At 67.6% G+C, this 55,807-nt stretch carries 52 protein-coding genes (2 of these 52 running past the window's edge); 30 read left to right on the forward strand and 22 right to left on the reverse strand.

The annotated features are described in order from the left end of the window. Both AC5P98_RS02515 and AC5P98_RS02520 read right to left on the reverse strand, forming a co-directional pair. Positions 1–460, reverse strand: partial view of a GNAT family N-acetyltransferase gene (locus tag AC5P98_RS02515; RefSeq protein WP_014646444.1) — the 5' portion only. It extends 86 nt beyond the left edge of the window; 460 of the gene's 546 nt are visible here — the first part of the coding sequence; it begins with the start codon at positions 458–460; the stop codon falls past the left edge of the window. Between the two features lie 95 nt (positions 461–555). Next, positions 556–1,413, reverse strand: coding sequence for a 23S rRNA (adenine(2030)-N(6))-methyltransferase RlmJ (locus tag AC5P98_RS02520; protein WP_014646445.1), 858 nt, complete (start codon positions 1,411–1,413; stop codon positions 556–558). Between the two features lie 35 nt (positions 1,414–1,448). On the opposite strand from AC5P98_RS02520, the gene creB reads away from it, so the two are divergent. The 7 genes from creB to AC5P98_RS02555 all read left to right on the forward strand — a co-directional run bounded on the left by creB (position 1,449) and on the right by AC5P98_RS02555 (position 9,292). Beyond that, positions 1,449–2,174: a two-component system response regulator CreB gene (creB, locus tag AC5P98_RS02525; protein WP_080354574.1), complete on the forward strand. Its 726-nt coding sequence runs from the start codon at positions 1,449–1,451 to the stop codon at positions 2,172–2,174. 3 nt (positions 2,175–2,177) lie between these two features. Next, positions 2,178–3,638 (forward strand): two-component system sensor histidine kinase CreC, encoded by a 1,461-nt coding sequence (gene creC / locus AC5P98_RS02530; RefSeq protein ID WP_046429643.1) that lies wholly within the window; start codon positions 2,178–2,180, stop codon positions 3,636–3,638. A gap of 81 nt (positions 3,639–3,719) precedes the next feature. Then, the gene (creD, locus tag AC5P98_RS02535; protein ID WP_032961974.1) at positions 3,720–5,039 is read left to right on the forward strand and encodes a cell envelope integrity protein CreD; all 1,320 of its coding nucleotides are present in this window, start codon (positions 3,720–3,722) and stop codon (positions 5,037–5,039) included. A 10-nt stretch (positions 5,040–5,049) separates the two neighbouring features. Continuing rightward, complete coding sequence (locus tag AC5P98_RS02540; protein ID WP_014646449.1) at positions 5,050–5,460, forward strand: hypothetical protein; 411 nt, start codon at positions 5,050–5,052, stop codon at positions 5,458–5,460. A 155-nt stretch (positions 5,461–5,615) separates the two neighbouring features. Further along, positions 5,616–7,208, forward strand: coding sequence for a M20/M25/M40 family metallo-hydrolase (locus tag AC5P98_RS02545; RefSeq protein ID WP_049408852.1), 1,593 nt, complete (start codon positions 5,616–5,618; stop codon positions 7,206–7,208). A gap of 154 nt (positions 7,209–7,362) precedes the next feature. Further along, the gene (gene gltX, locus AC5P98_RS02550) at positions 7,363–8,766 is read left to right on the forward strand and encodes a glutamate--tRNA ligase (RefSeq protein WP_032961970.1); all 1,404 of its coding nucleotides are present in this window, start codon (positions 7,363–7,365) and stop codon (positions 8,764–8,766) included. 34 nt (positions 8,767–8,800) lie between these two features. Then, positions 8,801–9,292, forward strand: coding sequence for a Fur family transcriptional regulator (locus AC5P98_RS02555; RefSeq protein ID WP_004150412.1), 492 nt, complete (start codon positions 8,801–8,803; stop codon positions 9,290–9,292). A gap of 111 nt (positions 9,293–9,403) precedes the next feature. Here the strand turns inward: AC5P98_RS02555 and AC5P98_RS02560 are convergent, their stop codons facing one another. The 4 genes from AC5P98_RS02560 to AC5P98_RS02575 form a co-directional block, all read right to left on the reverse strand. After that, complete coding sequence (locus tag AC5P98_RS02560) at positions 9,404–10,558, reverse strand: HlyD family secretion protein (RefSeq protein WP_014646452.1); 1,155 nt, start codon at positions 10,556–10,558, stop codon at positions 9,404–9,406. 8 nt (positions 10,559–10,566) lie between these two features. Beyond that, the gene (locus tag AC5P98_RS02565) at positions 10,567–12,240 is read right to left on the reverse strand and encodes an MFS transporter (protein ID WP_032956775.1); all 1,674 of its coding nucleotides are present in this window, start codon (positions 12,238–12,240) and stop codon (positions 10,567–10,569) included. Beyond that, positions 12,240–12,806 (reverse strand): TetR/AcrR family transcriptional regulator, encoded by a 567-nt coding sequence (locus tag AC5P98_RS02570; RefSeq protein WP_014646454.1) that lies wholly within the window; start codon positions 12,804–12,806, stop codon positions 12,240–12,242. Before AC5P98_RS02570 ends, AC5P98_RS02565 begins: the two co-directional genes overlap by 1 nt. A gap of 199 nt (positions 12,807–13,005) precedes the next feature. Next, positions 13,006–15,216 carry a TonB-dependent receptor gene (locus tag AC5P98_RS02575; RefSeq protein ID WP_032956779.1) on the reverse strand — a complete coding sequence of 737 codons (2,211 nt, stop codon included), beginning with the start codon at positions 15,214–15,216 and terminating at the stop codon, positions 13,006–13,008. Positions 15,217–15,352: 136 nt separating this feature from the next. Here AC5P98_RS02575 and AC5P98_RS02580 point away from each other — a divergent pair, with 136 nt between their 5' ends. Both AC5P98_RS02580 and AC5P98_RS02585 read left to right on the forward strand, forming a co-directional pair. Further along, a complete protein-coding gene (locus AC5P98_RS02580) occupies positions 15,353–15,766 on the forward strand; it encodes a MerC domain-containing protein (protein ID WP_008264835.1) in 414 nt (137 codons plus the stop codon). A gap of 110 nt (positions 15,767–15,876) precedes the next feature. Beyond that, the gene (locus AC5P98_RS02585; RefSeq protein WP_004150462.1) at positions 15,877–16,056 is read left to right on the forward strand and encodes a 30S ribosomal protein THX; all 180 of its coding nucleotides are present in this window, start codon (positions 15,877–15,879) and stop codon (positions 16,054–16,056) included. 130 nt (positions 16,057–16,186) lie between these two features. Here AC5P98_RS02585 and AC5P98_RS02590 read toward each other — a convergent pair whose 3' ends face one another. From AC5P98_RS02590 to AC5P98_RS02600, 3 genes are all read right to left on the reverse strand, one after another. After that, on the reverse strand, positions 16,187–17,437 hold the full coding sequence (locus tag AC5P98_RS02590) for an alkaline phosphatase family protein (protein WP_046429675.1): 1,251 nt from the start codon (positions 17,435–17,437) through the stop codon (positions 16,187–16,189). A 104-nt stretch (positions 17,438–17,541) separates the two neighbouring features. Beyond that, positions 17,542–18,033, reverse strand: a complete 492-nt coding sequence (locus tag AC5P98_RS02595) for a methylated-DNA--[protein]-cysteine S-methyltransferase (protein WP_049408853.1) — start codon at positions 18,031–18,033, stop codon at positions 17,542–17,544. After that, entirely contained in the window at positions 18,030–19,508 is a 1,479-nt protein-coding gene (locus AC5P98_RS02600) for a DNA-3-methyladenine glycosylase 2 family protein (protein WP_014646458.1), read from the reverse strand. Before AC5P98_RS02600 ends, AC5P98_RS02595 begins: the two co-directional genes overlap by 4 nt. A 476-nt stretch (positions 19,509–19,984) precedes the next feature. On the opposite strand from AC5P98_RS02600, the gene AC5P98_RS02605 reads away from it, so the two are divergent. The 4 genes from AC5P98_RS02605 (at position 19,985) to ubiM (ending at position 23,411) form a co-directional block, all read left to right on the forward strand. Continuing rightward, positions 19,985–21,148 carry a COG3904 family protein gene (locus AC5P98_RS02605; protein ID WP_032956786.1) on the forward strand — a complete coding sequence of 388 codons (1,164 nt, stop codon included), beginning with the start codon at positions 19,985–19,987 and terminating at the stop codon, positions 21,146–21,148. 58 nt (positions 21,149–21,206) lie between these two features. After that, positions 21,207–21,752 (forward strand): DUF4019 domain-containing protein, encoded by a 546-nt coding sequence (locus AC5P98_RS02610; RefSeq protein ID WP_046429681.1) that lies wholly within the window; start codon positions 21,207–21,209, stop codon positions 21,750–21,752. 11 nt (positions 21,753–21,763) lie between these two features. After that, positions 21,764–22,153: an MAPEG family protein gene (locus AC5P98_RS02615; protein WP_046429692.1), complete on the forward strand. Its 390-nt coding sequence runs from the start codon at positions 21,764–21,766 to the stop codon at positions 22,151–22,153. 79 nt (positions 22,154–22,232) lie between these two features. Continuing rightward, entirely contained in the window at positions 22,233–23,411 is a 1,179-nt protein-coding gene (gene ubiM / locus AC5P98_RS02620; protein ID WP_049407006.1) for a 5-demethoxyubiquinol-8 5-hydroxylase UbiM, read from the forward strand. Between the two features lie 11 nt (positions 23,412–23,422). On the opposite strand, the gene AC5P98_RS02625 is transcribed toward ubiM, so the two are convergent. Then, positions 23,423–23,644 (reverse strand): RNA-binding S4 domain-containing protein, encoded by a 222-nt coding sequence (locus tag AC5P98_RS02625; protein WP_014036469.1) that lies wholly within the window; start codon positions 23,642–23,644, stop codon positions 23,423–23,425. A 266-nt stretch (positions 23,645–23,910) separates the two neighbouring features. On the opposite strand from AC5P98_RS02625, the gene AC5P98_RS02630 reads away from it, so the two are divergent. The 6 genes from AC5P98_RS02630 to AC5P98_RS02655 all read left to right on the forward strand — a co-directional run bounded on the left by AC5P98_RS02630 (position 23,911) and on the right by AC5P98_RS02655 (position 33,539). Continuing rightward, on the forward strand, positions 23,911–25,848 hold the full coding sequence (locus AC5P98_RS02630) for a DEAD/DEAH box helicase (protein ID WP_049407004.1): 1,938 nt from the start codon (positions 23,911–23,913) through the stop codon (positions 25,846–25,848). Between the two features lie 218 nt (positions 25,849–26,066). After that, positions 26,067–28,490 (forward strand): putative bifunctional diguanylate cyclase/phosphodiesterase, encoded by a 2,424-nt coding sequence (locus tag AC5P98_RS02635; RefSeq protein WP_049418832.1) that lies wholly within the window; start codon positions 26,067–26,069, stop codon positions 28,488–28,490. 109 nt (positions 28,491–28,599) lie between these two features. After that, on the forward strand, positions 28,600–30,264 hold the full coding sequence (locus AC5P98_RS02640; RefSeq protein ID WP_032956800.1) for a sensor domain-containing diguanylate cyclase: 1,665 nt from the start codon (positions 28,600–28,602) through the stop codon (positions 30,262–30,264). Positions 30,265–30,298: 34 nt separating this feature from the next. After that, complete coding sequence (locus AC5P98_RS02645; protein ID WP_049441533.1) at positions 30,299–31,021, forward strand: pseudouridine synthase; 723 nt, start codon at positions 30,299–30,301, stop codon at positions 31,019–31,021. A 144-nt stretch (positions 31,022–31,165) separates the two neighbouring features. Further along, positions 31,166–32,236, forward strand: a complete 1,071-nt coding sequence (locus tag AC5P98_RS02650; protein WP_014646468.1) for a sensor domain-containing diguanylate cyclase — start codon at positions 31,166–31,168, stop codon at positions 32,234–32,236. A 142-nt stretch (positions 32,237–32,378) separates the two neighbouring features. After that, positions 32,379–33,539 (forward strand): AAA family ATPase, encoded by a 1,161-nt coding sequence (locus AC5P98_RS02655; protein WP_049406996.1) that lies wholly within the window; start codon positions 32,379–32,381, stop codon positions 33,537–33,539. A 30-nt stretch (positions 33,540–33,569) separates the two neighbouring features. Here the strand turns inward: AC5P98_RS02655 and AC5P98_RS02660 are convergent, their stop codons facing one another. Continuing rightward, the gene (locus AC5P98_RS02660) at positions 33,570–34,517 is read right to left on the reverse strand and encodes a DMT family transporter (protein ID WP_014646470.1); all 948 of its coding nucleotides are present in this window, start codon (positions 34,515–34,517) and stop codon (positions 33,570–33,572) included. Between the two features lie 79 nt (positions 34,518–34,596). Between AC5P98_RS02660 and AC5P98_RS02665 the strand changes: the two genes are divergently transcribed. Then, positions 34,597–35,211 carry a Pr6Pr family membrane protein gene (locus AC5P98_RS02665; protein WP_032956806.1) on the forward strand — a complete coding sequence of 205 codons (615 nt, stop codon included), beginning with the start codon at positions 34,597–34,599 and terminating at the stop codon, positions 35,209–35,211. On the opposite strand, the gene AC5P98_RS02670 is transcribed toward AC5P98_RS02665, so the two are convergent. Both AC5P98_RS02670 and AC5P98_RS02675 read right to left on the reverse strand, forming a co-directional pair. Further along, positions 35,132–36,007 carry a DUF72 domain-containing protein gene (locus AC5P98_RS02670; protein ID WP_049406993.1) on the reverse strand — a complete coding sequence of 292 codons (876 nt, stop codon included), beginning with the start codon at positions 36,005–36,007 and terminating at the stop codon, positions 35,132–35,134. The genes AC5P98_RS02665 and AC5P98_RS02670 overlap by 80 nt on opposite strands. Beyond that, positions 36,004–36,447, reverse strand: a complete 444-nt coding sequence (locus AC5P98_RS02675) for a VOC family protein (RefSeq protein WP_014646472.1) — start codon at positions 36,445–36,447, stop codon at positions 36,004–36,006. Before AC5P98_RS02675 ends, AC5P98_RS02670 begins: the two co-directional genes overlap by 4 nt. Before the next feature lie 110 nt (positions 36,448–36,557). Here AC5P98_RS02675 and AC5P98_RS02680 point away from each other — a divergent pair, with 110 nt between their 5' ends. The 3 genes from AC5P98_RS02680 (at position 36,558) to agp (ending at position 41,453) form a co-directional block, all read left to right on the forward strand. Then, a complete protein-coding gene (locus tag AC5P98_RS02680; RefSeq protein WP_049406989.1) occupies positions 36,558–38,120 on the forward strand; it encodes a serine hydrolase in 1,563 nt (520 codons plus the stop codon). 156 nt (positions 38,121–38,276) lie between these two features. Continuing rightward, positions 38,277–40,109, forward strand: coding sequence for a multidrug efflux ABC transporter SmrA (smrA, locus tag AC5P98_RS02685; RefSeq protein WP_032956816.1), 1,833 nt, complete (start codon positions 38,277–38,279; stop codon positions 40,107–40,109). A 120-nt stretch (positions 40,110–40,229) separates the two neighbouring features. Continuing rightward, positions 40,230–41,453 carry a bifunctional glucose-1-phosphatase/inositol phosphatase gene (agp, locus tag AC5P98_RS02690; protein ID WP_049406985.1) on the forward strand — a complete coding sequence of 408 codons (1,224 nt, stop codon included), beginning with the start codon at positions 40,230–40,232 and terminating at the stop codon, positions 41,451–41,453. Positions 41,454–41,462: 9 nt separating this feature from the next. Here agp and AC5P98_RS02695 read toward each other — a convergent pair whose 3' ends face one another. Next, positions 41,463–42,461, reverse strand: a complete 999-nt coding sequence (locus AC5P98_RS02695; protein ID WP_495229843.1) for a polysaccharide lyase — start codon at positions 42,459–42,461, stop codon at positions 41,463–41,465. 211 nt (positions 42,462–42,672) lie between these two features. Between AC5P98_RS02695 and AC5P98_RS02700 the strand changes: the two genes are divergently transcribed. Continuing rightward, positions 42,673–42,909, forward strand: a complete 237-nt coding sequence (locus AC5P98_RS02700; RefSeq protein WP_046429698.1) for a hypothetical protein — start codon at positions 42,673–42,675, stop codon at positions 42,907–42,909. Positions 42,910–42,998: 89 nt separating this feature from the next. Here AC5P98_RS02700 and AC5P98_RS02705 read toward each other — a convergent pair whose 3' ends face one another. Further along, positions 42,999–44,807 carry a DUF885 domain-containing protein gene (locus AC5P98_RS02705; protein WP_032956825.1) on the reverse strand — a complete coding sequence of 603 codons (1,809 nt, stop codon included), beginning with the start codon at positions 44,805–44,807 and terminating at the stop codon, positions 42,999–43,001. 112 nt (positions 44,808–44,919) lie between these two features. Here AC5P98_RS02705 and AC5P98_RS02710 point away from each other — a divergent pair, with 112 nt between their 5' ends. Continuing rightward, a complete protein-coding gene (locus AC5P98_RS02710; protein WP_049406982.1) occupies positions 44,920–45,276 on the forward strand; it encodes a GFA family protein in 357 nt (118 codons plus the stop codon). Beyond that, a complete protein-coding gene (locus AC5P98_RS02715; RefSeq protein ID WP_049406979.1) occupies positions 45,273–46,088 on the forward strand; it encodes a DUF4349 domain-containing protein in 816 nt (271 codons plus the stop codon). Before AC5P98_RS02710 ends, AC5P98_RS02715 begins: the two co-directional genes overlap by 4 nt. 31 nt (positions 46,089–46,119) lie before the next feature. Here the strand turns inward: AC5P98_RS02715 and AC5P98_RS02720 are convergent, their stop codons facing one another. Continuing rightward, positions 46,120–46,413: a hypothetical protein gene (locus AC5P98_RS02720; protein ID WP_005408721.1), complete on the reverse strand. Its 294-nt coding sequence runs from the start codon at positions 46,411–46,413 to the stop codon at positions 46,120–46,122. Positions 46,414–46,481: 68 nt separating this feature from the next. After that, on the reverse strand, positions 46,482–47,426 hold the full coding sequence (locus tag AC5P98_RS02725; RefSeq protein WP_049406975.1) for a LysR substrate-binding domain-containing protein: 945 nt from the start codon (positions 47,424–47,426) through the stop codon (positions 46,482–46,484). A 115-nt stretch (positions 47,427–47,541) separates the two neighbouring features. Between AC5P98_RS02725 and AC5P98_RS02730 the strand changes: the two genes are divergently transcribed. Next, a complete protein-coding gene (locus AC5P98_RS02730; protein WP_049406973.1) occupies positions 47,542–48,414 on the forward strand; it encodes a DMT family transporter in 873 nt (290 codons plus the stop codon). Between the two features lie 588 nt (positions 48,415–49,002). Here AC5P98_RS02730 and AC5P98_RS02735 read toward each other — a convergent pair. Beyond that, complete coding sequence (locus tag AC5P98_RS02735; RefSeq protein ID WP_049405362.1) at positions 49,003–49,905, reverse strand: peptidylprolyl isomerase; 903 nt, start codon at positions 49,903–49,905, stop codon at positions 49,003–49,005. 136 nt (positions 49,906–50,041) lie between these two features. Here AC5P98_RS02735 and AC5P98_RS02740 point away from each other — a divergent pair, with 136 nt between their 5' ends. Both AC5P98_RS02740 and AC5P98_RS02745 read left to right on the forward strand, forming a co-directional pair. Continuing rightward, positions 50,042–50,407 carry a PadR family transcriptional regulator gene (locus AC5P98_RS02740; RefSeq protein WP_004150914.1) on the forward strand — a complete coding sequence of 122 codons (366 nt, stop codon included), beginning with the start codon at positions 50,042–50,044 and terminating at the stop codon, positions 50,405–50,407. After that, complete coding sequence (locus AC5P98_RS02745; protein ID WP_014646483.1) at positions 50,404–51,393, forward strand: sensor domain-containing protein; 990 nt, start codon at positions 50,404–50,406, stop codon at positions 51,391–51,393. Before AC5P98_RS02740 ends, AC5P98_RS02745 begins: the two co-directional genes overlap by 4 nt. 110 nt (positions 51,394–51,503) lie before the next feature. On the opposite strand, the gene AC5P98_RS02750 is transcribed toward AC5P98_RS02745, so the two are convergent. Together AC5P98_RS02750 and AC5P98_RS02755 are read right to left on the reverse strand one after the other, a co-directional pair. Further along, positions 51,504–52,811: a polyhydroxyalkanoate depolymerase gene (locus AC5P98_RS02750; protein WP_014646484.1), complete on the reverse strand. Its 1,308-nt coding sequence runs from the start codon at positions 52,809–52,811 to the stop codon at positions 51,504–51,506. Positions 52,812–52,904: 93 nt separating this feature from the next. Next, a complete protein-coding gene (locus AC5P98_RS02755; RefSeq protein ID WP_049405359.1) occupies positions 52,905–53,495 on the reverse strand; it encodes a class I SAM-dependent DNA methyltransferase in 591 nt (196 codons plus the stop codon). Between the two features lie 149 nt (positions 53,496–53,644). On the opposite strand from AC5P98_RS02755, the gene AC5P98_RS02760 reads away from it, so the two are divergent. Next, positions 53,645–54,100, forward strand: coding sequence for a CopD family protein (locus AC5P98_RS02760; RefSeq protein WP_014646486.1), 456 nt, complete (start codon positions 53,645–53,647; stop codon positions 54,098–54,100). 139 nt (positions 54,101–54,239) lie between these two features. On the opposite strand, the gene AC5P98_RS02765 is transcribed toward AC5P98_RS02760, so the two are convergent. Further along, positions 54,240–55,199, reverse strand: a complete 960-nt coding sequence (locus tag AC5P98_RS02765; RefSeq protein ID WP_014646487.1) for an acetyl-CoA carboxylase carboxyltransferase subunit alpha — start codon at positions 55,197–55,199, stop codon at positions 54,240–54,242. Between the two features lie 113 nt (positions 55,200–55,312). Continuing rightward, positions 55,313–55,807, reverse strand: the 3' portion of a protein-coding gene (locus tag AC5P98_RS02770) for a hypothetical protein (protein WP_014646488.1). 375 nt of this gene lie beyond the right edge of the window; only the last 495 of its 870 coding nucleotides appear in the window; its start codon lies beyond the right edge, outside the window — the gene reads right to left on this strand; its stop codon occupies positions 55,313–55,315.

Consider the following 55,807-nt stretch of genomic DNA (forward strand, 5'->3'; position numbering starts at 1 on the left):
GCTGTTTCATCGGCTCGTTCTCGGCGGCGACGTCGCCGTACAGGCGGTCCAGGTACTTGCCGCGGCCCCACTTCACCAGCTTGCGCATCAGCTGCCGGCCCAGGCCCTGGCCAATGAGGAAGCGGCTGATCAGGATCGCGTACTCGGCTTCACGGGTGCCGGGGATGATCGAGGCCCGGGCGACCGCGCCGACCACCGCTTCGCCAGCGGGCAGGGATTCGGCTGCGACCAGGGTGATCTCGGTCTTGGGATTCGGGTGGGTCAGGCGCTGGGTGGTTTCCGGCGAAAGCTCGGTCACCGCCTGCAGGAAACGATCACGGATTTCTTCCGGCCCGAACAGGCTGAACGCCGCTTGCAGCGGTGCGCCATCTTCCGGGCGGATGGGGCGGATCAGCAGCTCGTGGCCGCTGGGAGCCTTGAAGATCTCATGCCAGGGCGGCATGCGGTTGCGAGTGGCCATACCGGGTGATTCCTTGGTGGTCCATCGATTGTGGCATCACCGGGGCTGCATTCCGTGAACGAAAGGCTCACGGCGGTACAGACTCGTGAAGGCCGTCATTCGGGGGCTTTGAGCCAATCCAGGCGGGTGCTGGCCCCCGGTTCGCCCAAGTGCTGGCGCAGCGCCGGCAGGGCCGGGCCGACCACCCGGTCGAACTGCCACGGCGGGTTGAGCAGCAGCATGCCGCTGCCGTTGAGGCGCAGCGGCGAGTCGTCCGGGCGCACCAGGAACTCGATCGTCATCGCCGATTTCACCGGCAGGGCGGTGGCCTTGCGCAGGAAGTGCAGGATGGTGCGGCGCTGCTTGATCGGGAACCACACCGCGCAGGTCGCCTGTGGCCAGCGCGCCAAGGTCTCGGCCAGGGCGGCCAGAACGGCCTGGTACTCGGCGTCCTGGGCCTCGTACGGCGGGTCGATCAGCACCAGGCCACGGCCGATCTTGCTGCCGTTGAACTTCGGCGGCAGCAGCGAGCGCAGCAGGGCATAGCCATCGCCAGCGCGCACATCGACGCGGCTGTCATGGGCGAACAGGGCCTTCAGCGTGGCCGTTTCGGCTTCCTGCAGCTCGCAGACCGCCATGCGGTCCTGCGCGCGCATCGCCTGTGCGCTCAGCAGCGGCGAGCCCGGGTAGTTGGTCAGCGCGCCCACCGGGTTGTCGGCCTGCACCGCCTTCAGGTAGCGCTCGACCACCTCCGGCAGCCTGGGCTGGGCCATCAGCCGCATGATCCCGGATTCGGCCTCCAGGGTCTTGCGGCTCTCTTCGCTGGCCAGCAGGTAGCGGCCGGCACCGCCGTGGGTGTCGAGCACGAAGAACGGGCTGTCCTTGCGCTTGAAGCTGTCGATCAGGGCCAGCTGCACGATGTGCTTGAGCACATCGGCGTGGTTGCCGGCGTGGAAGGCGTGGCGATAGTTCATGGGCGGCAGTGTACGGGGCGGCGGCCGCAGCGGCTATGCTGCGCGCCATGACAGCTCCCGTTGCCCATGTCCTGGTGGTCGAGGACGAAGCCGCCATCGCCGAAACCGTGCTCTATGCGCTGCGCAGCGAAGGCTATGCCGCCAGCCACTGCCTGCTGGGCGGCGAGGCCCTGCAACGGCTGCAGGCCGGCGATATCGACGTGGTGGTGCTGGACGTGGGCCTGCCGGACCTGGGCGGTTTCGAGGTCTGCCGGCGGCTGCGTGCGCAGCCCGGGCCGGCGGCGCAGCTGCCGGTGATCTTCCTGACCGCCCGCAACGATGAAGTGGACCGCGTGCTCGGCCTGGAACTGGGCGCCGACGATTACATGACCAAGCCGTTCTCGCCGCGTGAGCTGGTGGCGCGGGTGCGTGCGCGCCTGCGTCGTGCGGCAGCGGTCGTGGCAGCCCCCGGCGCAGATGCGGGCTGGCAGGAACATGGCGCCTTCGCCATCGACCGCGAAGGCCGGCGTATCCGCTTCCGCGGCCACGCGCTGGACCTGACCCGCTACGAGTACGCGTTGCTGGAAGCGCTGCTGCAGCGGCCCGGTGCCATCCTCAGCCGCGCGCAGCTGATGGACCGGGGCTGGGACAGCAGCGCCGACAGTGCCGACCGCACCGTCGACACCCATGTAAAGACGTTGCGCGCCAAGCTGCGTGCGGCTGGTGCCAGCGACGACCCGATCCGCACCCACCGTGGCCTTGGCTACGCGCTGGAGGTCTAGCCGATGCGCCTGGTACTGAAGCTGTTCCTCGGCTTCTTCCTGATCACCGGCATCGCCGCGTTCTTCGTGATGCGCGTATTCGTCAACGAGGTGAAGCCCGGTGTGCGCCAGGCGATGGAATCGACCCTGGTCGATGCGGCCAACGTGCTGGCCGAGATGGCCGCCGCCGACGTCAAGGACGGCACCATCCGCAGCGGCAGCTTCACCCGCAACTTGGCCAAGGCGCGGCAGCGCGACCTGAAGGCGATGGTCTGGCGTTTTCCCAAGCGATCGCTGGATTACCGGGTGACCATCACCGATGCCAGGGGCATCGTCATCTACGACTCGCTGGGCCGCGACCTCGGGCGTGACAATTCGCGCTGGAACGATGTCTACCGCACCCTGCGTGGCGAGTACGGCGCCCGCTCCAGCCCGGAAATACCAGGCGAAGAAGGCGATACGGTGATGCACGTGGCGGCGCCGGTATACGACCCGGCCGATGGGCGCACCCTGATCGGCGTGCTCAGCCTGGCCCAGCCCAACCGCAGCATCGATCCGTTCATCGCCGCCAGCCAGCGCGCCATCATCGAGCGCGGCGCCTGGTTGATCGGGCTGTCGGCGCTGGTCGGCGTGCTGGTGACGATGTGGCTCACCACCGGCCTCGGCCAGCTCAGCCGCTATGCACGCGCGGTCAGCGCCGGCGAACCGGTGCCACCGCCACGGCGCCGCCGCGACGAGATCGGCGACCTGGGCCAGGCGCTGGAAACCATGCGCCGCAAGCTGGAGGGCAAGGCCTATGTCGAACAGTACGTGCAGTCACTGACGCATGAAATGAAGAGCCCGCTGGCGGCGATCCGCGGTGCCGCCGAGCTGCTGCAGGAGCCGCTGCCCGAGGCCGACCGCGTGCATTTCGCGCGCAGCATCGTCGACCAGCAGGAGCGGCTGACCGAGACCATCGACAAGCTGCTGGCGCTGGCCGAAGTGGAACAGCATGGCTGGCTGCAGACCCGCGATCCGATCGCGCTGCCAACGTTGCTGGCCGATGCGGCAGCGGCGGCGCAGGTGCGTGCGCAGGCGGCCGGCGTGCAGGTCAGCATCGGCAGCGCGCCCGACCTGCGCGTGCAGGGCGATGCCTATCTGCTGCGGCAGGCGTTGCACAACCTGATCGACAACGCCATTGCCTTCTCACCGCCCGGCGCGGACATCGCACTGCAGGCCGAGGTGGACGGGCAGGGCGTGCGCCTGCAGGTGGCGGATCGCGGTGCCGGCATTCCCGACTACGCGCGCGAACGGGTGTTCGAACGCTTCTATTCGCTTGCCCGCCCGGGCAGCGGCCGGCGCAGTTCCGGCCTGGGCCTGCCGTTCGTGCAGGAGGTCGCGCGCCTGCACGATGGTCGCGCCAGCCTCGACGCGCGCGACGGCGGTGGCACCGTGGCCAGCCTTTGGCTGCCGTTGTCAGTGCCGGGCCAGCGTCCGCGCCGCTGACTTCACACTCGCTTCAACTTCGCCACAAACCCTGCTCACCGCAGCGGTCCATCCTGCAGCCCTCTCCAACGAGGATGGACCATGAAATCCCTGAAGATGCTGCTGAGGTTCGCCATTGTCGGCGGGCTGATCCTGTTGCTGCTGGTGCCGCTGATGATGATCCGCGGGGTCATCACCGAGCGCAGCCAGTACCGCGACGAGGCCTTTGCCCGGGTGGCCGACAGCCGTGCCGGCACGCAGCAGCTGGTGGGCCCGGTACGGGTGGTGCCGTGGGTGGAACGCAAGCAGGTTGAACTGGTTGACCCGCTGGGCGTCAAGAAGACCGAGATCCAGGTGACCGAGGGGCACTGGCTGCAGATGCCGGCGTCGCTGGAGGTGGGCGGCGAGATGCTGCCGAGCCAGCGCGAGGTCGGCCTGTTCAAGGTGCCGGTGTACAGCTGGAATGGCCAGTTGAAGGCGACTTTCGCCGAAGACGACTATCCGGTGAAGAACGGCCGCACCTATGGCCAGCCCTATGTGGCGCTGGGGGTTTCCGATGTGCGCGGCCTGGTGGGCACGCCGAACCTGCGGGTGGACGGCAAGCAGCTGCGGTTGCTGCCCGGCGTAGGCGTGGCCAGCGAAATCGGACGTGGCCTGCATGCGCCGGTGAGCGGTTTCGCCGCGGATCAGGGCGGCGCGCTGGCCGCCAGCACCGTTGAACTGGAGCTGCGCCTGGATGGCAGCCGCATGCTGTCGGTGGTGCCGGTGGGCGATGACACCCGGATCGCGCTGCGGTCGAGCTGGCCGCATCCGTCGTTCAGCGGCGCCTTCCTGCCCAACGAACGCCGTGTCGATGCACAGGGCTTCGATGCACGCTGGGCGGTGTCCTCGCTGGCCTCCGATGCACAGCGCCAGCTGCGCAGCGAGGGCTCGATCGATTCGCAGGCCGTGACGGTGTCGCTGGTCGATCCGGTCGATACCTACACCCAGGCCGACCGTGCCTCGAAGTACGGCGTGCTGTTCGTGGTGCTGACCTTCGTCGGCTTCATCCTGTTCGAACTGATCAAGTCGCTGCGCATCCATCCGCTGCAGTACCTGATGGTCGGCCTGGCGCTGGCGATCTTCTTCCTGCTGCTGATCAGCCTGTCCGAGCACATCGCGTTCTGGAAGGCCTACCTGGTCTCGGCCGTGGCCTGCATCGGCCTGCAGGCGGTGTACCTGGCCAACGTGCTGGGCCACTGGAAGCGCGGCCTTGGCTTCGCTGCGCTGCTGACCGTGCTGTACGGCGCGCTGTATGGCCTGCTGGTGTCGGAGAACAACGCACTGCTGATGGGATCGCTGCTGCTGTTCGTGATCCTGGCGCTGGCGATGTGGGTGACCCGCCGGGTCGACTGGTACGCGCTTGGCGCGGACCTGAAGTAAGGAGCACGCCATGAGCTGGCGCCAGGGATTGCGGCAACGGGCGCGGCAGGGCATTCCGGCCCTGCTGGAAGTGGATGCACTGCTGCAGGCACATGGCGTGCTGGCGGCCCTGCCGGGGGCACGGATCGCCCCCGGCCTGGTCCGCTTCCAGCTGGCCGCGGTGACCTGCGAGGGATTGCAGGGCAAGGGCCTGGCCTGGTTGCAGGGCGCGCGGCAGGGACGCGGTGCGCTGGCGGGGAAGGTGCCGCGCTACCGGCCATGGAAGGCCGGGGCGGAAGCACTTGCGGAAATCGGCATCGGTGGCCTGCCCGATGACTGGCCCGCGCATGCGGCGGTGTATGGCTGCAGCAGCATCGACCGGCGGCACTGGTTGCTGCTGCTGCCGGAGCGGGCGCAGCTGTGGCTGGGGTGGAGTGGGTGAGGTGGTTTGGCAGATGCGACCCAACCACTCTTCTGTGGGGGCGAACCCTGGTTCGCACGCTTCCGCGCCGCCCATGACCGATGGGACGGTATCGCGGCGCCGCTGCTGGCTAGACTCGATGGGTTGATGAGCAGGCCGGAAGGCAGGGGTGCGATGTGTTGAAGTGGGGCGTGCTGGCCGTAGCGCTGGCAATGGGTGGCAATGCAGCGGCGCAGCAGCGCGAATCAGTGGACCTGGACATGGTCAGCCGCATCCGCCAGGAGGCCTTCCACCGTTCGCAGGTGATGGACACCTTCAGCTATCTCACCGAACGCATCGGCCCGCGGCTGACCAACTCGCCGGCGATGGGCCGCGCCAACGCGTGGACCCGCGGCAAGTTCAACGAATGGAAGCTGGACAACGTCCACGACGAAGCGTTCGATGACTTTGGCCGTGGCTGGGAGTTCACCTCGGCCAGCGTGGAAATGCTGGGCGACCGTGTGCAGCCGCTGCATGCACTGCCCAAGGCCTGGACGCCGGGCACCAAGGGGCCGGTTGAAGGCGAGCTGGTGCAGGTCGAGATCAAGAAGCCCGAAGACATCGAGAAGTATCGCGGCAAGCTGCGCGGCAAGATCCTGCTGCTGGGCGAGGCCCGCGAGTACAAGCGCGGCACCGAGCCGGATTCGCATCGCCACGACGCGACCTCGCTGGAAGGCCTGCAGGCGTTCACCCTGCCGAAGGACCAGGACGCCACCGCCGAACGTGCCAAGCGGGTCAAGGAGTACCAGGAACGCCAGCAGCTGGCGACCAGGGTCAATGCGTTCTTCGTCGAAGAAGGGGCGCTGGCCTCGATCAGCATCAGCAGCTGGGACAACGGCATCATCCGCGTTGCCGGTGGTGGTTCGCGCAAGGCCGGCGAGCCGGTCGGCATCCCCGAGCTGGCGATGATCAGCGAGCACTTCAACCCGCTGGTGCGCGCGCTGAAGGCCGGGCAGACCGTGCGCCTGCGCGTGGATGTGGCCGCGCGCTTCACCGATGACGCCGACCAGCCCGGCTACAACACGCTGGCCGAGATCCGCGGCAGCAGCAGGCCTGATGAAGTGGTGATGATCGGCGCGCACCTGGATTCCTGGCACAGCGGCACCGGCGCGGCCGACAACGCCGCCGGCGTGGCAGTGATGATGGAGGCCATGCGCATCCTCAAGGCCACCGGCGCCAGACCCAAGCGCACCATCCGCGTGGCGCTGTGGAGCGGCGAGGAGCAGGGCCTGATCGGCTCGCAGGCCTATGTGGCCAAGCATTTCGGCCGGTTCCCGGAGCCCACCGACCCGGCGCAGAAGGCGCTGCCGGCGTCGCTGCGCGAGCCGACCGGTACACTGCAGAAGACCCGCGATTACAGCAAGTTCCAGGTCTACTTCAACATGGACAACGGCTCCGGCCGCTTCCGGGGCATCTACGCCCAGGAAAACCTGGCGGCGATGCCGATCTTCGAAGCCTGGCTGGCGCCGTTCCATGACGTCGGCGCCACCACCGTGGCGACCCGCAACACCGGCAGCACCGACCACATCAGCTTCGACCGCATCGGCCTGCCGGGCTTCCAGTTCATCCAGGACCGGCTGGACTACTTCACCAATGTCCACCACAGCCACCTGGACACCTGGGACCACGCCGAACCGGAAGACCTGAAGCAGGCCGCAGCCATCGTCGCCTCGTTCGCCTACAACGCCGCGATGCGCGAGCAGCCGTTCCCGCGCAAGGCGGAACCGTAAAAGGGGACGGAGGGGATTAAGTCGCATCTCCCCTCCGTTTCCCGGTTGCAGTACCCACGGGCTGGGCAATCGCGACTTAATCCCCTCCGTCCCCTTTTTCCGTCGGGGGCGGCGGGCTGGTAAAATCGGGGGATTCCCGTTCCTCGAGCCGTCCATGACCTGCCGCACCCGCTTCGCCCCCAGTCCCACCGGCTACCTGCACATCGGTGGTGCCCGCACCGCGCTGTACTGCTGGCTGGAGGCCCGCCACCGTGGCGGCGAGTTCGTGCTGCGCATCGAGGACACCGACCGTGAACGCAGCACCCAGGGCGCGATCGACGCCATCCTGGAGGCGATGGAGTGGCTGGGCCTGGACTACGACGAAGGCCCGATCTATCAGACCGACCGCGTCGCCCGCTACCGGGAAGTGGCAGAGCAGCTGATCGCCGACGGCAAGGCCTACTACGCCTACGAAACCCGCGAAGAGTTGGACGCGATGCGCGAGGCCGCCATGGCCAGGCAGGAAAAGCCGCGTTACAACGGCGCTGCACGCGAACTGGGCCTGCCGTACAAGGACGACCCGAACCGCGTCATCCGCTTCAAGAACCCGCTGGAAGGTACGGTGGTGTTCGACGACCTGATCAAGGGCCGCATCGAGATCGCCAACAGCGAACTGGATGACATGGTCATCTTCCGCCCGGACGGCTACCCCACCTACAACTTCGCGGTGGTGGTGGACGACTGGGACATGGGCATCACCGAGGTCATCCGCGGCGACGACCACATCAACAACACCCCGCGCCAGATCAACCTGTACGAGGGCATTGGTGCGCCGGTGCCGAAGTTCGGCCACATGCCGATGATCCTGGACGAGCAGGGCGCCAAGCTGTCCAAGCGCACCGGTGCGGCCGACGTGATGCAGTACAAGGACGCCGGCTACCTGCCCGACGCGCTGCTGAGCTACCTGGCCCGCCTGGGCTGGTCGCACGGTGACCAGGAGCTGTTCAGCCGCCAGGAGCTGATCGACCTGTTCGACGTGAAGGACTGCAATTCCAAGGCCTCGCGCCTGGACATGGCCAAGCTGGGTTGGGTCAACCAGCACTTCCTGAAGACCGAGGACGTGGCCGCCATCGTGCCGCACCTGGTCTACCAGCTGCAGAAGCTGGGCCTGGACGTGGCCGCCGGCCCGGCCCCGGAGGATGTGGTGATCGCCCTGCGTGAACGCGTGCAGACCCTGAAGGAAATGGCCGAGAAGGCCGTGGTCTGGTACCAGCCGCTGACCGGGTACGACGAAGCGGCGGTGGCCAAGCACCTCAAGGCCGGTGCCGAGGTGGCGCTGGGCAAGGCCCGCGAGCTGCTGGCAGCGTTGCCGGAGTGGACCGCCGAGTCGGTGGGCGTCGCCCTGCACGACACGGCCGCAGCGCTGGAAATCGGCATGGGCAAGGTCGCCCAGCCGCTGCGCGTGGCGATCACCGGCACCCAGGTCAGTCCTGACATCTCCCATACCGTGTACCTGGCCGGCCGCGAGCAGGCCTTGAAACGCATTGATGTGGCCATCACCAAGGTAGCAACGGCCTGAGGCATCCTTGCCAGGCCCGAACCGGAGAACACGCATGCCCGCCAAGACCGCCACTGCCTGTACCGCCCCGCACCACCACGTCCACGACGCATCGGATTTCGTGGCGGTGGTCGAGCGTGTCTCGCGCGAACGCGGGCTGCGCCTGACCCCGATCCGCGCCAACGTGCTGAAGCTGATCGCCGAGGCCGGCAAGCCGGTCAAGGCCTACGAGCTGCTGGAATGGGTGCGCAACGGCAAGGGCGTGGGCGCCGATGCCCCGCCCACCGTGTACCGCGCGCTGGACTTCCTGATGGCCAATGGCTTCGTGCACAAGCTGGAATCGGTGAATGCCTTCGTGGCCTGCCACCATCCCAGCAGTGCCGCGCATTCGGTGCCGTTCCTGATCTGCAACAGTTGCCACAGCGCGGTGGAACTGGAAGACCGCGAGATCGTCACCCAGCTGGAGAAGCGCGCCAAGGAGCTGGGCTTCCAGCCGCAGGCACAGACGCTGGAAGTGCATGGCCTCTGCGCGCGCTGCGCCGGCTAACGCAACGGTAGGGCCGGCCGCTGGCCGGCATTTTGGAAACGGGGTCAGATCCCTTTGCCACTGGCAAAGGGATCTGACCCCGTTTCATACCGGTGCGGCAGGGCCTGCGTCCTAGTCCATCGGCTTGGACCGGGTATCCACCCGCACGATCACCGACATGCCGGGCCGCAGCTGCTTTGCCAGCTTCTGATCCCTGTTGATCGATATCCGCACCGGCAGCCGCTGCACCACCTTGGTGAAGTTGCCGCTGGCATTGTCCGGGCGCAGCACGCTGAATTCCGACCCGGTGGCTGGGGCGATCTCCTGCACGCGGCCCCGCAGCACCTGGCCCTGGAACGCGTCCACCGAGAACGTCGCCGGTTGGCCGACCGCCATGCCCCAGGTCTGGCCTTCCTTGTAGTTGGCCACCACCCACAGCGTGTCAGGTACCAGGAACAGCAGCTGCGAACCGGCAGCGACGTACTGGCCCACGCGTACGCTGGCTTCGCTGATCTGGCCGTCGCGTGGTGCGTGGATCACCGTGTTGGCCAGGTCGATGCGGGCCAGTTCCAGCTGCGCCTGCGCGCTTTCCACCTGCGCTTCCAGGCTCTTGCGCGCGACCTGGGTCGACACCAGCGTTTCCTCGGCGATGCGGATCTGCGCCTGCGACTGCTGCACGCTGGCCTGTGCCGACGCCTGGGTGGTGCGGAACTTGTCGCGGTCGTTGATGGACACCAGCTGCTGCGCCGCCAGTTCCTCGTAGCGTTTCAATTCATTGCGCGAACGCTGCAGTTCGGCCTGGCCGGCCGACAGCGTGGCGCGGGCGGAGGCAATCTGTGCGCGGTTCTGCGCCTGTGACTGGTCCGAGTTGGCCAGCGCCGCGCGCGCGCTGTCCAGCGTCGCCTGCGCCTGGGCCACGCGCTGCGCATAGATGCGGTCATCGATGCGCAGCAGCGGCTCGCCCTGCTTCACATGCTGGAAATCCTTCACCAGCACTTCGGTCACATAGCCGTTCACCTGCGGCGCCATCACCGTGATCTGGCCGCGTACATAGGCGTTGTCGGTCACCATCACGCTGCTGGTGAACGGCCACAGGTGCCAGGCGCGCAGGATCAGCGCAATGCCCAGCAAGGCCACTACCACCATCACCACCACGCTGCGGGCGCTGGGCTTGAGGTACTTCGGCGCGACCGCAGGTTCTACCGGCGTGGCCGCGGGCGCCGCGTCGGTCGGCGGCGGTGGGGTGACGTTGTCGGTGTCGTCGGGGCGGGGCGGGACGGGAGGCATGGGAGGACTCAACGGGACGCGGCCGGCGTGGACGCGGTGGAAAGGGCGGGGTGGCGCTTGCGCCATTGCTTGAGCACGGCGGTGCGCAGCGACAGCAGCAGCAACCAGCACAGGAAGCCGATCGCCAGCCAGCCGCTCAGCGTGAACACGTCATTGAAGCCACGCACGTTGGCTTCGCGGCGCGTGGTCTGCGCCAGCTGCGCGCTGCCCTGCGCACTGCGCAGCACCGGGTCGGTGATCTGCGCAGCGTACAGCTGCTGCTGGATGCGCAGCCGTTGCGCGACCACCGGATCGGCCGGATCGAGCTGGCTGGTCAGCGCGCTGGAATACAGCTGCTCGCGATGCAGCTGGAAGGTCCCCAGCACCGCCGAACCTGCCAGGCCACCCAGGGTCTGCGTGATCGACAGCGTCACCAGGAAGGTGATCATGTGGTCGACGCCCTGTTTCAACGCGGCGGAGATGCCGAGCATGATCAGTGGGCCCATGAACATGCCGGCACCGACCGAGGCCAGGAACTGGCTGGCGTAGAAGTCGTGCGGCCGGTCCAGGCTGGTGCGGTGCTGGTCGAAGAACGCGGCGGCGCCCAGCAGCAGGATCGCCATCAGCAGCTGCGCGATCAGCCGCTTCGGCCCGAAGGTGAGCGAGGCGCCGGCGATGCCGACGATCACCCCGGCCAGGATCACTACGAACAACGGCCGCATCTGGTCAGGCCCCATGCCCAGCGTGCGCATCAGGTTGACCACGCCGTAGGACTGCTCGGTGGTCAGGAAGCGGATCAGGAACGCGCCGACGATGAAGTGCAGCACCGGCAGCTTCGACAGCCAGCGGATCTGCAGCAGCGGATTGCGCCGGTAGTGTTCGATGATGAAGGCGGTGGTGGACAGCACGATCGAGGCGACCAGCGCCCAGCCCAGCCATGGGGTGTTGAGCCACCAGCGCGTGTAGCCCTGCGCCAGTACGATCACCAGCAGCGCGACCGCCGGCGCGAGCAGGGCGAAAGTGAGGAAGTCCAATGGCTCGAACGCCTTTACCTGGATGCCCGGCGGCAGCTTCAGCACCACCACTGCCGCGAACGCGCACAGGGCCAGGCCGGCTTCGAAGGAGTACAGCTGGTGCCATTGGCCGGTATCGACCAGGCCTGGTGAAACGATCCAGGCGATCGGCACCGCCAGCTGCGACAGGCCGACACCGACCACCAGGAGATTGCCGGTAAATCGGCGCGGCAGCGCCTGCAGCATGTACAGCGTGCCCAGCGTCGAACAGGCCGCACCCGCGAAGCCGCTGGCGGCTCGGGTCAGCATCGTGGTCTCGAAGCTGCCGACGAACAGGTGCAGCACCGCCAGCGCCGCATACAGGCCCAGGCCGATCTCGGCGAACAGGCGGATGCCGTACTGCTGGCGGAACTTGAAGGCCAGCAGGTTGGCGGTGACATTCACCATCGCATACGCGGCCACCAGCCAGCTGCCCTGGGTCGGAGTGAGCGCCAGCTGGCCCTGCAGGAACGGCAGGTTGGCGGTGACCAGCGCATTGCCGAGGCCGCCGGTGATCGCCACCAGCAGTGATACCAGCGCATAGGCCGCGCGCCGATACGGCGGGTGCCAGGGCATCGATGCCGAACCGGGCATGGTCGGCTTTTCGTGCTCCTCCCAATCCGGAACCGGCTTCAGATACGGCTGGACCATCAACGGGCCTCGCTGGCAGCTCCCTGGAGACCCCCACGCAGCAGCTGCAGGGCACGCCCGGCCAACTGGGCGCGCTCGTCGCGGGTCTTGCCGCGCAGGGCCGCACCCAGCATGCCCGAGATCAGTGAAATATCCGTCTTTTCCAGGTCGTCACGGCACAGCCCGGCGGCCTTGGCGCGCGCGATCGGTTCCTCCAGCAGGTCGCGCACGGTCTCGCGCGCGGCGCGCATGGACGGCACGTCCGAATCAACCGCACGCCAGTAATCGGCCAGTGCCGGCGAATCGATGATGCGCTGGGCCATGCCCTCGAACACCTCGAACAGGGCGTCATCGCGGTCACCGAGCTGTTCGACCTGGCGCCGGATGCGGTCGACCGTGCGCTGCAGCAGCGCCTGGATCAGCGCGGTGCGGTCGGGGAAGTTGCGGTACAGGGTGGCGCGGCCCACCTGGGCGCGTTCGACCACCAGATCCAGCGGGGCGGTGACGCCATGTTGGCCGAAGACATGATCGGCGGCGTCGAGGATGAGGGCACGGCGGGCAGCAGCATCGGCACGTTGAGCGGTCATGGAATTATTTTCGGACAAAAGTGTCCGATTGGCGAGACTTTGAGTGACGGGATTGTCCGGTTGTTGTCGTACGCACACCTTTGTGACGGATGCGTGATGGCGTGGGACGGAATGAAAACGGGGGCCCGAAGGCCCCCGTTCAATGCGGTGGTGCCAGAGCCCTTTCCTTCGGAAAGGGATCCGACCCCGCCGTGCGCGATCAGAAGAACGCGCGGATCCCGAATGCGACTCCACGGCCTGGCAGCGGCGAGTAGTCGCGCAGCAGCGAGGTATGCGGGCGCACTTCGCGGTTGGTCAGGTTGCTGCCATCCAGGAACACCTCGTAGCTGTTGCCCGCGTTGCGATCCCAGCGGTAGGCCAGGTGCGCGTCGACCAGCGTGTAGCCGTCGCTCGGGGCTTCGTTCTGGGCAACGTCCTTCTGGCGGCTGTAACGCACCGCACCGACCGAGGCGCGCCAGCCGTCCTTCGACCAGCGCAGGTCGGCACCCACGCGGGCCGGGGCGATACGCGGCAGGTAGCCGGTGTTGGCCAGCTCCACGCTGTAATTGTGGTTGTGGTCGCCGTGCGGCACGGCGATGTCGAGGTTGCGGCTGCCGCTGCCATCCAGCTTGGCCTTCACGTAGTCGCCGAACAGGCGCAGATCCCAGTCACCGGCGCCACCCTCGAACAGGTGCACCAGCGCTTCGGCCTCGGCGCCGCGGAACACCGCGTCCTGCTGGGTCCAGGCGCGGACCGGCAGGCCTTCGGTAACACCGGTGTCGGCGAGGTAGATGAAGTCCTTGAACTTGGTCTGGTAGACCGACGCGGAGAAGTCCAGGCGATCGCTGTGGGTATGGATGCCCAGTTCGACGCGCTGGCCGCGCTCGGTTTTCAGGTTGGCGTCGCCGATCTCCAGCGAGCGGGTGGCGATGTGCGCGCCGGCGGCGTACAGCTCTTCGTTGGTGGGTGCACGCTCTGAGCTGTCCACGCCGATGCGCAGGTCAACGGCATCGTTGAGCTTCCAGATACCGGCGGCAGACAGGTTGGTGGCACCGAACGTGCGGCGACGGTAGTCACCGGTCGGGTCCAGCTTGACCTGGTCGTGGCGGCCACCCAGTTCCAGCTTGAACGGGCCGAACTGCTTTTCCTGCAGCACGAACAGGCCGATGTTCCTGGTGCCGGTATCCGGTACGAACGCCTCTTCGCCCTTGGCGCCGAAATCGCTGTTGCCGAACTGCAGGCCGAACGCGCCGTCCCAGCCGCCGATCTGCTGCTGCACGGCTTCCAGGCGCGCTTCGATACCACGGTTGGTGAAGCGCGTCGACGGCGTGCCGGCCTCCAGCTCCACGTGCTCGTAGTCGGTGTAAGCCACGCGTGCGTTGATGTTCTTCAGGAACGAGACCGGGTTGTAGATGCCGGCCTTGGTCTCGAAGCGGTTCTGCACCATGTCGATGCGCACGTCATGCTCGTCGCCGCCTTCCTCTTCATCGCCGTGGTCGTGACCGTGGTCATGGCCATGGTCATCACCATCGGCATGCACGTGCGCGCCGTTGGGAATGCCGTAGTTGGTGCGATAGGTGCTGGCCGACACACCGAAGTAACCACCGTCGCCCAGCCACGTTGCGCCGACGCCGCCGGCGCGGGTGCGGATCGAACTGTTGTCCAGGCGGCCGCGGCGCGGTTCTTCGCCCTCGGCTGCGTCGTGATCATGGTCGTGATCGTGGTCATGGTGGTCTTCAAGGCTGTCGATCACCGCGTAGCCGGGAATGCGGTAGTCGTCGCCATTGCGCACCAGGCCATCCACGTGCAGCACGACGTTGCCGCTGACACCATCGAGGCGGAACATGCCGCTGCGCTCATTGTTCACCGAGTTGCCGCGCAGCTCGGCGCGGCCGCTGAGCGGGCGCTCCGGCAGCTCGCGCGCGATGCGGCCATCCACCACATTGACCGCACCACCGATGGCGCCGCTGCCGAACAGCAGCGTGGCCGGACCCTTCAGCACTTCGATCTGGTCGGCCAGGAACGGCTCGATGCTGGTGGCATGGTCGGCGCTGACCGTGGAGGCGTCCATGTTGCCCATGCCATTGGACAGCACGGCAACGCGCGGGCCTTCCTGGCCGCGGATGATCGGGCGGCCGACGCCGGGGCCGAAGAAGGTGCTCTGTACGCCGGGCAGCTTGGCCACGGTATCGCCCAGGGTGCCGGCCTTCTGCTCGTCCAGGCGCTCACCGGCCAGCACGTCCACCGGGCGCGCCAGGGATTCGGCATCGCCCTGCAGCGGCGACGCGGTGACCTGTACCGAGGAGAGTTCGGTCAGGTGGCGGTCACGATGGGAGGTGTCCTGGCCGGCTGCAAAGGCGACGGACGGCAACAGGGCGGCGAGGGCCAGGGCCAGGGAATGCGGCTTGAGCCGAGGGGTGTGGGCGGGCATGGGCAGGTCCTTTGTTACAATGTATCAATCGCAGGGCGCACGAATCCCGTCGAGGGGACCGGGGGAGGGGAAACCGTGCGGTTCGGAGAGGGATGTTATATTATTCCATAACGATTCGCCGACCCTGCTGGAAGTCATGTCCCTGTCCTCACGCCTGCGCCACCTGCTCGACCGTTTCGGTGCCACTGGTTCGATGCTGTGCGCAGTGCATTGCGCGGTGATCCCCGTGCTGCTGGCGGCGGCGCCGTCGCTGGGCCTGTCGTTCTGGCTGAGCGATGGCGTGGAACAGGCGCTGGTGGTGTTCGTGACCCTGCTCGGGCTGTTCAGCCTGGTCTGGGGCTATCGCCGCCACGGTGCGCTGCGTGCGCTCGGCTTCCTGATCCCCGGCCTGGTCGCGCTGTGGGCCGGCGTGCTGTACGACCCGCTGCACCACAATGCGGTGCCGCATGCGGTGGTGATGACCATCGGCGGCCTGCTGGTGGGCGTTGCCCACCTGGTCAACCTGCGCCTCAACCACGGCCACGTGCACGACGCAAGCTGCGCGCACTAGGCACGCCGTGATAGGATTTCCGATCGTGCGCGGGGGCGCCCAGCAAGGCGGCCCCGCCGAACCCGTGTCAGTACGGGGTAACCAGATTTCACACTTGAGGAGTTGAAGACATGGGTAAGGGTGACCGCAAGACCGCCAAGGGCAAGCGCTACAACGCCAGCTACGGCAACGCCCGTTCGCACACCGCGAGCAAGGTCGCCGTAGGCGCCGCCGCCCCGGTTGCCAAGAAGACCGTGGCCAAGGCTCCGGCGAAGAAGGCCGTGGCGAAGAAGGCCGTCGCCAAGGCCTGATCAGGCCGACCGACCGGTCCAAGGAAAACGCGGCGCCTGGCGCCGCGTTTTTTTATGCGCGTTCCTGCAGGGCCGAGCCCATGTTCGGCTGGCGTAATGCAGCCGAGCATGGGCTCGCTCTACAGGGAATTCAGCGCAGGGTCTGCTTCAGCGTTTCCGGATTGCCATCGTTCGGCGCGGCCGGCACCTGCAGCAGGTGGGCCAGCAGCGGGTAGACGTCGACATTGTCGAATCCGTCGATCACCAGGCCCTGGCGGAACGACGGGCCGCTGGCCACGAACACCGCACGCATCGACGGCAGGGCATTGTCGTAGCCGTGCGAGCCACGGTCCTGCTTCGCGCGCTTGGCGATCTTCTCGCGGTGCAGCGCATCCCATCCTTCATCCATCGCACAGACGATGGCCGGAACCCGCGGATGCGTGCCGTAGTGCCAGCGCGCCGGCAGGTTCTCCTTCTTCCAGCACTCGTAGTGCGCATGGCGGCCGAGCAGGGCGCGTTCGGCCTCTGCTTCGCGGCCTGCGACCGGCGCGAAACCCACCGACTGGCCCTGGCTGACGTTGCGCGCGATGGACGGGTCGGCCATCGATTCGGTGGCGATCACGTGGCCGTCGGCGACGCTGGCCATGCCGTGGTCGGACACCACGATCACATTGGTGGTGGCGGCCAGGCCGCGCTGCTGCAGGCCGTCGAGCACCTGCCCGACGATCAGGTCGGCGCGTGCGATGGCGTCGGCGTACTGCTTCGACCCGGGGCCGTAGTTGTGCCCGGCCTTGTCCACGTGCTCCATGTACAGCGTGGTCAGTCGCGGGGCATCGGCGTCGGTCTGTGCCAGCCAGTCGAGCACGATACCGGCACGCTGCTCCAGCGGTTCCTTGCCGTCGTAGATGCGCCACTGGCTGGGGCGCACACCACGGATTTCCGATTCACTGCCCGGCCACGACGTCGTGGCGGTGCGCACGCCGGCGTTCTCGGCGCCGACCCAGATCGGTTCACCGCCCCACCAGGCACTGGTGGTGACGGCCTCGCGGTTGCTCAGCTCGAAACGGCCCAGCGCTTCATCGTCCATGCTGTTGTTGACGATGCCATGGTGGTCCGGGCGCAGGCCGGTGACGATGGTGTAGTGGTTGGGAAACGTCAGGGAAGGATAGGACGGTGTCATCCAGCGGGCGCGCACGCCGCCGTCGATCATCCGCTGCAGGTTCGGGGTCAGCCCGCGGTCCAGCGCATCGGCGCGCAGGCCGTCGATGGAGATCAGCAGCAGCTTCGGCGGTGCGGCCGATGCGACGGACGTGGGAACGGAGGCGGTAGGGGCAGGCGCAGTGGTGCAGGCAGCCAATGGCAGCAGCAGCGCCAGCGAACAGGTCAGGCGTACGGAAGTCATCCGTGCATGATAAGCCGGTGCAATTACCGGCCCAAGACATGACGCGCCAGGATCGCCCGGGGTCAGATCCCTTTTCCACGGGAAAAGGGATCTGACCCCGATGTTCAGGCGAACAGCGGGGGCTGGCGTTGTTCCAGCCGCAGCAGCGCGGCCTTGGTTTCCAGGCCACCGCCGAAACCGGTCAGTGCACCGTTGCTGCCGATCACGCGGTGGCAGGGCAGGATGATCGGCAACGGGTTGCGCCCGTTGGCCGCGCCCACCGCGCGGGTCGCGCTGGGCTGTCCCAGGTGTTGCGCCAGTTGCAGGTAGCTCCAGGTCTGGCCGAACGGAATCAGCGCCAGCGCCTGCCACACGCGCAGCTGGAACGGCGTACCACGCGGCGCCAGCACAAGGTCGAAGCTGTTGCGCTCGCCGTGCAGGAACTGCAGCAGCTGCTCGCGTGCTTCCGGCAAGGCATCCGGTGCGTAATGCCAGTCATCACGCCCGCGCGCGGGGTGGCGGTTCTCCGGGAACAGCACGTGTGACAGGCCACGCTTGTCGCCGGCGATGGTCAACACGCCGATCGGGCTGTCGAAACGATCGAACAACAGTGTCATGTCGGTTCTCCAACGAAGGTGCCGGACAGGTGCCACAGGTGCAGCACGGCGTAGGCGCGCCAGGGACGCCACGGTTGCGAGCGCGCTTCGGTTGCGCGTTCGCTCAGGCGCTGGCCCTGCGCGTGGCCGAGGACCTGCTGCAGTACAAGATCGCCGGCCGGGAAGGCATCGGGCTGGCCGAGGCCACGCAAAGCGATGTACTGCGCGGTCCATGGGCCGATGCCGGGCAGTGCCACGCAGCGGGCAACAAACTCTTCCAGCGCCTGGCCGGGCCCGAAGTCGAGCTGGCCGCTGGCGCAGGCGGTGGCCAGTGCACGCACGGTCGCGGCGCGGCTGCGCGGCAGGCCGATTGATTCCAGAGGCGCCTCGGCCAATACCTCGGGTGCCGGGAACTGGCGATCAAAGTCGGACGACATGCCCGGCAGGTGCGCGCCATAGGCATCGACCAGCCGCCGCGCGAAGGTGGTGGCGGCGGCAACAGTAACCTGCTGGCCGAGCACGGCGCGCACGCCCACTTCGAAGCCATCCCAGCCGCCGGGCACGCGCAGCCCCGGGCGCTCGGCGATGCCGCGCGCCAGCAAGGGTTCCTCACCCAATGCGGCGTGCACCTGCTGCAGGTCGGCATCCAGATCAAACACGCGACGCACGCGGCGCACGATGTCCGGGATCAGGCGCGGATCCACCGCACCCAGCTGCAGGCGCAGCTCTGGGCGCTTCGGGTCGGCAGTGACGCGCAGCAGGGTGGGGCGCTCCGGCGTGCCCAGCACGCGCTGATAGCTGTCCTCGCCAATCAGCTCGATGCCGGGCAGGCTGCGCTTGCGCAGGAACGCCAGCATGCGCGGGAAGTCCAGCGGCGGACGGTAGCCCAGGCGCAACACCAGGCCGCCATCGTCGGCGGCCAGCGGTTGATGCTGGCGGCGCAGTGCGGTGGGGGCCATGCCGCAGCCCTGCAGGAATGCGGTATTGAAGCGGCGCAGGCTGTTGTATCCGGCGGCCAGTGCGACGTCGGTCACCGCCAGCGTGGTCTCGGTCAGCAGTTGCTTGGCCAGCAGCAGGCGATGGGTGGCGTGGATCTGCCCGGGCGTCGCACCCAGGCGTTCGACGAACAGGCGCTGCAGCTGGCGCGCGCTGAGGCCGAGCTTCGTAGCAAGATCGGCCACCGGCTGCTCCTGCAGGAAGCCGCCGTGGATCAGGGCCAGGGCGCGCTGTACGGTCTGCCCGGCCAGTGCCTGCTGGGCCTGTGGTGCCAGCTCCGGGCGGCAGCGCAGGCACGGGCGATAGCCGGCGGCGGCGGCGGCAGCGGCGGTCGGGTAGTAGGTGATGTTGCGCGGCTTCGGGGGCGGTGCGGGGCAGACCGGGCGGCAATAGATGCCGGTGCTGCGCACGGCGGTGAAGAACACGCCGTCGAAACGTGCGTCGCGGGCCAGGCGGGCGCGGTCGCAGGCGGCGGTGTCGAGGGCGAGGGCGGTGTCCATGGCGGCAGTCTAGGCGGGTGCGGGCGGGGATACTCGCCACATTCGGACATGGATGCTGAAGGGGGTCACGCCGGGCTGCGCCCGGACCCGCGGTAGTGCCGGCCGCTGGCCGGCAACAGCAACAGCAACAGCAGAAGCGGGATTCCTGTGGGATGGCGTGGTGGGTCCAGTGGCAGGGGACGCCGTGAACCCCCAGACCGGCCCAGCCGCTGGCGGCTGTGCGTTCGGGCGCTTGCGAAGCAGTGCTTCGCAAGCAAAGCGCCCTCACCCCTGGGGACTTGGTCGCGGCATCCATGCCGCTCGCACCCCTGCCACCGGACCCACCACGCCTTCGACAGGTTCCTGAGGCTGTTGGTAGGTGTCGACCTTGGTCGACACGCTTTCCCAAGGGTCAGAAGGGGTTCAGTGCCACGCGCTGAATGCGCGGCCTGGGCGGGTAGACTGTGGCTCTTGGTCCCATGAATCCCGGTTGCCCGATGTCCGCCAAATTCCGCTGGTTGCCCCTGTTGTGCCTGGCCCTGGCGGGCTGCAGTCAGCTGGAGAATCCGGGCAACGTGACCGCTGCCGACAAGGCAGCGCGGGCGCCGGCCAGTGATGGCGAGAACATGGTTTCGATCAATGCCGCCGACGCGCCACCGGCACCAGCGCCGCCGCGCAGCCAGGCGGGTCGGCCGTGGCCGCAGGCGCAGCTGGAAAATGGGCGTGCGTGGGTCAGTTGCAGCACGGAATATGCGGGCGATGCCGGCGACGGTGTCGAACTGGAAGGGCTGCAGCGCGAGCAGATCACCCAGGCCCTGGCGCCGTGTGCCGAGCGTGGGCTGATGCGCGTGCGTTACGCCGGCAAGATCAATCCGGGCTTCGCCGAAATGATGTGGCGGTTGGCGGTGGTCGCTGACGAACTGAAGATCCACAAGCGCATCCTCGACCTGGACTCCAGTGGTGGCCAGGTGGAGTCGGCGATCGTGGCCGGTGACAGCATCGGTGAATCGGGCTGGACCATCTGGGTGCGCGAAGGCTCCATCTGCCACAGCGCCTGCGTGTTCGTGCTGGCTGCCGGTGACAACCGCCTGCTGTCGGGCAAGGTCGGCATCCACCGCATGATGCGGATCAGCTCCAAGGCCACCTCGCGCGCCGAGCTCAACCGCGAGCTGCACGAGGTCTACGACAACGTGAAGGATTACCTGCAGCGCAATGGCGTGGCGGTGGGCGTGGCCGATCTGATGATGACCGTGCCCAATCGCAGCCTTCGCCTGCTGACGCCGGATGAGCTGCGCCAGTACGGCCTGGATGGCACCAACGCGGTGCAGGACGATCTGGAACGGATCAAGCAGATGCGCGCCTGCGGCGATGACTTCGTGCAGCGCAAGGACGCGTTCCTGATCGCCTTCGACCAGCAGTGCAAGCGCGACGGCGCCGACATGGAATCGATCAACAGCTGCGGCCAGGCCCTGAAGCAGCGCTTCGGTTTCCCGGATGCGGTATGCCCGGACGAAAGCCCGCTGTCGGAGATCGATGTGGCGACGCTGCCACCGGCACCGTCGGAGCCGCCGCCGGTGGCCGAGCAGCCGCCAGCGAACACCGCCGCGCCCGCCGCGCAAGCTGATGCGGCAGCGGTGGAGGGCAACGCTCCGGCACGCTGACGGCGTAGTCACCGCGCTGGCGTAGACTGCGGTTCTCTCCAGAAAACCGGCGGTGTCCATGAAGCGCGTGCTCCTGCTGCTGTCCCTGCTGCCCCTGACCGTGTTGGCGCAGGCCCCTGCGCCGGCCACGCCTGCACCGGCCCCGGCACGCCCGGCACCAGCCTCGCCGGCAGCTGCGAAGCCCGCTACCGCCGGTTCCCCTGCGTTGACCGCTGCTCAACAGGCGCAGGTGCAGAAACAGGACGCGGAAATGGGCGCCGCCGCAGTGAAGGCAGCGCAGCTGGTCGACGCCAACCGCGCCGGCGAATTGTGGGATGGCGCTTCGGCCGTCGCGCGTCGTGCGGTGCCGAAGGCCGCTTTCGTCAGCCAGTTGGCCGCCGAGCGCACGCGCCTGGGTGCGCTGGCCGGGCGTGGCCAGCCGACCATCACCCGGGTCAAGTACAGCGCCGGTGCAGCAGTGCCGGAAGGGCTGTACATCAACGTCAGCTTCCCGACCCGTTTCGCCAACAGCGCACAGCCGGTGCGCGAGCTGGTCTCGTTCCGTTTCGACGAGGACCAGGTGTGGCGCCTGGCCGGTTACAGCCTGCGCGCGTCGGCACCCTGAGGAGGTGAATGATGGCAACTGAACTGACGATGCTGGCCTGGTCGGTACTGCTGGGCTTCGTGTACATCTTCGCCACCTCCACGGTGGTCACCCGCGAGCGCGGGATGAAGTGGAATGCTTCGGCACGCGATGGCGATGCGAAGCCGCTCAGCCCGCTGGCCGGCCGCCTGCAGCGCGCGCAGGCCAATTTCCTGGAGACGTTCCCGTTCTTCGCCGCCGCCGCCATCGCAGTGGTCGTGGCCGGTCGCGGCAACGACACCACTGCACTGGCGGCGCAGGCCTACTTCTGGGCGCGTGTGGTCTATCTGCCCCTGTACGCCGCAGGCGTGCCCTACGTGCGCAGCCTGGTGTGGCTGGTGTCGCTGCTGTCGATCCTGGCGCTGGTGTTCGCACTTCTGTAAGTCGGCCTGATCCAGATCAAGGCCGCTCAGGCGCGCGGCGCTATGCTGGCGCGGATTGGATCAACGGCAGGAGGCGCGCATGCGCAGGATGGACGTGGTGGTGGTCGGCGCCGGACCGGCAGGTCTGTGCTTCGCGCGCGCGCTGGCCGGCAGCGGGCTGCAGGTCGGGCTGGTCGAAGTGCAGCCGCGCCAGGCGCTGGCCGAGGCCGCCTTTGATGGCCGTGAGATCGCGTTGACCCATGCCTCGCGGCAGAGCATGGAGCAGCTGGGGCTGTGGCAGCGCCTGCCGCACGCTGAAATTGCTGATCTGCGCGATGCCAGGGTGATGAACGGCGGCTCGCCGTTCGCGCTGACCTTCGCCAGCAGCCAGGTCGACGGCCAGCCGCTGGGCTGGCTGGTACCCAACCATCTGATCCGTCGCGCCGCGTGGGATGCCGTGCAGGGCCAGGACGGCCTGGAGCTGTTCGACGGGCGCAAGGTGCTGGGCGTGCAGGCCGATGCGCAGGGCCACGTGGTCAAACTCGATGACGGCAGCCAACTGCATGCGCGGCTGCTGGTGGCCGCTGACAGCCGCTTCTCCGCCACCCGCCGCATGCTCGGCATCGGTGCGCAGATGCGCGACTTCGGCAAGTCGATGCTGGTGTGCCGCATGCAGGTCGAGCGCGACCATCACCACACCGCCTGGGAGTGGTTCGGCTACGGCCGCACGATGGCGCTGCTGCCGCTCAACGAGGGCCAGGCATCGGCGGTGATCACGCTGCCGCCGCGGCAGATCGAGGCGCTGCTGGCGATGGACGAGGTGGCCTTCGGTGAGGCCATCAGTGCCTGCTTCGAACACCGCCTGGGCCGGATGCAGCCGGTGGCCACGCCGCAGGCGTATCCGCTGGTGGGTGTGTACGCGGATCGCTTCGTCGGCGAGCGTTCTGCGCTGATCGGTGATGCCGCGGTGGGCATGCATCCGGTCACCGCGCATGGCTTCAACCTGGGCCTGGCCAGCGCACAGCGGTTGGCGCAGGGCATCGTCGCGCAGCAGCGCCGTGGTGCCGACATTGCCGCCGCCGGCATGCTGGCCAGTTACCAGCGTGGTCATCGGCTGGCGTCGCGGCCGCTGTACGAGGCCACCAATGCGATCGCCAGCCTGTACACCGACGACCGTCGCCCGGCGCGCCTGCTGCGTGCGGCCGGCCTGCGCCTGGCGCAGGGCGTGGCACCGTTCAGGCAGCTGATTGCCTCGCACCTGACCCAGCGCGTGGCCTGAACAGCTTCAGATCAGCCTGCAGCCAGCACCCGGATCTGGCTGTCGGCGAATTCGACCACCTGGCCTGCGCGGATCTTGCAGGCCTTGCGCAGTTCCACTTCGCCGTCCACCCGTACCTGGCCCTCGCTGATGACCATCTTGGCCTCGCCGCCACTGGTGACCAGGTCGGCCAGCTTGAGCAGCTGCTTGAGTTCGACGTAGTCACCGTCGAGGTCGAATTCGAGAATCTGCATGGAGCGGGGTTCCTGGGAAGAGGGCGCAGGCCAGCGGCCGGGCCGGGAAGAGGGCGCGTATTGTGCGCCAGCACGGGCTCGACGGCACGTGTGAGGAAAGCTGTATGCCTCGTTCAGCATCAATGCGGTATCATTCCGCTCTGAGCGAGTGAAATCTCCTCCGACCGAGCAGCGCCAGGGCACGCGATAAGAAGGGCGCCCAAAGCGCGGACCATCACCTTTTTTATCGCACTGCCAGGAAGACGGCAGTGCCTTCGGAGTTCCCCATGTCCCAAGATTCCCAAGCGCCGCTGCAGTTTGCGCAGCTCGGCCTGTCCGAGCCCGTGATGCAGGCCGTCACCGCCATCGGCTACGAAACCCCGTCGCCGATCCAGGCCGCCACCATCCCGGCGATGCTGGAAGGCCGCGACGTGCTGGGCCAGGCCCAGACCGGTACCGGCAAGACCGCTGCCTTTGCACTGCCGGTACTGTCCAACATCGACCTGCAGCAGATCAAGCCCCAGGCCCTGATCCTGGCGCCGACCCGCGAACTGGCCATCCAGGTTGCCGAGGCGTTCCAGTCCTATTCGTCGAAGATCCCCGGCTTCCGCGTGCTGCCGGTGTACGGCGGCCAGCCCTACGGCCAGCAGCTGTCGGCCCTGCGCCGCGGCGTGCATATCGTGGTCGGTACCCCCGGCCGCGTAATCGATCACCTGGACCGCAGCACCCTGGACCTGTCCGAGCTGAAGACGCTGGTGCTGGACGAAGCCGATGAAATGCTGCGCATGGGCTTCATCGACGACGTCGAAGCGGTGCTGAAGAAGCTGCCGGAGCAGCGCCAGGTGGCCCTGTTCTCGGCCACCATGCCGCCGCAGATCCGCCGCATCGCGCAGACCTACCTGCAGGACCCGGTGGAAGTGACCATCGCGGCCAAGACCACTACGTCGGCCAACATCCGCCAGCGTTACTGGTGGGTGAGCGGCATGCACAAGCTGGACGCGCTGACCCGCATCCTGGAAGTCGAGCCGTTCGACGCGATGATCATCTTCGCGCGGACCAAGGCCGGCACCGAAGAACTGGCCAGCAAGCTGCAGGCGCGTGGCCTGGCCGCTGCCGCCATCAACGGTGACATGCAGCAGGCCCAGCGTGAGCGGACCATCGCCATGCTGAAGGAAGGCAAGCTGGACATCCTGGTCGCCACCGACGTGGCCGCGCGCGGCCTGGACGTGGAGCGCATCAGCCACGTGCTGAACTACGACATCCCGTACGATACCGAAAGCTACGTGCACCGCATCGGCCGTACCGGTCGTGCCGGCCGCAGCGGCGAGGCGATCCTGTTCGCCACCCCGCGCGAGAAGGGCATGCTGCGCCAGATCGAGCGCGCCACCCGCCAGCCGATCGAAGAGATGCAGCTGCCGAGCGTGGAAGCGGTCAACGACACCCGCATCAACAAGTTCACCTCGCGCATCAGCGAAACCCTCGGCGCCGGTGGCCTGGACTTCTACCGCCAGCTGCTGGAGCGCTTCGAGAACGAGCAGAACGTGCCGGCCATCGAGATCGCTGCCGCGCTGGCCAAGCTGCTGCAGGGCGATACCCCGTTCCTGCTGCAGCCGCCGGTGCGTGCCCCGCGCGAAGAGCGCGCACCGCGCGAGCGCTTCGACCGTGGTGACCGCCCGGAACGTGGTGATCGCTTCGACCGCAACGAACGGGGTCCGCGCTTCGAGCGCGGCCCGCGCCGTGACGACGCCGAAGGTGGTTTTGAACAGCGTCCGCGCCGTGAGGTTCCGCCGCGTGGTGCACCGGAGCAGGGCATGGAGACCTACCGTATTTCGGTCGGTCACCAGCATGGCGTGAAGCCGGCCAACATCGTCGGCGCCATTGCCAACGAAGCCGGCCTGGAAAGCCGCTTCATCGGCCGCATCGACATCCACGACGACTTCTCGCTGCTGGACCTGCCGGCACAGATGCCGCCGGACGTGCTGTCGCACCTGCAGAAGGTCTGGGTGTCCGGCCAGCAGCTGCAGATGCGTGCGCTGGCTCCGGGTGAAGACACCAACCCGGCCCCGCGCCCGTTCAAGCCGCGCTTCGACAAGCGTGGCCCGGCCGGTCCGGGTGGCCCGCGTCGTGGCGGCCCAGGCGGCCATGGTGGCGACCGCGGCGGTGACCGCGACAGTCGCCCGCCGCGTCGTGACGGCTTCAAGCCGCGCGGCCCGCGCAGCTTCTAAGCCGCACCCGCAGCCGTCCACACCACCGCCAGCCCCCGGGCTGGCGGACAGAAAAAGGGGACGGAGGGGATTAAGTCGTATCTGGCTGGCCATGCGCCTGTGCCAAGAACGACTTAATCCCCTCCGTCCCCTTTTTCGCATGGCCCACACATTGCCGGTCCTAGGCTGGGCCGGTTCCTAAGGAGGTTGTCACCGCAGCACATTCAGGGGGATCCGGGATGGGTAGGAGTGGCACGGACCAACACAGCCGGCGGGTGCCGATGACCCGGGGGCTGGGACTGCGATTTGCGTTGTTGACCGGCATGGCGATCGGACTGGTCGCACTGTCCGCCCTGATCCAGGAACTGCAGGCGGCCTCTACTGCCTGGATCGCCGGCCAGGGCTACTGGTCGCGTGGCCAGCAGGATGCCACCGCCGCACTCAGTCGCTACCTGGCGCGTGGCGATGCCGAGGACCTGGACGACGCACGCCAGGCCCTGCAGGTGCCGTTGGGCGATCTGCAGGCGCGACTGGCGCTGGAACAGGCCGAACCGGACGAGGAGAAGGCCAGGCAGGGCTTCCTGCAGGGCGGCAATGCGCGTGCCGACATCCCTCGCCTGGTGTTCTCGTTCCGCTACGCGCGCGACATCGGTGCATTCCGCGAAGCGAGCGCGTTGTGGCGGCAGACCGATGGCGACCTGATGGCGCTGCAGCGACTGATCGATGAACTGCAGCTGCGGCACGACGGCAACCTGGTGCCCGTTGCCGCACGCGACCACTACCTGCAGCAGCTGCGTGACCTGGACCAGCGGATGAAGGTGCAGAGCCAGGCGTTCTCGCAGGCGCTGCTGCGGATGGCGACGCTGGTGAGGCTGGCCACGTTGATGGTGGCGGGCCTGTCGGTGCTGGCGATCAGCCTGATGGCGGTCGCCCTGGCGCGCCGCGTCGGCAAGGACCTGACCGAACACGAGAGCCGTTTCCGCGCGGCGTTCTACCAGGCCAACGTCGGCATGCTCAAGCTCGATGCCGAAGGCAAGGTGATCGAGGCCAACCAGGCGATGGCCGATATCCTCGACCATCGTCGTGACATGCTGCTGCAGCTGTCGCTGGGCGACCTGCTGATGGACGGCGAGCTGGTCATCGATGGGGTGGGCCGCATCGATTGGGACCGCCAGCTGCGCCCGAGCGAACTGCGCTTCCGCCGTCGCGATGGCAGCCTTGTCTGGGGCCGCTGGAGCGGCACCGGCGTGCGCAGCACCGGCGGTGGCCTGTCGGTGTTCGCCATCATCGAAGACGTCAGCCAGAACCATGCACTGGCGCGCGAGATCGAGCACCACGCCAGCCACGACCCGCTGACCGGCCTGATCAATCGCCGCGAGATCGAACGGCTGCTGGAACGCGCGCTGCTGCAGGTGCGCAGCGAAGGTGGCACGCACGCGCTGTGCTACATCAACCTGGACCATTTCAAGCTGGTCAACGACAGCTTCGGTCACGCCGCCGGCGACCAGATGCTGCGCAGCTTCGCCGACTACCTGGTGGCGGCGGTGCGCGATGGCGACTGGGTGGGCCGGCTGGGCGCGGACGAGTTCGCCGTGTTCCTGGCCCATGCCGGGCAGGACGAGGCCAAGCGCGTGCTGCAGCGGGTAATCCGCAACCTGGGGCAGGCGACGTTCCCGGTCAGCGAAGGCAGCCCGCAGTTGAGCTGCAGCATCGGCGTGGTCGAGGTCAGCGCCGATGCGCCGGATGTGAACTGGCTGATGAGCGCCGCCGACAGCGCGTGCTATGCGGCCAAGCAGGCCGGCCGCAACCGCGTGCACTGCTTCAACGAGAACCGCATGGCGCTGGAGGAACGGCGCCAGGAAGCCGAGCGGCTGCAGGGCGTCAGCCTGGCCATGGCCGAAAACCGCATGGTGTTGTATGCGCAGCGCATCGCCCGCGTCGGCGATCCCTCCTACCTGCACTACGAGGTACTGGTGCGCATGCGTGGCAGCGATGGCAGCCTGCACCTGCCGGGCCAGTTCATGCCGGCGGTGGAGCGCTATGGCATGGCCGTGGCGCTGGACCGGCACGTGCTTGGCCTGCTGTTCCGGCACCTGCAGGTGTGCCCGGCACACGTGCGGCAGCTGGGCCTGTGCAATGTCAACGTTTCGGCGCAGTCGATCGCCGAGCCCGGCTTCCTCGCCTTCGTCTGCGACCTGCTGGAGCGCAACCGCGCGCTGGCCTCCAAGCTGTGCTTCGAGATCACCGAGACCGCTGCGATCAGCAACCTCAGCCAGGCGCGTGCCTTCATCGATGCAGTGAAGGCGCGTGGCTGCCGGATGGCGTTGGACGATTTCGGTTCCGGGCTGTCCTCGTTCGGCTACCTGCGCCAGCTGCCGGCCGACATCCTGAAAATCGACGGGGCCTTCGTGCGCGACATGGATACCGATCCGGTCAGCCATGCCACCGTGCGCGCGATCAGTGAACTGGGGCGCGAGCTGCAGATGGAGGTGGTGGCCGAATGGGTGGAGACTGCCGACGTCGCCGCCGCGCTGACCCGGCTTGGGGTGCAGGGCCTGCAGGGTTATGCGGTCGAGCGGCCGCAACCGCTGGAGCGGATGACCCTGGCCGACCTGCGGCCGGTGCGCCTGGTGGCGGTGAAAGGTCCGCCCGCCGCTGGCTGAACGCCCGTCGGCGACTTTGGTCTACACGTGGGCTGCAGCCGCGGCTGCGATAATGCCCGGCAGGGGCGACGCGCAGTGGGCGCGGGCGTAAGCAGGAACAGGACGTGGCGTGGGCGGCAGGCAGGGGCAGTACGGAACGGGAGCGGTGCTGGTCGTGCTGCTGGTGTGGTTGGCAATGCCGTGGCCGCTGTCGGCGGCCGTAGCCGAAGCCGGGCGTGACTACCTGCTGGTCGGTGCGGCGACCGATGAACCCACCCCGCATCGCGCATGCACGCCGGAGATGCTGGCGGGGCCACGGCAACAAGTGCAGGTGTCCGCGCCAGCGGGCGGCTGGTCGGGCCAGCCGCAGGCACTGGACGTGTTCAATGTGTTCGCGGGCGAAGTCCGCGTGCAGCATGGGGATCGCGAAATCTGCGGCAACATGCACGATGCCCGTACCCGTGATTCCCGGTTCCGCGCAGGCATCGGCCTGGTCGCGGTGCCGCCGGCGGGCAGCCATGAACCGTTCCTGGTGTCATGGCAGACGCCGCTGAAGGCGCGCTGGGTACCGACCCTGCGGCTGGGCGCGCCCAGTCCCGTGCAGCAGAACGATACTGCCCGCCTGCTGGTGCGCGCGGCCTGCATTGCCGTGGCAATCGCACTGGCGTTGTCGGCCCTGATGGCCTTCCTTACCACCCGCGACCGCAGTTTCCTGGTCTACATCGCCGGTACCACCGTGCTGGTGCTGTGGCAGGCCATTCTCGGAGGGCTGAGCGGCTACCCCGAGCCATGGCTGCCGGTGGGTGAGCGCAGCGCGTGGTGGCTGCTGTCGTTGACCGCTGCATCCCAGGCGCTGGTGCTGCCCGCGTTGTGGCGACTGAACGGCGGCGACCGCCTGCTGCCGCGATCGCGCCCGATGCAGCTGCTGGCGCTGTGGGGATTGCTGGCGCTGGCCGCGTGGGTGCCCTGGCTGCAGCGGGACAGCCTGGCCTGGGTGGCGCAGGTCCTGCAGGTGTCCTACCTGCTGGGCTGCGGCCTGGCATTGATGGCCGGGGTGTGGGCATGGCTGCGCGGCGACCGCTGGGCGCAGGCGGGGTTGGCGGCGCTGGCACCGATGCTGGTGTTGATCCTGGCCGACGCCTGCCGCGCTGCGTGGTTGCTGGAGTACCGCGTGGAGGCACTGCAACTGTCGGTGACCTGGCTGCTGATGATGGCTGCCTATGCGCTGAACCAGCGGCTGGGCCGCCTGCGCCAGCAGCGCGATGAACTTCGCCAGCTGGCCGAGACCGATGGCCTGACCGGGCTGCCCAACCGCCGTGCCGGGCTGCAGCAGCTGGCACGGCACCTGGAACGGGTCGATCGCGAGCGCGGCCCGCTGGTGATCGGTTTCCTCGATATCGACCTGTTCAAGGACATCAATGACCGCCATGGCCACGCCGTGGGTGACCAGGTACTGGTGGCGGTGGCACGTGCATTGCGTGCCGCGGTCCGCAGCCAGGACCAGGTGGTGCGGATGGGCGGCGAAGAGTTCCTGCTGCTGATGCCGGGCATGCCGCGCGAGGCGGCATCGGCGCGTCTGGATCGCCTGCGCCAGCACCTCACCGAGGCGGCCCGGGCGCTGCAGGTGCCCGGTCTGGAGGTCACCGCCAGCATCGGCCTGGCGCAGTGGCGGCCGGGCGAGGACGATCTCGCCGCGCTGCTGCGCCGGGCCGACCACGCCATGTACGTGGCCAAGCGTGCCGGCCGCAACCGGGTATTCGACGGCGAAGAACTCGATCCGCCGCCCCCGGCATGAAGCGCAGCGGGCGGGGATGCCGGATAATAGGGCGATGACCACCCGACTCAACAAACATATCGCCGACACCGGCTTCTGCTCCCGCCGCGAGGCCGATCGCCTGATCGCCGCCCGCCGGGTCACCGTCAACGGCCATCCGGCCGGCACCGGCGCGGTGGTGGGCGAGGAAGACCAGGTGCTGGTCGACGGCCAGCCGCTGCGCGCGCGCGTGGCCCGCAAGCCCGGTGCCCGCCGCCATGTCTACATCGCGCTGAACAAGCCGGTCGGCGTCACCTGCACGACCGAGACCTCGGTCAAGGGCAACATCGTCGACTTCGTCGGCCATGAACAGCGCATCTTCCCGATCGGCCGCCTGGACAAGGAGTCCGAAGGCCTGATCCTGATGACCAGCAACGGCGACATCGTCAACCAGATCCTGCGCGCCGAGAATGGCCACCAGAAGGAGTACCTGGTGGCGGTGAACAAGCCGGTCACCGACGAGTTCCTGCGTGGCATGGCCCGTGGCGTTCGCATCCACGACCAGATGACGCTGCCGTGCAAGACCTCGCGCATCGCCAAGTTCGGTTTCCGCATCACCCTGCAGCAGGGCCTGAACCGACAGATCCGCCTGATGGCGGCCGAGTTCGGCTATCGGGTGACCCAGTTGCGTCGCGTGCGCATCGACAACATCAAGATCGGTGCGCTGAAGCCGGGCCAGTGGCGCAACCTGACCGATCAGGAGCTGCAGGGCCTGCTGCCGAGGCAGCTGGACTGGTAACGCGCGGTAGTGCCGGCCGCTGGCCGGCTGCACCAGGCATCCAATGAGCGTGGGATGCCGGCCAGCGGCCGGCACTACCCGTTGTGCGGATTACGCACCGGCATCAGCTAGACTTCGCGGTGACCTGCCGGAACGTGACGCTGCATGATCAAGCCCGACAAGCCTGCCAATGAAGCCCTTCGGCTTGAGGCGCTGTACCGCTACCGTATCCTCGATTCGGAGCGTGAAAAATCCTTCGACGACCTGGTGGTGATCGCCAAGGCGGTCTGCGGCACCTCGATGGCGGCGGTGACCCTGATCGACGTCGAGCGGCAATGGTTCAAGTCGATCCAGGGCATCGATGCGGCAGAAAACCTGCGCAGCGAATCGATGTGCGGCCACGCGATCCTGCAACCGCAGCAGGTCATGGTGGTCGAGGACGCGCTGCAGGACATCCGCTTCCACGACAATCCGGTGGTGGTAGGCGATCCGCACATCCGCTTCTATGCGGGCGCGCCTCTGATCAGCTCCGATGGCCTGCCGCTGGGCACGCTGTGCGTATTCGATGCGCAGCCACAGCACCTGGCCAGCGACAAGGCTGAAGCGCTGGCGGCGCTGTCGCGGCAGGTGATGCTGGTGATGGAACTGCGCCGCTTCGCGCTCGACATCCAGAAACACATGCTGGAGCGCGATGACTACGAGCGACTGCTGTCTGAGTACCAGGACGTGCTGCTCGCGCAGAATGCCGACCTGGCCGAGCAGAGCCGCACCGACGCGTTGACCGGCCTGCCGAACCGCCGTGCGATGGCGGCAGCGCTGGAAGAGGCGGTGGCGGTGAACGGAGACCAGCCCGGGGTGGCCTGCGTCGCGCTGCTGGACATCGACCATTTCAAGCACATCAATGATTTCCAGGGCCACGCCACCGGTGACCGCGTGCTGGCCGAACTGGGCGTGCTGCTGCGTTCGCATTTCGCCGGTCGCGGCATGGCCGCGCGCTATGGCGGCGAGGAATTCGTGGCGGTGATGCCGGCTACCGACCTGCGCACCGCCGAACTGCAGTGCGAGTTCCTGCGCCTGGCCGTGGCTGATCTGCCGCTGGGATTCCCGGTCACGATCAGTATTGGAGTGGCCCAGCACCAGCCCGGTGAAAGCGTGGATGACACGCTGGCACGTGCCGACAAGGCGCTGTACCGGGCCAAGGGCAATGGCCGCAACCGGGTGGAAGTGGCCGGCTGAAGCATCTGCCACCCGCGCGGTAAACGGATGCCGCTCCAGTAGATCAACGCGACGCGTGGATGCTGTCACCGATTCACATCGCGTCGCAGCTCCTGCGATCAGAACCGGGCAGCATGATCCCCTGGTTCCCCGGACGCCGACCATGCTGCAGACCCTGGCCATCGCCCACTATCGTTCGCTGCACGGGCTCGTACTGCCGTTGCAGCAGTTGAATGTGGTGACCGGTGACAACGGCAGTGGCAAGTCCAGCCTGTACCGTGCCCTGCGCCTGCTGGCAGAGACCGCGCAGGGCGGCGTCGCGGCGGTGCTGGCCCGCGAAGGCGGGCTGGGCTCGGCGCTGTGGGCGGGTCCGGAAAAGATGGACCGTCGGGTTGCTGCCGGCGAAATCCCCCTGCAGGGCGGCCCACGCCAGGAATCGGTGGGATTGAAGCTGGGCTTCGCCACTGACGAATTCGGCTACGCCATCGATCTGGGCTACCCGCCGCCCAGTCGATCGGTCTTCGCACTGGACCCGCAGATCAAGGCCGAGGCGATCTGGGCCGGCCCGTTCCTGCGCAGCGCCAACCTGCTGGTCGATCGTCGCGGGGCGATGGTGCGGCAGCGCCATGCGCGCGGCTGGGATCTCGTGGATGACCGGTTGTCGCTATTCGACAGCCTGTTCACCCAGGTCGGCGATCCGCAGCGCCTGCCGGAAACCATCGCCCTGCGCGAGTACATCCGGCGTTGGCGCTTCTACGATCATTTCCGCAGTGATGCCGATGCCCCGGCGCGGCAACCGGCGATGGCCACGCGCACGCCGGTGCTGCATCACGACGGCCGGGATCTGGCGGCGGCCTGGGTGACCATCCTCGAGATCGGTGACCCGGTGGCGTTGGCACGCAGCGTCGATGACGCGTTCCCGGGCGCCACGGTCGGTTTCGAGGAGCTGGATGGACGCTTGGCGCTGCGTTTCCACCAGCCTGGGCTGCTGCGGCCCTTGTCGATGGCCGAACTGTCCGACGGCACGCTGCGCTTCCTGCTGCTGGCCGCTGCGCTGCACACGCCGCGTCCACCGCCGCTGCTGGTGCTCAACGAGCCGGAGACCAGCCTGCATCCGGACCTGCTGCCGGCGCTGGCGCGGCTGATCATCGCAGCCAGTGCGCGCAGCCAGGTATGGGTGGTGTCACATGCCAGCCGGCTGATCGCGGCGCTGGAACAGGCGCCGGGGTGCCATTCGCTGCATCTGTACAAGGAACAGGGCCGCACGCTGTTGAGCGGGCAGGGCCTGCTGGATGCGCCGGCCTGGCATTGGCCGCAGCGTTGATGCGGCCATCCACGCCATGCGTGGATGCACTCAATCGGCGATGTTGCGCGCCTCGGCCGTGCCAAGAATCTCCGGATGCTGCACCGGCTTGCGGCGGTTCAGCAGCGGATGCAGGAACACGGCGCCTACGATGATCGCCACGCCGAGGTAGAACCACGGGGTGACTTCGTGCTGCTCGCGCAGCAGCACCACCGCCAGCACCACCGCATAGACCGGCTCCAGGTTGGTCACCAGCTGCACCGTGTAGGCGCTCAGGTGGCGCAGTGCGACCAGGGCCAGGGCAAACGGCAGCAGCGTGCAGAACCCGGCCAGCACCAGCAGCAGGATGCCGTCGTGCAGGTCCGGCACCACCCACAACGGGCTGGCCAGCGCAGGCAGCAGGTAGGGCATCAGCGGCGCCAGCAGGGTCAGGGTGAGGGTGCCCGCACCCAGCTCCAGCGCGGTGACCGTGAGCGGATCTGCGTGGCTGACCATGCGCTTGTTGAGCGAGCCGAACACTGCCACCAGCAGCGCCGAGATCGCGCCGATCAGCACACCCAGGCGCATGCCGTCGGGCACGCCACCGACCACCAGCGCGACACCCGGCAGCACCGCCAGGCCGAACGCCAGTTCACGCAGCTGGAATGGCCGCTTGGCCACCCACGGTTCGATGATCGAGGTGAACACCGGCGCCAGCGCGATGCAGGTGGCGGCCACCGACGCATTGGCCAGCTTTACCGCACCGTAGAACGTCAGCCAGTGCAGGGCGACCAGGGCGCCGATGCCGGCATAACCGGCCACCAGCCGCACTGGCAGCGTACGCAGTCCACGCCAGACCCGCGGCAGCAGCGCCAGCATCGCCGTCACCAGCAGCATGCGCCACCACACCAGCGGCAGTGCGGGCAGGGTGATCAGCTTGCCGAGGATGGCGGTGACGCCCCACAGCAGGACACAGAAGTGAATCTGCCACAACGCTTTGCGGGTGTCGGGTGTGCTCATCCGCCTATTGTGCGGCAATCGCACGGCCGCCGGCGATGCCTGTGGCATGCTCGCGGAAACTCCCCAGGGGAACCCCGCAATGGCTGCCAACCGTTCCGCCCAGCGTGCATGGGCAGCGCTGACTGCACTGATGGCGGCCACCTCGTTGCTGCTGCAATACCTGTTGCTGCTGCATGGCCCCGGGGCGGCTGCCGGGGTCGGCATGGCGACGCTGCGCTTCGTTGGTTACTTCACGATTCTCAGCAACCTGGCGGTGTGCCTGGGATGCGTCCGGCTGATCCGTGCGGGTGTGCTGAACGCGACTGTCGCCGCGGCGATCGCGTTGTGCATCGGGGTGACCGCGTGCATCTACGTGCTGGCGTTGCAGGGGCTGTGGCAACCCACCGGGCTGCAATGGTGGGTCGATGCCGGCCTGCACTACGCTGTGCCGGCGCTGTACCTGCTGGGGTGGTGGTGGCTGCTGCCGCATGGCGCGCTGCGCTGGCGCGCACTGGGCGGGGTGCTGCTGGTACCGCTGGTGTACCTGGGCTGGGCGATGCTGGTGGCCGAAGTGACAGGACAGGCGCCGTATCCGTTCCTCGAACTGCAACGCCTGGGGCTGGCGGCGTTCCTGCTCAACGTGCTGCGCGTTGCGAGCGTGTTCGTGGTGGGGTGGACCCTGCTGTGGGGGCTGGACCGCTGGCGCTGTCGATGAGGCGCTGCAGGGCCATCGCTGCCGCCGGGTTGCGCGCTTTGCCTGCGCCGATGCACAGCAGGTAGACCTCGCGCGGGGCTTCCGCGGCGGGCCCGGCCAGGCAGGGCAGGTCATCCACGGGTTCGCCGCCGGACCAGCGCAGGGCACGTTCGGCCCAGCGCTGCCGCAGCGGCGCCGGCAGGCCTTCGTTCAAGCGGGCCTGGCTGCGCTTGATCCGCGCGTAGACGAAGCCGGCACTGACATCACCGTGCAGGGGCGCCTCGTCGCTGTCCTCGATCACCAGCGCCACGCCATGGCGGCGGGCGGCGTCGACCAGTGCCGGGCCATGTGCCTCGGCGTTGCGGACCTCCAGCGCATGCTGCAGCGGCACCCCGTCCAGCTGCTTAGGCAGCTGTGCCATCAGCGCCTCCAGTGCATCGGCGTCGGCCGGGTGGCGCGGATCGAACTGCCACAGCAATGGGCCGAGCCGGTCACCGAGCGCCAGTGCCGCCTGCAGGAACGGTGTGGCCGCTTCCACGGTGCTGGACAGGTCGCGTCGCTGCACCAGGTAGCGCGGCGCCTTCATCGAGAAGCGGAAACCGTCGGGTGTCTGCGCAGCCCATTGCGCGCACTGGGCCGCAGTTGGCGTGCGGTAGAACGTGCCGTTGATCTCGATGCAGCGCAGGGCGCGGCTGGCGTGGGCCAGTTCTTCCCGCTGCGGCAGGCCTGCTGGATAGAACACACCGCCGCGCCATTCGGGAAACACCCAGCCGCCGATGCCGCAGCGGATCTCTGCCTGCCGGCCGGCCGTGGTCACTGGCCGTGGTCCGTGCGCCACGGGTCGTAGCTGCCGAACCACCACAGGTAGCCTTCCGGGTCGGCGCAGGCGTAGCCGCGCCCGCCATAGTCCTGGTCGGCGATGTCGATGACGATGCGGGCACCGGCGGCCTTGGCCCGCGCGTAGTGCGCATCGGCATCGGTGACGATCACGCAGGCGCTCTGGGTCTGGCGTCCGCCGACCTCGTCAGGCAGGGCAGCGTGTTTGCTCCACGCACTCTGGTTGCTGGCCGAGCCCAGCATGATCATGCCGCTGCCGAAGGTGAGCTGCGCATGGAAGACCGTATCGCCATCGGCGTAGACGGCCTGGGCATGGAAGCCGAAGGCGCGCTGCAGCCAGTCGATGGCGGCCTGCGCGTCGCGATAGCGCAGGCACGGAATGATCGTGGAGCCGCTGCTGGGTTGGCCGTTCTCGCCCATGACACCCCTCCTATGGCACAGGGCAGGATGCGCCGCCGGACGTTACCATCCCGCGAAACCCCGGTGACGGCCTGCACATGGCCGCCACCCCTGTTCGGAGATCGTGCTGGATGAAACCCTGGATCGGAGGAGCCGTGCTGCTGGCGTGCACGACCATGGCGAGCGCGGCGACCCCGCCGCCGCTGCAGGACCTGGATGCGACCGTCGAGCGCGTGCGCGCGCAGTTCGACGTGCCCGGCATTGCCGTAGCGGTGGTCAAGGATGGCGAGGTGGTGCTGGAGCGCGGCTGGGGCGTGCGCGAGCAGGGCAAGCCGGAACCGGTGCAGGCCGATACGCTGTTTGCCATTGCGTCCAACACCAAGGCGTTCACGGCCACCTCGCTGAACCTGCTGGCGGAAGAGGGCAAGTTGAAGATGGACGACAAGGTGATCGACCACCTGCCGTCGTTCCGCATGTCCGACCCGTTCGTGACCGGGCAGATGACGATCCGCGACCTGCTGTCGCATCGCAGCGGCCTGAGCCTGGGCGCCGGTGACCTGCTGTTCTGGCCAACCACGTCCTACAGCAACGCCGAAGTGGTGCAGCGGCTGGGCAAGGTGCCGCTGAAGGGCGGCTTCCGCGAAAGCTATGCCTACGACAACATCCTGTACGCGGTCGCCCAGCAGGTGATCGAGCACGTCTCGGGCGTGAGCTACCAGCAGTTCCTGCAGACCCGCATCTTCGACAAGGTGGGCATGGCCGGCACGCGCTACAACGCCGACCACCTGAAGCCGGGTGACACGGCGGCGGTCGGCCACGCCAAGTACGATTTCAAGGACCTGCGCACCGTCGCACCGCTGACCTGGTCGAACAATGCCGGCGCCGGTGGCATTTATTCCAGTGCGCACGACATGGCGCGCTGGATGCAGGTGCAGCTGGCCGAAGGCAAGCTGGCCGACGGCACTGCGCTGTTCAGCGAAAAGAGCCAGCAGCAGATGTGGCGGATGATCACCCCGCAGTCGATCCCGGCGCCGAGCGTGCCGGAGCTGGCACCGGCACGGGCCAACTTTGCCGGCTATGGCGAAGGCTGGAGCCTGAGTGACTATCGCGGCCGGAAACTGGTCTGGCACACCGGTGGCTGGCCGGGCATGGTCTCGCGATTGACCCTGGTGCCGGGCGAGAAGCTGGGCGTGGTGGTGCTGACCAACCAGGAAGTGGGCGCGGCGTTCAACGCGATCACCCTGAGTGTGCTTGATGCCTATCTGGGCGGCGACAAGCACGACTGGGTGGACGCCTATGCCAAGGCCGTGGCCAAGGGCCAGGACAAGGCCGACGAGGCCTGGGCCAAGCATCAGAGCGCGCGCGACAAGGGCAGCAGGCCGTCGCTGCCGCTGGCCGGCTACACCGGCACCTTCCGCGACCGCTGGTATGGCGACATGCAGGTCAGTGCCGCGGGCAAGGGCCTGCGCCTGTGCTTCATGAAGACCGCGCAGCTGAGCGGCCGCCTGGAGCACTGGCAGCACGACACCTTCATCGTGCGCTGGGATGACCGCTCGCTCAACGCTGATGCGTTCGTGAACTTCAGCCTGGACCCGGACGGCAAGGTGCGCGAGGTGCGCATGCAGTCGATCTCCGACCTGACCGATTTCAGCTTCGATTTCCAGGACCTGCTGTTCACCCCGGTCAACGAATGAAGGTAGTGCCGGCCGCTGGCCGGCAACCTCATGATCTTCCGAAATGCCGCGAGGTTGCCGGCCAGCGGCCGGCACTACCGGAGCGGCGGCGATCATCGGCTGGCGTACACATCCGGCGTGGGATACTTCGCCGCTTGCAAGAGGCGAGGGAGTGCGATGTTCCGTTGGTTTGAATCCCTGATCCCGGTGTTCCCGCCCGTGGATGGGCGCATGCCACCGCGCAAGGTGCTGCCGTTCTACCTGCACTACCTGCGCCCGGTGTGGCCGGTGCTGCTGGCGACCCTGATCGCCGGCCTGCTGCTGGCGCTGGTGGAAGTGGCGATGTTCGATTACCTGGGCCGCATCGTCGACATGGTCGCCGAGCAACCGGGGGCCGATTTCTTCAAGCGCCATGCCAATGAACTGGGCTGGATGCTGTTCATCACGGTCATCGCGCGGCCGATCCTGGTCGGCCTTCACAACCTGCTGGTCAACCAGGCGATCGTGCCCGGCCTGAGCAACCGCTCGCGCTGGCTGATGCACAACTACGTGGTGCGGCAGAGCCTGAGCTTCTTCCAGAATGACTTCGCCGGCAGCGTCGCCAACCGGGTGATGCAGACCGGTACCTCGCTGCGCGAGTCGGCGGTGCAGATGGTCGACTCGCTCTGGTACATCGTGGTCTACACCGGCACCGCGCTGTACCTGTTCGCGCAGGCGGACTGGCGGCTGATGGTGCCGCTGATCCTGTGGCTGCTGGCCTATGCGGTGATCATGGTCTACTTCGTGCCGCGCGCGAAGGAACGCGCCTGGATTGCGTCCGAAGCGCGTTCCAAGGCGATGGGCCGCATCGTCGATGGCTACACCAACATTCCCACGTTGAAGCTGTTCGCCCATGGCGGGCGCGAGCAGGCCTATGTGGCCGAATCGATCCAGGAACTGGCGGTCAAGCACCGCGCGCAGACCCGGGTGACCACCGGCATGGACCTTACCATCGCCATCGTCAACGGTTTCCTGATTGCCGGTACCTGCGGGCTCGCGCTGTGGTTGTGGAATGGCGGCCACATCACCGTCGGTGCGATCACGCTGGCGACCGGCCTGGTGATCCGCATCCACAACATGTCCGGCTGGATCATGTGGACCATCAATGGCATCTTCGAGGACATCGGTACGGTGCAGGACGGCATCACCACCATCGCCCAGCCGCTGACCGTGCAGGACCGCGAGGACGCGGTGCCGTTGCAGGTGACCCGCGGTGGCGTGCACTTCCAGGACATCCACTTCCACTATGGCAAGAAGGGTGGCGTGATCGCAGGCCTGGACCTGGTGGTGAAGCCGGGCGAGAAGATCGGCCTGGTGGGTCCTTCCGGTGCCGGCAAGTCGACCCTGGTCAACGTGCTGCTGCGCCTGTACGACCTGGAAAGCGGCCGCATCCTGATCGACGACCAGGACATTGCCTACGTCACTCAGGAAAGCCTGCGCCAGCAGATCGGCGTGGTCACCCAGGACACCTCGCTGCTGCATCGCTCGATCCGCGACAACCTGCTGTACGGCCGTCCGGACGCGACCGATGAGCAGTTGCGCGCTGCGGTGGCCAAGGCGCGTGCCGAAGCCTTCATCGACACGCTGGTGGATGGGCAGGGGCGTCGTGGTTACGACGCACATGTCGGCGAGCGTGGCGTGAAGCTGTCAGGTGGCCAGCGCCAGCGCATCGCCATTGCCCGCGTGCTGCTGAAGGATGCCCCGATCCTGGTGCTGGACGAAGCGACCTCGGCGCTGGACTCGGAAGTGGAAGCGGCGATCCAGGACAGCCTGGATGAGCTGATGGGCGGCAAGACGGTGATCGCGATCGCGCACCGGCTGTCGACCATCGCACGCATGGACCGGCTGGTGGTGATGGACCAGGGCCGCATCGTCGAGACCGGCAGCCACGCCGAACTGATCGCCGCCGGTGGCCTGTACGCGCGCTTGTGGGCGCGGCAGACCGGTGGTTTTGTGGCCGCCGATCAATGATTGCTTTCGGGGTCGGAGCCTTCTCTGCGAGCAGGATCCGACCCTGGCCAGGTATGCCTTGGGGTCGGATCCCTTTCCGCAGGAAAGGGCTCTGACCCCAACGTGTTTCCGGAGACCTGCATGATCCGACCCGTACGCTCCTTGTTGCTGGCACTCATTCTGGCCACCACGGCCGCAACTGCGGCGACGACACCGGTGCAAGGCGACCAGCTCGAGCAGGTCGTCCTGCTCAGCCGCCACAACCTGCGCGCGCCGGTGGTGGCGTCGGGCGCCCTTGCCCATGCCACGCCGGAGCGCTGGCCACGCTGGGACGTAGGCCCCGGCGAGCTGACCACCAAGGGCGGCGTGCTGGAAGTCTACATAGGGCGCTACATCGGCCAGTGGCTGCGCCAGGCGCAATTGTTGCCGGCGTCGGGTTGCCCGCAGCCGGCTGACTTCCACGCCCATGCCAACAGCCTGCAGCGTACCCAGGCCACCGCGCAGTTCTTCATTGCCGGTGCGTTTCCGGGCTGCCATGTTGCGGTCGAACAGCGCATGGCGCTGGGGACGATGGATCCGCTGTTCGACCCGGTGATCCACAACGATGACGCGGCCTTCCGCGAGCGCGCGCTGGCGGCAATGCAGCAGGCGCTGACAGCATCGGATCTGGCACCCGCACTGTCCGTGGTGGAGGAAATTACCCGTTACCCGCAGTCGGCGGCCTGTACGGGGCGCAGCGACTGTCATCTGGTGCTGGGCGACACGACCTTCAATGCGGAGCCGGGCAAGGAGCCACGCGCTTCGGGTTCACTGGCACTGGCCAGCGGTCTGGTCGATGCCCTGCTGATGGAGCATTACCAGGGAAGTGGCGTTCCGCGCGAAGGTTGGGGCCGCTTGAACACGGAAGGCCAATGGATGGCGTTGGCGCAGATCCGCAACCGCTACCAGGACATCCTGTTCGGAACACCCGCGGTGGCGCGTGACGTGGCCGCTCCGCTGCTGGCGCGCGTGGATGCGTCGTTCGGTGATCCGGCGTCGCCGAAGGTGATCCTGCTGGTCGGCCATGATTCCAATATCGGTTCGGTGCTGGCGGCGATAGGAATCGGTGACTACAGCCTGCCAGGCCAGTTCGAGAAGACGCCGATCGGTGGCCTGCTGCAGTTCGAGCGTTGGCGTGACCGCCAGGGCGGTGGCGAGCGGTTCCGCCTGGCCTACGTCTATCCGACCACCGCGCAGCTGCGCGATGCCGTGCCGCTGACCGAGGCGCAGCCGCCGGGACGCGTCGCACTGCCCTTGCCGGGCTGTGACCGGCAGGGCTGCAGCCGTGCGCAGTTCCAGCAGCTGCTACAGCGGGCCCGTCGCTGAAACAGGGGGCTATCGCGGCGGCGTGCGCACGATGCCCTGCGCAGCCATCAACGTAAGGTCGCCGCCCAGCCGTGGGGAACGGAACGGTCCGCGTGCATGCGCGGCATCGAACAGGCCGCCATCGGGTGAGCGCAAGCGGTAGAACTCGACCCAGCCGCTGGCCTGCAGGGGCAGCTGTGCAACGCCGGTGTGTTCGTTGAACCATGCAGGGTCCTTGCTGCCTTCGATGACGCGGCGGGCAAGGCGGTCAATGGCGCGATCCCTGCTGGCGTACCAGTCCTGGCCGCGCAGCCGTGCCAGCTCGGCCATCATCACCAGCGGCGCCAATGCGTAGTCGTGGTAGTGCAGGGCGCGTTGCCCGCGCGCCATCTCCAGCGGCAGGCTGCAATCGTCCTGGATGTCATCGACGCCCTTCTGGAAGGCGGCGTGGCCGGCTTGCCACAGGGCATCGTCGTCGGTGGCCAGTCCGGTGGCCAGCACGCCCAGACCGCCCCAGTAGTAGTGGTTGTTGCGGCGCCGTTTCGGATTGTTCCAGTACGCCAGGTTGGCCCGGGCCAGCCTCTGCAACCACGGATCGATGCGCGCGCGCTGCCGGGCATCTGCCTGGTCGTGCACCTTCAGGTAGGCCATCGCTACCGCATCGAGCATCCACTGCCGCATGTAGAACGACTGGTTGTTGTTGACCCGGATCATCTGCCCGAGCATGGCGCCGTCGTCGGCCCACGCACCCAGCCAGGCCAGTGTGCATTGCGCCGCCGCCCGGTCACCGGTGCGCAGGTAGTCATCGCTCATGCGTGCCACGTCGGCGGCATAGCGGTCCAGCGGCGCGGTTGCGTCCTTGTTCTGCTGGTGCAGTACCGGGTCGATCACCGAACCGGCCTTGTCGGTGTAGTAGCCCAGGGCACGGATGTCGGGCTGTCCCGCCGGTGGCGGCGGGCAGGCAGCGTAGGCAGGAGTGCTGGCCAACAGCGCGGGCAGCAGCGCAAGACGCAAGAGGGGGAGAGACATGGACGCCGGCGGAAGGGGGAACCTGGCGAAAGATGCGCCCGGAGTTGTTCGCCAGGTGTGAGGTCACGCACGCCCGATGTGCAACGGTTCAGGACCGGAGCGGCTCCAACGTGGCGGGAAGGATGCGTTGCCCTGTAGGCGACGCGTGCCCTTCTGGGCTGCGGGGTTGCGATGTAGTCTGCGGGTGATTCACCTACTCTGGAGATCGACCATGAAAATCACGGACTTTCTGGTAATGGATCACTATGGCGACCAGATCGACGCCGATCCCCATGGCAACAACATTGCATTCTGCTGTTTCGACTGCGGGCATCCCATACTGGCCGTCGCGCTGGAGAACCAACGTGGGTTTGATGAAGTGCATCCGGCGGCATGCCGGGGCTGCAAGGTGAAGTACTTTCTTGATATCCGCAGCAATGCCGGGAAGCTGTACATACACCGGATGTGAGGCCGTCGGGCGCTTCAAACGAGAACGGCCCGGGAAGCCCGGGCCGTGAGGTGCTGCCAGAGCCGCGGGGCATTCAGCCCCGCAGCCGATCACTCGATCGGCTGGTCCAGCATCAGCTGGCGTGCGAAACGCACCGGCGGTGCGCCGTAGGACAGTACCTGGTCGTGGTACGCCTTCAGGTTGAACTTGTCGCCCAGCTTTTCCTGCACCGCCTTGCGGGTGTCGAAGTGTTCCTGCGCACCCACGAAGTAGGTCGGCAGCTGCGCCGAGGTCAGCTGCGCGCGCACCCACTTGCCGGCCGCTTCGCTTTCCTGCTGGAACGCGTCGTGGGTCATCAGGTGCATCGCCTTCTCGCGATCCCAGTTGTCCACGTGCACGCCCTGGTCGAGGATCGCGTTGGAGATCGTGCGCAGGTAGAACTTCAGCTGCACCAGGTGGAACAGCGGGTCGTTGTCGAGGTAGCCCTGCTCCTGCATCATGCGCTCGGTGTAGACCGCCCAGCCTTCGGCGAACAGGCCCGAACGCAGCACCGCACGCAGGGTGGAGGGGAACTTGGCCGAGTGCCAGCCTTCCAGGTAATGGCCCGGGGTGCCTTCGTGGATGCTCAGCAGGTGGATCATGCGCGAGTTGTATTCACGCAGGAACGAGTCGACCTGCTTCTCGTTCCAGTCGTCCGGAATCGGCGACACGGCGTAGAAGGTCTTCAGGTTCTTGTCCAGCGGGCCCGGAGAATCGCAGTAGGCCACGGCCACGCCACGCTGGAATTCCGGCATCAGGATGATGTCCACCGGCGCATCGGGCAGGGTCACCAGGTCGTGCTCGCGCACGAACGCGGTGGACTGCTCCAGCGCGGCCTTGGCATCATCGACCACCTTGTCGCGCGCCGGCTTGTCGGCGTAGGCCAGTTCCAGTGCGGCCTCGATCGCCTTCTGCTGCTGCTCGTCGGTCGGCTGGGCCGGCATCTCCGGCGCACCCGGCTTGTCCTTCAGTACGGTCTGCGCGATGCCGTACATGTCCTCGCGCACGCGCTTGAGTTCGGCGCGTGCACGCTCACCGATCTCCTGGCGCGACAGCGAGGAGCTCAGCGCGAACTTCAGCTTCTGGTCGTACTTTTCCGCACCAATGCGGAAGTCGCCCTTGGCGTTCGGCACCAGGGTCTTGTCCAGCCAGGTCTGCTGCTCGTCCACGGCCTTCTTCAGGCCGTCGATGGCGGCCTGCAGGCGCTGCTGGTCGGCCTGCGGCAGTTCGCCGATGTGCGGGGTGATGAAGGTATCGACGATGCTGAGGATGCCCTTGTTCTGCTTGGCCACCGTCTCGGCATGGATCTTCGGAACGCGGGCCGGATCCAGGTTCTCGCGTGCCTGGGCGAAGATCGCCGGCAGCTTTTCCATGCGCGCGGTCGCCGACTTCAGGCGCTCCGGCAGCGGCGCGAACTCGCGGGCCATCAGGCCATAGATCGCGCTGCCGGCGATGCCGTTGTACAGCTGCGGGTCCCACTTGCCGGACTGGAGCACTTCGGCGTTCCAGATTTCCGACTGCAGCTGGTTGCGCAGGATCGCCGCGTCCACCTGGTTCTCGCGGCCCAGCTTGGCCACCTCGATCTTGTCCAGCTCACCCAGCAGCGCCTTGTAGGCGGCCACGGTCTTCTGCTGGCCGGCGGCGCTCAGGTCGTCCAGTTCGCTGTCGTAGCGGTGGTCACCGATCTGGGTGGCGCTGACCGGCGACAGCTGCATCCAGGTGTCCAGGGCGCGCTTGGACAGGTCGGCGAAGGCGGCATCGACCGCCGCGTCACCGGCCTGCTGGCTGGTGGCCGGGGTGGAAGCGTTGGTCGGGGCGTCGGCAGGCTGGCAACCGGCGAGCGCAGCGACCAGGGCGAGGGCAAGAAGATGCGGGCGCATCGGCATTCCTGTACGGGGTCAAACCCTGAGCATAGGGCCCCGTCGCTGCTTTGTCCCCGTGCCATAGGATTACCATGGGCGGATTCAAGGACCCTCCAAAGGAGCGCAGGACATGGAATACCAGGGAAGCTGCCATTGCGGCAGGATCGCATTCACCGTACAGGCCGGGGCGCCGATCAGCGACGTCATCGACTGCAACTGCTCGATGTGCCGCCGTCGCGGCAGCCTGCTGTGGTTCGCCCCGCGCGAGGCGTTCCAGCTGGCCACCGATCCGGCTGACGTGGCCACCTACCACTTCAACAAGGCGCATATCGACCATCACCACTGCCGCCAATGCGGTATCGCCCCCTACAGCGAAGCGATCGATCCGCGTACCGGCACACCGATGGTGGCGGTGAACGTTCGCTGCGTGCCGCAGGTGGATCTGGCCGGTCTTTCGGTGACCTCCTACAACGGAGCCGCGCTGTGAGGCCGCTGTGCGCGTGGACGCGCACGCTGGCAGTGCCGGTGCTGCTGTTGGCACTGGCAGCCTGCGCCAAGAACGGTGAGCGCGCTGCAGAGGCGGGCGCGACCGCGGCCGATGCCGCTGTTGCTTCGCCGGAAGGCGCATTCCTGGCCTACGAACATGACGTGCAGGTGCAGCTGGAGGCGGCGCAGATCGCACCGCGCATCCAGCAGATCGCCCAGGCCTGCCAGAGCGCGAAGTTCGGCGACTGTGCAGTGTTGCAGGTCGACCAGCGCGGCGGCGAGCAGCCCAGCGGTGAAGTGAAGGTGCGCATCGCGCCGAAGGGCACCGAGCCGCTGATCGCGATGGCCGGTGAGGGCGGCACGCTGCAGTCGCGCAACACGCGCGCGGAGGACCTCGCGCAGGAAGTAGCGGACACCGCGCTGACCAAGTCCCGGCTGGAGAAGGAACACGCGCGGCTGTTGTCCTACCAGGACCGCAAGGACCTGAAGATCGAGGACCTGATGGCGATCACCACGCGGCTGTCGGAGATCGAAGCAGGCGTCGAGCAGGCCAACAAGGATGCCGCACAGCAGCGTCGGCGCATCGATACCCAGCTGGTGACGATCCACTTCGACACCACCTCGGGCCAGCGCAGCCGCAGCGAGATCGGCGAGGCGCTGAGCGAGTCGGGCAGAATCCTCAGCGGCAGCATTGCGTTCCTGATCCGCGCCGTCGCCGCGTTGCTGCCGGTGGGTGTGCTGGCCCTGGTCGTGGCCTGGGGTGTGCGGGCGTGGTGGCGTCGCCGCCGTCGCACGCTGCCGCCCACCCGCTGAGGTGACGGCTGATGCCGGCAGGGAGCCGGCGTCAGCCCTCGTCGGTCTCGTACTCGACGAACACATCCAGCTCCAGCGCCAGTTCCTGCACCGCGTCGCGCACCTTCTGCGCGGTGCTTTCATTGCCGACTTCCACTTCCAGCTCGTGGATGCCCGGGCCGATGTCATCGGACAGCCCCGCCGAACTGGAATCGTCGTCGTCCATGTGCGGCATCAGGTCGTCGGTTTCCTCGACATGTTCGATGCCCTCCAGGCCGAGCAGCAGGTCGCTGATGGCGCGGGCGTCGTCTTCGGTTCCGGTGATGCGCAGTCGCAGCATGGCCATGGCGTAGGTACGTTGTGGAGTTGCCTGCAGCCTAGCCAGCGCCGGGCAAAGAACGGGTGAGGGCGCAGTCAGGCGCGTGTGGCCGGGCGTCCGAGCAGGCTGTCCGGCAATGCGGGAATCGGCGTGCGTTCGTCCTGCGCCTGCTCCAGCAACCAGTCGATGAACAGGCGTGCGGCCGGGCTCGGCGGTTGTCCTTCGGCGTGCACCACGTGATACGCATAGCGCGCCTTCAGCGCCGGGCCGGGCAGGCGTACCACCTCGTAGCGCTGCAGGTAGGGCTGCGCGATGTGGGTACGTGCCAGCACCGCGCCCATGCCGTACACCGCTGCACGCATCGCATCGGTGCTGTCGGCGAAGGTGTGCATTGGCGGCAGCGGCGAGGGCGGGCGCACGCCGGCATGACGGAACCAGTCGCGCCAGCCCTGCGGCGACAGGTCGGTCAGCAGCGGCAGGTCGGCGATGCGCGCCGAATCGACCAGTGCTTCGACCCCGGCCAGCGCCGGCGAGGCCACCGGGAACAGGTAGTCGTCCATCAGGTGCTGCGCACGCAGGCCCGGCCACTGGCCCAGACCGTAGCGGATGCCGACTTCCGGCCCATTGTCGTCGTAGCGATCCAGGCCGCTGCCGGTGTGCAGCTCGATGCGGATGTGCGGATGGGCCTGGGTGAAGCGCGGCAGCCGTGGCAGCAGCCAGCAGTAGGAGAGCGAGCGCAGCGTGGTGATCCGCAACGGCACGCTGTCGGCATCCGGCTGCAGGTGATGGGCGACGGCCGCAACATCGGTGAAGGCGGCGCTGGCGGCGTCGGCCAGTTGCCGGCCCTCGGCGGTCAGGCGCACGCCGCGGGCGTGGCGCAGGAACAGGCGTACTTCCAGCACTTCTTCCAGCCGGCGCACATGGTGGCTGACCGCGCTGGCGGTCAGGTGCAGCTCCTGCGCGGCCTGGGCGAAGTTCTGGTGGCGCGCGGCGACCGCGAACACGGCCAGTGCGGGGAGCAGGGAAGGGCGTAGCTGCATGTCGAGCCTCAAACCATATTTGTGGCTGGCAGCGATACTACGCGCTTGTGCGGCAGGCGTCTGCGCCCGATCCTGTCTGCCTTGACGAGGAATTGACGATGGACGGAGGCGAGGCATGAATGCGGTCCCACAGGCGGCCGAGCGCGACTGGCGCACACCGCTGGAGTTGACCCTGCTGGGCGCCATCTGGGGCTGCTCGTTCCTGTTCATGCGGGTGGCGGTGCCGTCGTTCGGCCCGTTCGCGCTGGTCGAGGTGCGGCTGGTGCTGGGCGCGCTGGTGCTGCTGCCGTTCCTGTGGCGTGCCCGCGCGCAGTTCCCACCGCGGCGCTGGCTGTGGCTGGCACCGATCGGGCTGATCAACTCGGCGCTGCCGTTCGTGCTGTTCGCCTACGCGGCCGAGCGAGCCCCTGCGGCGATCGGCGCCATCTGCAATGCGATGACCGTGCTGTTTGCCGCGCTGATCGCCTTCCTGTTCTTCGGCGAGAAGATCGGCATGCGCCGCGCGGGCGCGTTGCTGGTCGGCTTCGCCGGCGTGGTGGTACTGGCCACGGCCAAAGTCTCGGGCCTGAGCATCGGCACTGCAGTGCTGGCTGGTGCGGCGGCCTCGCTGCTGTACGGCCTGGGCGTGAACCTGGTGAAGCGGCACATGACCGGCCTGCCCTCGGCGGCGGCCGCTGCTGCAACGCTGTCGTGTGCCTCGCTGTGGATGCTGCCGATGGCGGTGACCCACTGGCCGCAGGCGGCGATTCCACTGAAGGCGTGGGGCGCGGCGATTGCCTTGGGCGTGGCCTGCACCGGGCTGGCGTTCCTGATGTTCTACCGCCTGATCGGTCGTATCGGCCCGTCGCGGGCGTCGACGGTGACCTACCTGATTCCGCTGTTCGGCGCGGCCTTCGCGTGGTTGTTCCTGGGGGAGGCGGTGACGGTGCAGATGTTGATTGCGGGTGTGTTGATTCTGGGCAGCGTGGCGGTGAGTCAGAAGGGCTGAGCGTGCCGACGCACTGGTAGTGCCGGGCGCTGCCCGGCAGCTCTTTTCCGCGCCTGCGGAGAGGTGTCACTTTCTTTGCTCGTGCAAAGAAAGTAACCAAAGAAACACGCCGCCAGGCCGCGAGCCGGTGCTGCGCACCGGTGCCCTGCGCTCCTCGGCCCGTCGAGGGACGGCGCGGGAACTCGCTGCGCTCAGACACCCGCGCCTCTTCGCCCTCGCCAGACCTGCGGTGCTCGGCTCGCTCAAGGCGGACTGGAAGGTCAAGATCAACAGCAAAAGCATCCACGCATTGCGTGGATCTTCTGGGTGCAGCTGTGGCCTTTGAACTGGGTCCGCCTTGAGCGACCCGAGCATCGCAGGGGAATCAGGGGCGAAGAGGTGCCGATGTCCTGTAGAGCCGACTGCTAGTCGGCTGCCTTGTGCACACCGTCCCCTGATTCACCGAGAAGCGCAGGGGACCGACGTGCGAAACACGGCGGCTCGCGACCTGGCGGCGCGTTTCTTTTGGTTACTTTTCTTTGCGTACAAAGAAAAGTAACGCCCATGAACAGTGAAGCACCTTCAGCACGCGTCACGCGCAGGAAACCATCAGCGCACCGGCACCGGAATATTGCACAGATCGATATGCCCGGCCGGACGCTTGTAGAAATCATCCACGCGGTTGCGCCGCGCCTCCACCGTATCGGCGAAGGTCTTCGAGTCGGTACGCAGTACCTGGATCGGCGTGCGCTCGGCTGCCGGCACGTCGCTGGCGCGGCGGATCGACACGATCGGCGCGCGCAGTGTCGGGTCGGTGTAGAAGCCCATCGGCGCCGGCCCGCGCGGCGTCGCGCTGAGCAGTTCCATGCCCTTCAGCACGCGACCGACCAGGGTGATGTTGCGGTCCAGCTGGCGCGGCGACTGTCCGGTCACCACGTACAGTTCGGCACCGATGCTGCTGTCTTCCTCGTTGCTGCGGCCCGCGCCCAGCATGCCGTAGCAATGTGCCAGCCAGGCCTTGCCGGCCTGCGGGTCCTGGCCGACCGGGAAGCCGTCGACAAAACCGGTCTGCGCGGCCCAGCCATCGCGATCCGGCAGCACGGTGACCTTCAGGCCGGCGCTGGCGCGCTCGAACTCGGCCGGCAACTTGCGCGCGGCGCTGCCGAACGGCTTGGCCTTGGCTGCGTCATCGGCGTCGGCATCGCCGAACTGCACCACGAAGTTGTCCTGCGAGCGGTAGATGCTGGTGCCGTCCCAGAAATGCTCGTGGGCGAAGGTCTGGATGTTGGCGACATGGCGCGGGGCGAACTGCGGGGCCAGCTCGATGATGACCCGACCGGCCGGCAGGTCCATGTACAGCAGGTTGGCCGGGTCCGGGGTGCGCCAGTCGCTGGCCGCCGAGGCGTCGAGGATCTGCTGAGGGCTGCGGTAGGGCGTGGCCGCGCTGGCCAGGGCGGGCAGCAGGCAGGCCAGGGCGAGGGCGGTCAGGGCAAGGCAACGGCGGTGCGGCATGGGAACCCCGGAACATGAACGAGGCTTCGATTCTGCGCGAGCCGCGCAGCGGCGCCAACCGGGAGAGTGACTAACGACACATTCGCTATACCGAACTTCGCACTACTGTGGACTTCAACGTAGTGGAGGGCCGGTCATGTCCGAGGACGATGTCCACCTGAAGAAGTTCCAGAAGGAGCTCAGCGCCGGAACGGTGTCGCTGGCCCTGCTGGCGGTGCTGGCCCGGGCCGGGGAGCCGCTGTACGGCTACCTCATTGCCAAGGAGCTGGAGCGGGTGGGCGAGGGCGTGCTGAGCGGCAAGCAGAGCGCGCTGTACCCGGTACTGCGCAACCTGGAGGGCGCCGGCCTGCTGGAAAGCCATGTGGAACCTTCCAGCAGCGGGCCGCCGCGGCGCTACTACCGCATCAACGAACGTGGCCGCGAGGTGCTGGCGCAGTGGCGCCAGGCCTGGCAGGCCACCCGCGATTCCGTCGATTCCGTGTTGGAGGGGGTACCGCAATGAACGACCCGAGCCTGGCAGGCCGCGCCCTGCCCACGACCATCCCGCAGTACCTGGCGCAGCTGCGCGCGGCGCTGGAAGGTGCCGATCCGGCGATGGTGCAGGACGCGCTGTACGACGCCGAGGAATACCTGCGCTCGGAGCTGGCGGCGCAGCCCGGCCGCAGCGAGGCCGAGGTGATCGCCGACGTTGCCGGCAGCTATGGCGCGCCGGATGAAGTGGCCGACATCTACCGCGAGACCGAAGTGACGGTGAACCGCGCGCTGCGTACGCCGCGTGCGGATACCGCGCCGGTGCTGCGTGCAGCGGCGGAAGCCAGTGGCGTCGAGCCGGCCTCACCGCCGCAGGCGCCGGTGCAGCGTTCGCTGCTGGCGCGCTTCTTCGGCGTGGTGACCGATCCGCACACCTACGGTGCGCTGTTCTACATGCTGCTGTCGCTGGCCACCGGCATCTTCTTCTTCACCTGGGTGGTGACCGGCCTGTCATTGTCGCTGGGCCTGCTGATCCTGATCATCGGCATTCCGCTGACCGTGCTGTTCTTCGGCTCGGTGCGCGGGCTGGCGCTGCTGGAAGGACGGCTGGTGGAAGCGCTGCTGGGCGAGCGCATGCCGCGCCGCCCGCGTTACACCGACCGCAGCCGCACCTGGCTGCAGCGCATCGGCGACATGTTCACCGATGGCCGTACCTGGCTGACGCTGCTGTACTTCGTGCTGATGCTGCCGCTGGGCGTGATCTACTTCACCATCGCGGTGACGCTGCTGTCGCTGTCGCTGAGCCTGATCTGGGCGCCGGTCGCGGCGATCTTCAGTGGTGACATCCCCGGCGTGTACATCAACGACGTGAATGTGCTGCCGATGGCGGCCTCGCCGCTGGTGGCGATCGCGGTTGCTGCGGCGGGCGCACTGCTGCTGGTGCTGACGATGCACCTGGCACGCGGCATCGGCAAGCTGCATGGGCTGATTGCCAAGAACCTGCTGGTGCGGTTGTAACAGGCCAGGGGTCGGATCCCTGTTCGCAGAACAGGGCTCTGACCCCGGATCCCATCATGCTGGGGTCAGAGCCCTTTCCGTTGGAAAGGGATCCGACCCCGGGCGGGGCATTACCCCGCCTTGCGCCGCAACGGGGTGACGTTGCTCTTCTTCTTCGCGGCCTTCGCCGCCGGGGCTTCGGCATGCGCGGCGAAGAAGTCGCGCACCTTTGGGTACACCACCTCGCGCCAGCGACGGCCGCTGAAGATGCCGTAGTGGCCGGCACCTTCGACGATGAAATGCTCACGGCGGTCCGCAGTGATGCCGGTGCACAGCGCCTGCGCGGCTTCGGTCTGACCAAGGCCGGCGATGTCGTCCAGCTCGCCTTCGATGCTCAGCAACGCGGTATCGCGGATCGCCGACGGATCGACCTTCTCGCCGTTGACCACCCACTCGCCACGCGGCAGCAGGAAGTCCTGGAACACCACGCGGATGGTATCGAGGTAGTACCTGGCCGGCATGTCCAGCACCGCGTTGTACTCGTCGTAGAAACGACGGTGCGCGTCGGCGTCTTCCAGGTCGCCCTTGACCAGGTCGGTGTAGAAATCCCAGTGCGAGCTGAAGTGGCGGCTCGGGTTCATCGACAGGAAGCCGGCGTGCTGCAGGAAGCCCGGGTACACGCGGCGGCCGGCACCCGGATAGCTGGCCGGCACGGTGTGGATGACGTTGTTCTCGAACCACGACAGCGGGTTCTGCGTGGCCAGGTTGTTCACTGCGGTCGGGCTGCAGCGCGCATCGATCGGGCCACCCATCATCACCAGCGTGCGCGGCGTCGGTTCACCACGGCTGGCCATCAGTGAAACCGCGGCCAGCACCGGTACGGTCGGCTGGCACACGCTCACCACGTGCAGGCGTTCGACGCCGAGGTGGCGGATGAACTCCTGGATGTAGGCGATGTAGTCATCCAGCCCGAACTCGCCTTCGCTGGCCGGCACCATGCGCGCGTCGACCCAGTCGGTGACGTACACGCGGTGGTCGCGCAGCAGCGTGCGCACGGTGTCGCGCAGCAGCGTGGCGTGGTGGCCGGACAGCGGCGCCACCACCAGCACGAACGGCTGGTTGAGCATGGTGTGCAACTGGTCGGCTTCATTGCTGTGGCGCTTGAAGCGCAGCAGCTTGCAGAACGGCTTGCTCACTTCCTCGTGCACGACGATCGGCACGCGCTCGCCATCGACGTCGATTTCGTTGATGCCCCACTCGGGCTTCTCGTAATCCTTGCCGATGCGGTGGAAGAGTTCATTGACCGCCGCCAGGCGATCAGCACCGGGCATCTGCGACCACCAGTGGCCCTGGTTGGCGAAGAACCTGGCGTTGGCCTGGGCCTGGTGCACCCAGGGGGCGAGCAGGTTGCGGGTCAGTTCGTGCAGTTGATAGAGCATGACGACCGAATATGTATGGTCATATGTTGCCGCGCAGCATATCCCATCCGGGTGTCCCGCAGGTTAAGTCGGCTGAAAATAATGAATCCGGATTCACATCCGTTCCAGCGCGGCCGCATCGCCTGCCAGGGCGGGGCCGAGCCAGCAGTGCGACCCTACCGGCTGCAGGCCCTGGCCGGCCAGCGTGCGGCGGTACCAGCGCGCCGGTCGGGCCTGGAAGCCGTCGTGGTCGCCTTCGAACGCGTCCTCGGCGGCGAAGGTCTCCAGGAAGGCCACGCCGGCGGTCAGCTCGGCCACGCCGGCCAGTCCTGCACGCAGCTCGCGGTCGGGCACGTAGTGCATCACGTCCGAACACACCAGCAGGTCGACCGGAGCGCAGGGCCGCAGCCAGGCGAAGTCGCCGAAGCGGGCCAGGTGCAGGTTGCGGGTCCTGCCGTAGCGGCGCACAGCGTACTCGCTGCTGTCGAAGCCGAGATATTCGACCTTCGGACGCAGCTTCAGCAGCGGCGCGCGCCAGGCGCCTTCACCGCAGCCGATATCCAGCACGCTGCGGATCGGCCGCTCCAGGTAGTACTCGGCGCTGGCCACGGCCAACGCCACCTTGCGCGCCAGGCGGGCGCTGCCGCCGATGTCGGCACGGCGGTACCAGCGTTGGAAGTAGGCGGCGTCGTAGGTCTTGTCCATGGGGCGGTGCGCGATCGGGGAAAACGGCGCCTATCGTACGGTGTTGCGGCGCGCCATGCGTCGATGTGTCGCGGCGGGCGTGCCTGCGGCGGCTTCGCCACGGCATGCGAGAATGGCCGACAACCTACGCCAGCCGCCGGAGCGAGCGCATGCAGAGCTACTACTGGGTCAAGACCTTCCACATCGTGTTCGTGGTGGCGTGGATGGCCACGGTGTTCTACCTGCCGCGCATCCTGGTGAACCTGGCCGAGACCGCGGGCCAGCCGGCGGTGACCGAGCGCCTGCAGCTGATGGGCCTGCGCCTGTACCGCTTCGGCCACTCGATGTTCGGCCTGGCGTTCCTGCTCGGCCTGGTGCTGTGGCTGGGCTACAAGGTCATCCCCGATTTCCCGACCATGGTGGCGCCGGGAGCTGCCGGCTGGCTGCACGCCAAGCTGGGGCTGGTGGTGGTGCTGCTGGTGTACTTCGGCTGGACCGGCCGCCTGCTCAAGGGCGTGGCCAAGGGCCGGGCGCTGCCGTCGTCGCGCGCGCTGCGCTGGATCAACGAGATCCCGCTGCTGGCGTTCATTCCGATCGTGTGGCTGGTGCTGGCCAAGCCGTTCTGAGGCGGGGTCACCTGCGTCCGGTAGATCCACGCCATGCGTGGATGCTGTCAGGGCGCAAACGAAGGAGCCGGGCAAATGCCCGGCTCTTTCATTTCTGCAATCACCTCGTGTTGCCGGCCAGCAGCCGGCACTACCGGGCTTAGGCTGCTTCGTACGTGCCGTAACTGCGCAGGCGCGTGTAGCGCTGTTCCAGCAGCTGTTCGGTGGACAGCTTGTCCAGCGCGTCCAGTTCGTTCAGCAGCACGGCCTTCAGGCGCTTGGCCATCTGCGTCGGGTTGCGGTGGGCGCCACCGGTCGGCTCGCGCACGACCTTGTCGACCAGGCCCAGGCTCTTCAGGCGCGGCGCGGTCAGGCCCAGCTGTTCGGCCGCTTCCTTGGCCTTGCCCGCGTCCTTCCACAGGATCGAGGCGCAGCCTTCCGGGGTGATGGTCGAGTACACCGCGTATTCCAGCATCACGGTGCGGTCGCCCACACCCAGTGCCAACGCACCGCCGGAGCCGCCTTCACCGATCACGGTGCAGATGATCGGCACCTTCAGCTCGGCCATCTCGATCAGGTTGCGCGCGATCGCTTCGGACTGGCCGCGCGACTCGGCGTCGATGCCCGGCCAGGCGCCGGCGGTGTCGATCAGGGTCAGCACCGGCAGGCCGAAGCGCTCGGCCATCTTCATCAGGCGAAGTGCCTTGCGGTAACCCTCCGGCTTGGGCATGCCGAAGTTGCGCTTGATCTTTTCCTTGGTGTCGCGGCCCTTCTGGTGGCCGATCACCATTACCGCGCGGCCATTGATGCGGGCCAGGCCGCCCATGATCGCCTTGTCGTCGGCGAAGGCGCGGTCACCGGCCAGCTCCTGGAACTCATCGAACATGACGCGGAGGTAGTCGGCGGTGTACGGGCGCGACGGGTGGCGGGCCAGTTGCAGCACCTGCCACGAGGTCAGGTTGCGGAAGATCTGCGCGGTGCGCATGCGCAGCTTGTCCTGCAGCGCGTGCACTTCCGCCTCGACATTGACCGCCGGCCCGGCACTGGCGTTGCGCAGCTCCTGGATCTTGGCTTCCAGGTCGGCGATGGGTTGCTCGAAGTCGAGGTAGTTCGGATTCATCGGAAGCCGTCGTGTAAAGAAGGGGGGAATTCTAGCCGAATGCGTGCAAACCACCCGTACGCCTTCGTCTGGAAGGCGACGGTAGCGCAGCCGGGCAGGGGGCGCCAGTCAGCTCAGGGCACCACCAGGGCGCTGCGGCCCATCAACTGGCTGCGCTGGGAGACGAAGTCGTTGTAGGCCTCGTTGGCTTCCCGGCCAAGGCCGCTGCCCAGGGTGGCAGTGGCCGAGGTGAAGGCCATCTGCGCGGCGAAATCCTGCTTGCGCAGGGCCTTCTGTTCATCGGCGGTGGTGGCCTTCAGCCAGCGCGCGTAGACCTCGCGCAGGGGCGCGGCGTGGGCCTCGAAGGCCGGCACCAGCGCCGGCAGGCTGGCCGGGGCCGGTTCCAGGCTGTAGGCCGGGGCCACGTAGCCACCTGGTTGTTCGCGCTTGAACGCGCCGGGCTCGCCCATGCCTTCTTCCACGTAAGCGATGAAGTCGGGAGCGGTGAACACCTTGGCCACGATCTGGCCGCCGCTGGAATCAACGTGGGCCACCACCTTTTCCTTGGGGAAGGGTTCGCGCACGCCGTAGGTCCAGGTCTTGTCGATGAACAGGTCGTGGCGCTTCTC

The organism is Stenotrophomonas sp. YJH_SMC_135 (assembly GCF_059372355.1).

Bases quoted from the DNA above. Each gene is read 5' to 3' on its own strand.
- AC5P98_RS02520 (WP_014646445.1), bottom strand. From the start codon at position 1,413: ATGAACTATCGCCACGCCTTCCACGCCGGCAACCACGCCGATGTGCTC.
- creB (WP_080354574.1), top strand. From the start codon at position 1,449: ATGCTGCGCGCCATGACAGCTCCCGTTGCCCATGTCCTGGTGGTCGAG.
- creC (WP_046429643.1), top strand. From the start codon at position 2,178: ATGCGCCTGGTACTGAAGCTGTTCCTCGGCTTCTTCCTGATCACCGGC.
- creD (WP_032961974.1), top strand. From the start codon at position 3,720: ATGAAATCCCTGAAGATGCTGCTGAGGTTCGCCATTGTCGGCGGGCTG.
- AC5P98_RS02540 (WP_014646449.1), top strand. From the start codon at position 5,050: ATGAGCTGGCGCCAGGGATTGCGGCAACGGGCGCGGCAGGGCATTCCG.
- gltX (WP_032961970.1), top strand. From the start codon at position 7,363: ATGACCTGCCGCACCCGCTTCGCCCCCAGTCCCACCGGCTACCTGCAC.
- AC5P98_RS02555 (WP_004150412.1), top strand. From the start codon at position 8,801: ATGCCCGCCAAGACCGCCACTGCCTGTACCGCCCCGCACCACCACGTC.
- AC5P98_RS02560 (WP_014646452.1), bottom strand. From the start codon at position 10,558: ATGCCTCCCGTCCCGCCCCGCCCCGACGACACCGACAACGTCACCCCA.
- AC5P98_RS02565 (WP_032956775.1), bottom strand. From the start codon at position 12,240: ATGGTCCAGCCGTATCTGAAGCCGGTTCCGGATTGGGAGGAGCACGAA.
- AC5P98_RS02570 (WP_014646454.1), bottom strand. From the start codon at position 12,806: ATGACCGCTCAACGTGCCGATGCTGCTGCCCGCCGTGCCCTCATCCTC.
- AC5P98_RS02575 (WP_032956779.1), bottom strand. From the start codon at position 15,216: ATGCCCGCCCACACCCCTCGGCTCAAGCCGCATTCCCTGGCCCTGGCC.
- AC5P98_RS02580 (WP_008264835.1), top strand. From the start codon at position 15,353: ATGTCCCTGTCCTCACGCCTGCGCCACCTGCTCGACCGTTTCGGTGCC.
- AC5P98_RS02585 (WP_004150462.1), top strand. From the start codon at position 15,877: ATGGGTAAGGGTGACCGCAAGACCGCCAAGGGCAAGCGCTACAACGCC.
- AC5P98_RS02590 (WP_046429675.1), bottom strand. From the start codon at position 17,437: ATGACTTCCGTACGCCTGACCTGTTCGCTGGCGCTGCTGCTGCCATTG.
- AC5P98_RS02595 (WP_049408853.1), bottom strand. From the start codon at position 18,033: ATGACACTGTTGTTCGATCGTTTCGACAGCCCGATCGGCGTGTTGACC.
- AC5P98_RS02600 (WP_014646458.1), bottom strand. From the start codon at position 19,508: ATGGACACCGCCCTCGCCCTCGACACCGCCGCCTGCGACCGCGCCCGC.
- AC5P98_RS02605 (WP_032956786.1), top strand. From the start codon at position 19,985: ATGTCCGCCAAATTCCGCTGGTTGCCCCTGTTGTGCCTGGCCCTGGCG.
- AC5P98_RS02610 (WP_046429681.1), top strand. From the start codon at position 21,207: ATGAAGCGCGTGCTCCTGCTGCTGTCCCTGCTGCCCCTGACCGTGTTG.
- AC5P98_RS02615 (WP_046429692.1), top strand. From the start codon at position 21,764: ATGGCAACTGAACTGACGATGCTGGCCTGGTCGGTACTGCTGGGCTTC.
- ubiM (WP_049407006.1), top strand. From the start codon at position 22,233: ATGCGCAGGATGGACGTGGTGGTGGTCGGCGCCGGACCGGCAGGTCTG.
- AC5P98_RS02625 (WP_014036469.1), bottom strand. From the start codon at position 23,644: ATGCAGATTCTCGAATTCGACCTCGACGGTGACTACGTCGAACTCAAG.
- AC5P98_RS02630 (WP_049407004.1), top strand. From the start codon at position 23,911: ATGTCCCAAGATTCCCAAGCGCCGCTGCAGTTTGCGCAGCTCGGCCTG.
- AC5P98_RS02635 (WP_049418832.1), top strand. From the start codon at position 26,067: ATGGGTAGGAGTGGCACGGACCAACACAGCCGGCGGGTGCCGATGACC.
- AC5P98_RS02645 (WP_049441533.1), top strand. From the start codon at position 30,299: ATGACCACCCGACTCAACAAACATATCGCCGACACCGGCTTCTGCTCC.
- AC5P98_RS02650 (WP_014646468.1), top strand. From the start codon at position 31,166: ATGATCAAGCCCGACAAGCCTGCCAATGAAGCCCTTCGGCTTGAGGCG.
- AC5P98_RS02655 (WP_049406996.1), top strand. From the start codon at position 32,379: ATGCTGCAGACCCTGGCCATCGCCCACTATCGTTCGCTGCACGGGCTC.
- AC5P98_RS02660 (WP_014646470.1), bottom strand. From the start codon at position 34,517: ATGAGCACACCCGACACCCGCAAAGCGTTGTGGCAGATTCACTTCTGT.
- AC5P98_RS02665 (WP_032956806.1), top strand. From the start codon at position 34,597: ATGGCTGCCAACCGTTCCGCCCAGCGTGCATGGGCAGCGCTGACTGCA.
- AC5P98_RS02675 (WP_014646472.1), bottom strand. From the start codon at position 36,447: ATGGGCGAGAACGGCCAACCCAGCAGCGGCTCCACGATCATTCCGTGC.
- AC5P98_RS02680 (WP_049406989.1), top strand. From the start codon at position 36,558: ATGAAACCCTGGATCGGAGGAGCCGTGCTGCTGGCGTGCACGACCATG.
- smrA (WP_032956816.1), top strand. From the start codon at position 38,277: ATGTTCCGTTGGTTTGAATCCCTGATCCCGGTGTTCCCGCCCGTGGAT.
- agp (WP_049406985.1), top strand. From the start codon at position 40,230: ATGATCCGACCCGTACGCTCCTTGTTGCTGGCACTCATTCTGGCCACC.
- AC5P98_RS02695 (WP_495229843.1), bottom strand. From the start codon at position 42,461: ATGTCTCTCCCCCTCTTGCGTCTTGCGCTGCTGCCCGCGCTGTTGGCC.
- AC5P98_RS02700 (WP_046429698.1), top strand. From the start codon at position 42,673: ATGAAAATCACGGACTTTCTGGTAATGGATCACTATGGCGACCAGATC.
- AC5P98_RS02705 (WP_032956825.1), bottom strand. From the start codon at position 44,807: ATGCGCCCGCATCTTCTTGCCCTCGCCCTGGTCGCTGCGCTCGCCGGT.
- AC5P98_RS02710 (WP_049406982.1), top strand. From the start codon at position 44,920: ATGGAATACCAGGGAAGCTGCCATTGCGGCAGGATCGCATTCACCGTA.
- AC5P98_RS02720 (WP_005408721.1), bottom strand. From the start codon at position 46,413: ATGGCCATGCTGCGACTGCGCATCACCGGAACCGAAGACGACGCCCGC.
- AC5P98_RS02725 (WP_049406975.1), bottom strand. From the start codon at position 47,426: ATGCAGCTACGCCCTTCCCTGCTCCCCGCACTGGCCGTGTTCGCGGTC.
- AC5P98_RS02730 (WP_049406973.1), top strand. From the start codon at position 47,542: ATGAATGCGGTCCCACAGGCGGCCGAGCGCGACTGGCGCACACCGCTG.
- AC5P98_RS02735 (WP_049405362.1), bottom strand. From the start codon at position 49,905: ATGCCGCACCGCCGTTGCCTTGCCCTGACCGCCCTCGCCCTGGCCTGC.
- AC5P98_RS02740 (WP_004150914.1), top strand. From the start codon at position 50,042: ATGTCCGAGGACGATGTCCACCTGAAGAAGTTCCAGAAGGAGCTCAGC.
- AC5P98_RS02745 (WP_014646483.1), top strand. From the start codon at position 50,404: ATGAACGACCCGAGCCTGGCAGGCCGCGCCCTGCCCACGACCATCCCG.
- AC5P98_RS02750 (WP_014646484.1), bottom strand. From the start codon at position 52,811: ATGCTCTATCAACTGCACGAACTGACCCGCAACCTGCTCGCCCCCTGG.
- AC5P98_RS02755 (WP_049405359.1), bottom strand. From the start codon at position 53,495: ATGGACAAGACCTACGACGCCGCCTACTTCCAACGCTGGTACCGCCGT.
- AC5P98_RS02760 (WP_014646486.1), top strand. From the start codon at position 53,645: ATGCAGAGCTACTACTGGGTCAAGACCTTCCACATCGTGTTCGTGGTG.
- AC5P98_RS02765 (WP_014646487.1), bottom strand. From the start codon at position 55,199: ATGAATCCGAACTACCTCGACTTCGAGCAACCCATCGCCGACCTGGAA.